Here is a 57,671-nt window from a genome sequence, read left to right as displayed (position 1 = left end):
TCGCCGCGCTCGCCGTAGGTTGCTTCTTCTTGGTGTTCGAGCTGGGGCAGCCGCTCGTGTTCTGGCGCGTGTGGACCACCGCGACCGCCATCATCAAATGGGGCGCGACGCTCCTGGTCATCGCCATGGTATTCGGAGCGCTCTGGTGGGTGTCGTATCTGCCTTGGGAGTGGATCAGCGGGCTTGCCGGCGCTCTGGCCGGCGCACGCGGTCTGTTCCTCGGCATCGCCGGGTTCGCGGGCTTCGGCATCATGGTGTACACGGGCGTTATGCTCTCCACGCTGAAGGCCCATGCGTTTTGGGCGACTCCCGCGCTTCCGGTCCTGTTCACGATCTCGGCTATCTCCACCGCCTGCGCGGCCATCGCGCTCGGCCTCGGTGGATGGCCCGTTGAGTTCAGCCTCGAAGCCGTGTTCGTCACCGAAGTCATCCACGAGATCCTCCACATCGTCGATATCGTGCTCGTGTGCGCCGAGATCGTCGTGCTGCTCATCATGGTGCTTTCGTTCTTCGGTGCCGGCAACGTGACGGCCAAGGCCGTGGCGACCCGCTGGGTCAAGGGCAAGACCGCGCCTTTGTTCTGGATCGGCATGGTCGGCTTCGGTCTGATCATCCCGCTTGTCCTCTACATCGGCGGTGCCGGTTCCGCCGCTTCCTCGGTTGTTGCTCCCGTACTCGTTCTGCTCGGTGGCCTGCTGCTTCGCTACCTGTGCGTCTACTCCGACGAGCGTGCCGAGATTCCCGGCGAGAACCGCTATTACAACCGCATCGCCAAGGGCGACGAAAAATTCGTGTCCGAGTGGCGGGGCAAGGAGAATCTGTACTAGAGTTATAGCCTGAACGATTCAGAAGGCCGCCGCAGCCCAGTGCCGCGGCGGCCTGTCGAGAACTTCTCACAGCACGATGAAGGCGCCGAATCGTTTCGGTGCCTTCTGACGGATAGGAGATAAAACCGTGGGCCGCACGATTATGCGAGACGCATTGACGGGAAGCGCCGTGGCGCGCGATGGCTATGCGTACGCTCTGCTCGACGAGGCAGATCGTACGCATGCCCATGCTTCCGTGCGCTCGCTGTTCTTTCCGGGCTGTTCGGTTGTCAACTTCGCCCCCTCGCTCATGGACAAGGCCTATGCAGCGCTCGCCGAGGCGGGCGAGGCGGACGGCATCTCGCTTCTATGCTGCGGGAAGCTGCTCGCTTTCGAGCCCGAAGCGGATACCGTATGCCCTGCGTTCGAGGCGAATCTCTGCGATGCCCTGGCGGCAATCGGGGTAAAGCGCATCATCGCCGCCTGTCCCAACTGCGCAGCCGAGCTGCGTCGGGTGATGGCGAAAGACGAGCGTACTGCGACCATAGAGGTAGCCGCGCTGCCCGAGGTGCTCGCTTCGTGCGGGGCCGCAATAGACGGGGCGNGATTTCTGCGGTCTGGCGGATGCGGCGGACGATCGGCGCAAGGGATGCTGCGGCGCTTCGGGCGACGCCGATGCCGCCGTCGGCCCTGACGGCACACGATAGGAAACCCATGGATACCCGTGAACTGAAACCTACGAACTGCCACTTCTGCGGCTACCTCTGCGCCTTCACGGCTACGGTGGAAGATGGTCGGGTGATCGATCTCGAACCCGACACGTCGCGCTATCCGTACGATGAGAAGATCGTGCGCGGATGCAGGCGCTGGCGCATGAACCTCGACGTGCTCGACGATCCGAACCGCATCAACTGGCCGCTGCGCCGTAAGGGCGAGCGCGGGTCGAACGAGTGGGAGCGTGTGAGCTGGGACGAGGCGCTCGATGATATCGCTGCGCGCCTGAGCGCGCTCGCCGAAGAGCACGGACCTGCCACGCTTGCAAGCGCCATCGGCGGCCCCCATGCGTCGTTTTGGCCGCTGCACCGGTTCATGAGCCTGTTCGGATCGCCCAACAACATGGGCATCGGGCAGATTTGCTGGAATCCGCGCATCTGGATGGATGCGCTCACGTTCGGGTGGACCGTGGAAGCCGACATCGATCCGAACGTCACCGAAGCGGTGTTCATCTGGGGCACCAATCCCGCGCAGTCGGACAACTCGGCGTTCTGGCGCTCGCTCATCGGGATATCGAAAAGCGAGGTGCCTCTTGTGGTCGTCGACCCGCGGCGTACGCAGGTGGCGGCTCGCGCCGATCTGTGGCTTGCCGTGAAGCCGGGAACCGATTGCACGCTGGCGCTCGGGCTCGCACACGTCATCATCGCCGAGGACCTCGTAGACCACGGGTTCGTCGAGCGATGGTGCCACGGCTTTGACGAGCTCGTCGAACACGTGAAGCCCTACACCCCCGAAGCGGTCGCGCAGGTGTGCGGCCTCGACCCTGACGACATCGTGCGCGCTGCGCGCATCTTCGGCAAGGCCCGGGCCTCCGTGCTCGTGTCGGGCCGCGGCGTCGATCAGGTCGGTCCCGACGTAGCGCCGACCCATCGGGCCATCTGCTGTTTGCGCGCCATTACGGGAAACGTCGACAAGCCGGGCGCTTGCGTGCTGGCCGAGATGAGCGATTTTACGCCCGAGGTCGATCTCGAGATGAGCGCGTCCATGACCGATGAGCAGAAAGCGGCATGTCTGAACACGCCGTATACGCCCCTGCAGTGCTACGAGGGCTACGAGCGGGCTTGCGCGCTGACCGAGCGGCTCGGCAGGCGGCTTCCGGTGCGCTATCTCACCTCGGCGCATCCCGACCTTGTGCTCAAGGCCATGCTCGAGGGCGATCCGTACCCGGTGCGGGCGCTTATCGTCGAAGCCACCAATCCGCTCGTCACCTACGCCGACACCCATCGCGTGTTCGCGGCGCTCTCGTCGCTCGACCTGCTCGTCGTGATCGAATACTACATGACCCCCACGGCGAGCTTGGCCGACTACGTGCTGCCCGCTGCGGGTGCCGTCGAACGTCCGACGTTCCAAGCGCACGGCGGTGTGGCCAACATCGCTTACGGCGGGCCGGCTGCCGTCGAACCCTACTACGAGCGCAAGACCGATTACGACGTGTTCCGCGAACTGGGGCTGCGGCTCGGTCAGGCCGACTGCTGGCCCGATGAGACGCTTCAAGGGGCATACGCCCGCACGTTGGCCGATGCCGGCGTAACATGGGAGCAATACTGCGCCACGGGCCTGTATTGGCGTCCGCCCGCTTTCGCCAAGCACGAGCTTCTGGGCGAGGACGGCAAGCCGGCGGGCTTTGCGACGACGACGGGCAAGATCGAGCTTGCGTGCGAGATCCTCGGCGAGCTCGGCGGCGACCGTCTGCCGACGCCTTCGCCGCGGGCGGCGATTCCGCCTTTGCGCGGGACGGCCGACGGAGACGACGGCACCGAAAGCGTTTTGGCGGCAGCAGACGATGCGGGTGCTGCCGAAGCGGACGGCGCAGATGCGGCCGAGGGCCTCATTCTCATTACTGGGGCGCGCAAGCAGCCCTACAACGCTTCGATGTTTCTCTCGAACCCCGATTTCCGTGCGGGCTACCCCGACCCGCTCGTGGAGGTAAGCCCCCGAACCGCGACGCGATTGGGGCTTGCCGAAGGCGATAGGGTGGTGCTCGCGAACGAAAAGGGCGAGGCAAGCTTTATACTGAAAACAGCGCCCATGCGCGACGATGTGGTAAGCGCCGATTACGGATGGTGGTTTCCCGAACGGGAGCCCGGCGCTCCCGGTTTCGGCGGCATATGGGAATCGAACATCAATACCCTAACCGACTGCTCGGTGGCAGGCGGCGAGGCGATGATAGGAACCTGGTCGTACAATGCGATTCACTGTACGATCAGGAAAGACGAGGGGTCGACGGCATAGCGCCGATCGGCCGCAAGGAAACGTAAGGAGTCATGTCATGGCGGAAAAGAAACACGCCCTGCTCTTGTTCAGCAAGCCCCCGGTACCCGGCATGGTGAAGACGCGCCTGGTGGCGAGCGGCCCGTTCTCCGACGAGCAGGCCGCCGAGTTCTTCAAGCGGAGCCTGTTCGACGTGTCGGAGCTCTGCATGCAGGTGCTGCTCGAGCTGCAGGCCGAAAACGACGAGCTCGTGGCGGGCGATCCCGAGGCGACGAAGATCACCTACGACTTCTTTGTTTCGACCACCCCGGCCGATAACGTGGAGATCATGAAGGCCACCTACGACGAAATCGGCCCGTGGCCGATGGAGATACACTACATCACCGACAAGGGCGCCACGTTCGACGACCATTTCGACGATGCGTTCGCTCAGATTTTTGCGCTCGGCTACGAGAGCATCGTATCGGTCGGCGGCGACATCCCCACCATGCCGCGCACGCATATCTCGCAGGCGTTCGGGTGGCTCGATTACTACCAGGCGATCGGCACGCCGGGCTTCGTGCAGGCGCCGTGCCAGGAATGCGGCACGTCGCTCGTGGGGTTCAGCTACAACACGCCGATCAATCACCAAGGCGTGTACTACAACACGGGCGGGCGACCCGCGCTCGACGGCTACGTTGAGAAGCTCCAAGAGAAGAACATCCCCTCGGCGTTTCTCTCGCCGGTATCCGACGTCGACGAGATGGAGGATTTGGCGCACACTGTTTCCTGCATCCGCGCGATCGCCGAAGCCGCCAAGTCGCAACCCGGCATCTACGTGCCGCAACGCGTGCTCGACTGGGTCGATTTCATCGGCCTTCGCATAACCACGCCCCCGAACGACAACCACGATCCCCGCCAGTACATCGACGAATAGAGGTCAGCTATGGATCAGGCAGTCGGCCGCACGGCCATACATACGACGACGGCGCTCTGCCCGCAGTGCTTGCGCGAGCTTCCCGCCGAGGTGTACGAAGATGAAAACGGAGCCGTGTGGATGGAGCGCACGTGCCCCGAGCACGGCGAGCTCGCCACGCGCATGTGGCCCGACGCCGATCACTACCGCTGGCTGCGCTCCGAGGCGTTTTCCAAGGTCGCTCCTGAAAACACCATAGCTCCCACCGCCCCGTGCCCGTACGGGTGCGGCACGTGCAGCCGCCATGAGCGGCGCGCTACGCTGCTCGAGATCGAGGTCACGAGGAACTGCAACCTGCATTGCCCCGTGTGCTTCGCAAGCGCCGTGGGTGGCGAGGACGATCCGACGATGGACGAGATCTCCACCATGTACGACGTGATTGCGAATGCGGTCGGAACCGACGGTGCCGTGCAGATCACCGGCGGGGAGCCGACGTGCCGTAAGGATCTGGCCGATATCATCCGCATGGGCCGCGACAAGGGATTCTGGGGCATCGAGGTGAATACGAACGGCCTCGTGATCGCCGCACGCGACGGGTATCTCGAGGATCTTGTGGCAGCGGGCCTCACCGGCGTGTATCTGTCGTTCGACGGCCTGACCGGCGATGTGTACGAAGCGACGTGCGGACGCGACATCCTCGACATCAAGCTGCGCGTGATCGAGCGGTGCCGCGAGGCGGGCATCCAGGTGGTGCTCTCCGTCGCCGTCGTTGCCGGCTCAAACGATAAGCAGCTCGGCGATCTTCTGCGCTTTTCTCTCGAAAACGCCGACGTTGTGGCGGGCCTTGCGTTGCAGCCTGCGTTTACGTCGGGCCGCTTCGAGGCGAAGCGCGCCATGCCGATGTCGGCAGGCGATGTGATCTTCCAATTGGCAGGGCAGTCGGACGGGCTGATCGAACCCTACGACATCTGGCCGCTCGGGTGCTCGAACCCGCTGTGCGATACGGGCGTATTCCTCGTTCATGGCGAGGCGCCCGAGGGAGTGAAGCCCCATCCGTCGGGATTCTATCCGGCCACGCGCGCCATGACCGTCGAGGAGTACCACGGCGGATACAGCCCGGACAGCCCCCAGGGGTCGGTGTTCCTCGATATCCTGGCAGCGCGGGGCGTTGAAGTGGAAAGCGGTTTGTCGATCATCATCATGAATTACATGGATGCCGTGTCGATGGACACGCAGCGTTTGCGCGAGTGCAGCATGATGGTAACCGTGCCCGACGGGCGCGCCATCCCGTTCTGCTCGTACCACCTGACCGATGCCGCGGGCACGCGCGTGTATCCGCCTTGGGGGAAAGAGGAGCTCCGGTAACTCCCGCGGTTTACGTGCTCCATGACGAGAAAGGAACTGTGTCCGATGACCAACATGAGTGAAAACGAAGTTGGCTATATGATCCATATCAACCGCGACCTGTGCACGTCGTGCGGGTTGTGCGAGGCGTTCTGCCCGGTCAACGTATTCGAAATGAACGACGGCCCGCAAGCCGTGCGACCCGAAGACTGCTGGGGATGCGAGACGTGCGCCGGACAGTGCCCCGTACACGCCATCCGCATCGAGGCATCGTCCGCCGCGAAAGCGGCGTTCGCCGACCGCGAGAAGGCTGCGCCGCTCGATCCCGAGATCAAGGTCCGGTACAAGGAGTGGTCGCGCGTTTTGCGCGACGTGCTCGGGTTGCGCTGGCATCCTGTGGCGATATCGCTCGTCAAGGCGGGCGCGCCGCTTCCCGATGTGCCGATTCCCGAAGAGCGCTTGCGGTTCTGCCAATCGCTCATGGCGGCCCGCCGCGGCCGTTCGCTCATGATGCCCGCGAACCGCCACGCCTGCCCCGACGGCACCTCGATCCTCGGTCTTACGCCTATGCCCGAAAAGCTTGCGAGCGGCGAGCTCTACATCCTGTTCCACAAACTCGATTCGGTCGAGGCGGCCAAGCGCATGGTGCACGAGCGCCCCTGCCTCGAGCCGCGCACCGTGGACGCCACGGTGGTCGCACCGCTCTCGGAGGCGGCGTGCGAGGCGGAGGTCGTGGCAATCGTCGCCCAGCCCGAGCAGATCATGTGGCTCTCGATGGCCACCTCGTACTACACGGGACATCGCCATGATTTCCATGCGAGCGGCTACAACGCCCAGTGCGTCGAAACCACGCTTCTGCCGATGACCACGGGTGAGATCAACATATCATTCGGCTGCTACGGATGCCGGGCGAGCTCGGATGTGGGCGACGACTGCATGATGATGGGAATTCCCGTGGAGCTCATGCCCCAGGTTATCAAGGGCCTCGAAGAACTCGGCAAGAAGGCCATCCCGCAGTCGCGCGACAAGATCTACCTTCCCCCGTTCTAGGATGCGCCATGGAAGAACTGGTGACTATACGAGATGCCGAACGTGACGACTGTCCGATCCTGACGGCGTACTCGGAGCTTGAGGGCATGGGGCCGATCGAAGCGAGCGATACCGTACGCGTGGCGGTGAACGGCGACGGCGATATCGTGGGATTCATCCGGCTCGTGCTCGACGCCGATGGCGTCTGCCACGTGAATCCCGTCGTGGTGTACTCGACGTGGCGGGGTTACGGGGTGGGCCGCCTGTTGATCGAGGACGCACTCGAAAAGTACGGCGAGCTCAGGCTCGTATCGCGTGGGTCGAGCCGCGCGTTCTACGAGGCGCTCGGTTTCGAGCCTGTCGGGTGGGAGACAATCCATCCCCCGATCGCCGCCGAATGCGACGAATGCGAGATGTACGAAGAATGCGCCCCGCTTCCCATGGGGAAAAGGCGCTAGTCCGGCAGGTTTTCCGAAAGCCGGCCGATCGACTGATGCGATCGGCCGGCCGATGCGACGGGTTGGCTCGCTTACCCGAAGAACGTCTGGTTGAGCCAGGGGCCGTACTCGCCGGTCCACATCGATCCGAGCTGGTCGAATATGAGCGCCCAGTCGATCGGCTCGCCGAACAGAAGCTCGAGGTAGTGACGGTTACCGATACCCTGTTCGGGATCGACCCCCAAACAGGCTTGCGCAACCGTATAGGTGCAGGTGGGACAGGCGGTCACAAGCGTATGCGCACCGGTTGCGCGCGCCTCTTCGATAACGCGCCATACCCTGCGGTTCGTGATGTCCTCGTCATAGGTTGCTACGGCGCCGCCCGCTCCGCAGCAAAGCGTCCCCCGGCCATGGTGATCGAGCTCGTGCTGCGAGGCGTCGGGAAGATAGCGTTTCGCCAGCTTGCGGATCGCCCTGCCGTGGCGTCCGTCGGCGCGGTCGTGACAGGAGTCGAAGAACGTGAGGCTCTCTTCTTCGAGCGGCGAGAACCCGCTCGGCTTCCCTGCGGCTTCGAGTTTGCCGCTTCCTTCGAGCAGCACTTCCGGCAAGGGGACGATTTCGATCCCGGTACCTTCGAGATACTCGGAGAACTCGTCTCCGCAACCGGGGCAGACGGTGATCATCCGCGTGATTCCCGCCGCGCGCATCTGGTCGATGACGCGTTGTCTGAGCGCCGCGGCCCGATCGAACAGGCCGGCGCTCATGAGCGGGCTGCCGCAGCATTCGTCGGAGAGCGCCCATGCGATACCGGCATCGGTAAGCCAGTTTCCCACCGCTCGGACGAGATGGGGCGTGTAGCTCACGAGCGAGCAGCCGGGGAAGAACAGGGTGTCGACAGTGCCGGGTCCCGCCTCGGCGGCTTGCGGCAGCGAGACGAACTCCGGGTAGCCGATGCCGTATACGGCCCGATACGCGCTGAAGATATGCCATTCGTTGTCGACCATCACGAGGCGCGAATCATCGGGGGGCATGTAGTTCGCCCGCATGAACAGTTCGCGCCAATCGCGCATTCTGTCGGAGGCGAGCACGTGCGTTTGGCAGGTTGCGGTGCAGTATCCGCAGAAGCAGCAGCGCCTGAGCGCGATGAAGAGCTCGGGGCTCTCCTGCACGAGCTCGATGACCGCTGCGGGCTGATCGTCCAAGGGGAGTGCGGAGATCTGGCGGTAGCGCTCCTCGACGATTCCCACGTCGAGCCCCGGCTGGTCGAGCACCTCGCATCTGGTCGTGCAGCGTTTGCAATGGGAGCAGGTGAGGCGCTTGTTCGCCCAGGCTGCCAACGCGTTGAGGATAGGTGAATCGAGCTGCGCTACGGAAGCGAGCTCCTCGTCCGTCAGTTTTTGCGGCTTCATCTTCGAAAACTCCCGTCTCTCAGGATAGTAAGTGTAGCGCAGTCTGCCCGTTTAACGGGGGAAAACGGGCAGGCGAGCAGAAGCGTCGCCCCGTGGCAGAATCCGCTTCGCCCGGTGCGGCGTGCCATGGTCCTGCGACTCAGAGGCAGGGAAAAAACAGGGGCGGTCTGCCTACCCCGCGCAGCGCGGGGTGTCGGGCAGATCGATGCCGAGGGCGTCTGCGGCATCGGAGCGCAGTTCCTCGAGCGTGAGCTCGTAGCAGGCGAGCGCATCGATCCAGCGGCGCAGACACCGACGGCCCTTGTCGGTCAGCGAGAACATGCGCTTGGCCGATCCCTCTTCGGGAGTATCCCACTTCGAGGTGACGAGCTCGTTTTCCTCCATGCGCTTGAGCGCACGGTAGATGCCGGTCGCGTCGGGCTTCTTTCCGCCGAACATGGGGGATTGGGCTGCGAGCTGCACGATGATGTAGCCGTGCAGCGGTTCATCCGAATTCGCGAGCAGCGTGAGGATGGTCGGCTGGGAAAGGCGGTTGAGCGATTTGCCGAGCTCGGCGCACTCTTTGAGATCGTCGTCGGACTTCGGATTGCAGCTATGCCACATGGTGTTCCTTCCAATTGGATACGATAAGGTTATCATCCCATAAATAGTTGCAAACTGCCAGTATTTACAGCGGAATAATGGGCAATGGGTATTTCATGCGATGCTCATGCGGAAAATCTGCTCGCGGGATGCTCGCACGAGAGCAGAGGTTACGGAAATGCGCGATGCGTTTCCCCGAAACCCGCATCGGAAACCTTGCGAAACCGTCCTCGCCCATAAAAAAGGGCCGTCTTGCGACGGCCCCGAGTATTCCGATGCCGGGGTTTTGNGTTCGAGGCGGCCGTGCGCTGCCAGGGCGGGCTCTTCGGCAAGTGGTTCGAGAAGGGCATTCAGGAAGAGCGCGGGGCCGGCGCGCCGCGCGACAACATTTCGGCGGGTGCCGGCTACTACGAGTGCAAGGACGGCGAGGGCGTCTACCTCTTCACGGCCGGGCAGGGTCCGACGAAAAAGGCGCTCGACTTCTTCGGCCTCGAATACGGTTCGGAGCTGTTCCCCGAAGGCATTCCGTCGGTCGGCATCGATACGCCGGGAGCTCCGGTGTTCGACGGCGCCATCGAAGCGTACTGCGCCGAGCACACGGCGGCCGAGTTCGCCGACGCTATGGCGAAGATCGGCATCCCGTGCTCCGTCGTCATGAACTACGAGATGATGGAGGAGCATCCGCACTATCTCGCCCGCAACACGTGGGTTGAGTGGGATACCGTCGACGGCAAGACGGTCAAGGGGGTTACCTCGGTTCCGCGTTTCAAGAACAATCCGTCGACGATCTGGCGCGGTTGCCCCTCGCAGGGTATGGACAACGACGACATCCTCTCCGAGATCGGTTTCGACGAAAGCGAGATCGCCGAGCTCTACGAGAAGAAGATCATCCGCAAGACGGATTACGTGGGCGGGCTGTGATCAACCTCGTCGACATACTGGACGAATCGGCGCGGGCCCATCCCGATAAGGTTGCCGTGCGCTTCAAGGGGCGGTCCTTCACGTACGCATGCGTGAAGGACCGCGTCGACCGGCTCGCGGGGGCTTTGGCTTCTCGCGGGGTGGAAAAGGGCGACCACATAGCCGTGATCTCGCCCAATTCGAGCACATGCATCGAGCTCGTGTTCGCCTGCGCTCGTCTGGGTGCGGTGTGCGAGCAGTACAACATCCGCCTTTCGGCCCTGAACACCGCTCGCCTGCTCGCGCAGTCCGAGGCCGAGATCGTGTTCTTCGCACCCGCCGCCTATGCGGCCATGCGCGAATGCCTGGGCGAGGTCGGCCGGCCCCTGCAGGCCGTTCTGCTCGAACAGGGCGCCTTCTGCGATGATGCGGTGCTGTTCGAGGATATGATCGCCGAAGCCGAGCCTCGTTTGAGGACGGCCGACGTGGCCGCTTCGGACGATGCCGTCATGCTGTACACGAGCGGTACGACGGGCTTGCCGCGCGGGGTTCTCTTGTCGCACGGCGCGCTTTTGACCCGCATCGAGATCGATGCCCGCGAGCAGCGCTTCGTCCACGACGACGTGCTGCTGTGCGTGCTGCCCCTGTTCCATGTGACGAGCGTCTGCGTGTACGTGACGCTGTTCGTCGGCGGCGAGCTGGTCATCGCCGAATCCCGCAAAGCCCCCGATATCGTGGCCGACATCGAGCGCTACGGCATTACGCGGACGGGGCTGGTTCCGTTCATTATGCGAGGCCTGGTCGATTATGTCGAAGAGAGCGCCGGCGCAGTCGATCTCGACGGGCTTCGCTACATCGTCTACGGCGGCGAGCCCGTAAGCCCCGTGCTGCTCAAGCGATGCAGGCGGTATTTGGGATGCGGGCTCATGCAGGGCTACGGCATGACCGAGACGGCGTCGGCCATCGCCATGTTGACCCCCGAGCAGCACGGCGACGACCGGCTTCTGTCCACCGTCGGCAAAGCGGTCGGCGGCATGGAACTCAAGGTGGTGGACGAATCGGGCAGCCCGTGTCCGAACGGAACGCCGGGCGAGGTGGCGGTCAGAACGAAAACCCTGATGACCGGTTATTACCGCGATGACGAACGCACTGCCGAAGTGGTGCGCGACGGTTGGTACCTTACGGGCGACATAGGATTTCTGGACGACGAGGGATACCTTTCGGTCATCGACCGCAAGAGCAACATGATCATCTCGGGCGGCGAGAACGTCTATCCGATCGAGGTGGCCGATTGCATCAGGAACATGGGCGACGCGGTGCTCGACGTGGCGGTCGTCGGCATCCCCGACGAGCATTGGGGCGAATCCCTGGCCGCCTTCGTGGTCCGGGCGGAAGACTCGCCGCTCAAGGCGGCCGATGTGGTTGCGCACTGCGCCCGCGAACTGGGCGGATACAAGAAGCCGAGCAAGGTCCTCTTCGTCGACGACCTTGCCCGCAACGCCTCGGGGAAGATCCCGAAGACCCATATGGAAGATTTGAAACGACAACTGCTGAAACAGCAACGTGATTAGGGGGCGAACATGGCAGATTTCGATGCGATAGTCGTCGGCGCCGGATGTGCCGGCTCTGTTGCAGCATGCGTCTTGGCCCGCGAGGGCAAGAGCGTGCTTTTGATCGAGCGCGGCGGCGATGCCGGCTCGAAGAACATGACGGGCGGGCGCATCTACACGCACTCGCTCAGACCGGTGTTCCCGGACTTCGAAGACGAGGCTCCGCTCGAGCGCAAGATCACGAAGGAGAGGATATCGCTCGTTACCGAGAGCGAGAACACGACGGTGGAGTTCGCTTCACCCGAGTTGGGACGACCCGAGAACAGCTCGTATTCCGTGCTGCGAGGACCGTTCGATCGTTGGCTCGCTTCCAAGGCGGAAGAGGCGGGAGCGGAGTGCATCTTCGGAATCACCGTCGAGGATCTTGTGTGGGAGGACGGCCGTATCGCGGGTGTCCGCGCGGGGGAGGACGAGATAACCGCCGAGGTGACCATCCTCGCCGACGGCGTCAACTCGCTTCTGACCGAAAAGGCGAAGCTTGCGACCAAGCCGAGCGCACACCAGCTTGCGGTGAGCGTGAAGGAGACCATCGAGCTGCCCGAGGAGGTCATTGCCGATCGGTTCCAGGCTGCGCCGGGGGAAGGCGCGGCTTGGCTGTTCGCCGGCGCTGCGACCCATGGGCATGTGGGCGGCGGTTTTCTGTATACGAACCGCGAGTCGATCTCCATCGGCTTGGTGGCAACGCTTTCCGATCTCTGCACATCGCAGGTGCCGATTTACCAGATGATGGAGGATTTCAAAAACCATCCATCCGTGGCACCCGTGCTGCGCGGCGGCAAGCTCATCGAGTATTCGGGACACCTCATCCCCGAGGGCGGCTACGATATGATTCCGACGCTCTACGCCGACGGGTGCTTGGTCACGGGCGACGCCGGCATGCTCTGCATTAATCTCGGATACCAGGTGCGCGGTATGGACTATGCAGTCGCGTCGGGCGAGATCGCCGCACGGACGGTGCTCGAAGCGCTTGAGGCGGGCGATACCTCGTCGGCGAAGCTCGCGTCGTACCGCGCGAAGCTCGAAAACAGTTTCGTGCTCAAAGATCTGCAGGCGTATCGCAACTTCCCCGCGTTCATGGAAGGTACGCCGCGTATCTTCAACGGTTACCCCGAGATGGCCGCGGGCATCATGAAGTCGATGTTCATCGTGGACGGATCCCCGGTTGAGCCCATCAGGAAGAAGGCGATGGCGCCCGTCAAGCAGATCGGCGTATGGACATTGCTCAAAGACCTGCGGAAGGGAGTGGGTGCGCTATGATCAACGAGATCACGGTCAACGTCGACGAGAAGCTTGCCGTCGACAAGTTCAACGTGGACGAAGCAAACCCGCACATCGTCTTGAAAGCCGACCCCGATGCGAGCGAGTTCGACAAGCTGATCCTTTGCTGCCCGGCGGGGCTCTACAAGCGCGACGCCGACGGCCAGACGAGCTTCGACTACGCGGGATGCCTCGAATGCGGGACCTGCAGGATCCTCTGCGGGGATACCATCATAGAGAAGTGGGAGTATCCCCAAGCGGGAATGGGCGTCTCGTACCGCTACGGGTAGGGCGCACCTGGCAAGGTGCGGCAAAGAAGGCCCGATCGACAAGGTGCTTTAACTCGAGCGGAAGCAAGGTGGACAGGCGATTGCCCGGCCGCTTTTGCGCGAGACGCATCGACTCTGTCGAGGTGCAAAATGCGACCTACCCGCGTAGCTGGTAAGAAGCATGCGCGCGCTGCGCTTTCCAGTCGGACAAAACCGTGCCTTCCGGGCGGCACGCTCCGTCCCGGTGGGTGTTTGTTGCCTGTTCATGTCCTCGTTGGGTGCGATGCGATGCGAACCGAAACACATGCATTGGTAAGCCATACATGGAGCTGTGCGCTGCCCGATGGGGATCTGTTCGTCGATGCGGGCGAAGGATTCTTCGTGAGCACGCCCGAGTTCTGCTTTCTGCAGATGGCAAGCAAGTTGACTTTGGCAAATCTCATTCAACTGGGATTCGAGCTATGCGGCACGTATTCGCTGCGCAAGGACGGGTCCGCAGCTCCCCGCAAAAAACCGCTCACATCATCGGACAAACTGAAGGCGTTCGTTGCGAAGGCGGCGGGCGCACCGGGGTGCAAGAAGGCGGTGCGTGCGTTGCGCTACGTGCTAGACGGCTCCGCTTCGCCGAAGGAGACCGAGCTTGCGATGTATCTTTGCCTGCCGTACGCGCTCGGCGGCTACGGGATCGAGCGACCGCGGCTCAACTACCACATCGATGTTCCGCCGAGCATGAGAAAGTTTTCAAGTAAGAGCTATTGCGTGTGCGATCTGTGCTGGCCCGATGCGAACCTGGTGTTCGAATACGATAGCAAGCTTCATCATTCGGGCGAAGGGCAACGGGCACGTGATTCGAAGCGAAGCAATACGCTTATCTCGCTGGGGTATACGGTTGTTTCGGTAACGAGCATTCAGATCGGTAGCGGCGAAGATGTGAATAAGCTGGCACAGATAGCGGCAAAGTTTACAGGTAAGCGTTTGCGCTACCGCGATCCGGGTTTCACCCGAAAGCATTGGGAGCTGCGCGCCCTGCTGAGCAAACCGCCCATTTGATTCCGGGCTGCTCTTGGACCGAGCGCTATCCGGATTCGCCGTCTGCTCGCATGGTCTTCGTGCGGGACTGCGCTTCGAAGCGCAAGGGCCGCGGCTGTTTGGGCGGGGCAGGGCGAGATGACAACCAGGCGAGGCGGGGCCGTGCGGGATGGCAGCCGGGTGGAAGCGATCGGGGAAGGGTCGTTGTGGGTTCGATCAATCGTCTGTTCGTAGAGGAAGGCCGCCCGCAGGCGGCCTTCCTTGCTTTGCGCCCGAGGGCGCAAAGCAGACGTTGTTTCTCGGANCCGGTGCACTTCTGCGGGATATCGAGCTCCTCGTTGTAGAAGATCGCGCCGTAGGGGCACGCGTCGACGAGCCCGCGCATGCCCTTGGCCTTCCCGGGGTCGACGACGACGAGGCCGTCGTCGCGCTTGTAGACAGCGCCGGGGGCCGCGTCCATGCAGGGTGCGCTGTCGCAGTGCTGGCACATGCGAAGCGTGTAGGAGACCTTCACCTTGGGCACGCTGCCGCGCACCTCCTCCTCGATGCGGCACCAGAACTGGCCCGTGTCGGGCTGGGGCTCGGCGTAGGGCGGCCACGCGTTGTCGACGTGCTCGTCCTTGCAGGCGATCTGGCAGTTGCGGCAGCCGTTGCACTTGGCGTGGTCGTAGACGAATACCTTTCCCATCTCTATGCTCCTTCCACGATGCGCGCCGTCGCGACGAGGCCGCAGTCGGGGTCGTAGTCGCGCCCGAACGCCTCGGGGTACTCCTCGGCGAGCGCGAACACGTCGACCTTCTCGATGTTGACGAGGAAACCGCTCGTTACCTCGCCTACGGTGTTTTTAGACGTTGTGGGGATCGGTGCGATCAGGTTGTTCGCACCACCGCGGTCGAGGCCGCCTTCGCCCATGACGATTGAATCGACGCGTGCGCCGTGATCCTGGTAGATCGCGCCGGGGATGATGCGCTCGGAGACGATGACGCCGCCGAGTACGCCACCGCGCTCGTTGTATATCTTGGCGATGTCGCCCGATTTAAGGCCGAGCTTGCCGGCGTCGATCGGGTTCACCCAGATGGGCTCGTACTTGTAGCCGTCGGGGCCGGTCACCTTGCAGGTTTCGATTTCGCGCAGCCACGTTACGTCGTCATGCTGGGCGTGCACGCGGAAATGCGGGTGGTTCGATACGAGCAGGAACGGATACTGGCGGCCGCGCTCGAGATACTGGCGCTCCTGGTGCAGCGGGCTCTGGTCGATCCAGTGCGGCACCGGGGGACGCTCTTCGTCATCGGGGAACGTGGCGGCGAGGCCTGTCGAGTAGTACTCGAGCTTGCCGGTGGGCGTGCGCAGCGGATGACCCTCGGGATCCTCGTAGAACTCCCTGAGGCCTGCCGGGATTTCCTTCCAATCCTCGCGTGTCGGGAACGGATAGTATCCCTTCTCCTTGAACTCGTCGTACTCGAGATCCTCGGGAACGCCGGAGGTCTTGAACCCGACCTCGATCCACTCCTCGTCGGTCTTGCCGCCGAGATAGCGGTTGTACAGGTCTTCGTAGGCACCGCCGAACTTCTCGAGTGCGCGCGCCACCTCGGCGACGGCTTCCTTGTCGGACTTCGATTCGCCGACGGGCTTGATGGCCTGCTCTTCGTAGAAGATGACGTTCCATTGGCCGGAGTCGTTGTCGGTGCCGATGTCGGCTGTTTCGAACTTGGTGTTCGTGGGCAGGATGATGTCGGCGAAGTAGCAGTCGTTCTCCATCCAGGGATGCTGCACGACGATGCACTCGATGCTCTCGTGGCGCAGGGCGTCCTGCATCGCGTTGCCGCCGTTCCAGCACGTCTCCCAGCACGGGGAGTCCGACCAGACCATGTGCAGGCGGTCGTGTCCTTCGAGCGGGAACGTGAAGGGGCCGGTGAACTGGTCTTCGCGGGGTAGGCCGGCGGAAACGTGGCCGTACCACTGCACGGGCGGATTCGTGATGGCCTCGGGTATCATGGTCTTGGGGATGAAGCTCGGAACCGTGCCGGTAACCCAGCCGCGATAGGCGGCGCCGATGCTCGGGATCGCCGTCGAGGGCGGCAGGGGCGTGACGGTCGGGATGCCGAACAGCGTCCACTCCATGAACTTGAACTGGTTGGCGCCGGGCTTGCCGACACCCTGCATGCCGAGCAGCGCCACTTCGAGGCGGGCGGGCTCGTGCGCGAAGCAGGAGCGGATGTAGGAGCCGCCGTTGCAGTGCGCGNGGTGTGCAGCAGGTAGATGAGCGCGAGCATGAGCGCGAAGGCCGCGAAGAAGCCGAGGTCCATGACGCCGGAGCCGGCGATGGCGCCCGCGAGGAAGGCCGCGCCGCCCGTCGCCTCGACGACGGCGCCCATCGACATGATGGTGCCGCACATGAGCACGATGCCCCACGGCACGGAGTCCTGGAACTCGCGCCAGGTGAGCAGGCTCATGCCGGGCAGGAACATGACCGTGAGGCCGATGAGCGCGACGACGGTCGCGTTGAGGACCGGCACCCAGTTGCCCGCGATCCACAGCACCAGCAGGCCGACGATGACGACGAGGGCCTTGACCTCGTGGGGCTCGACCTTGGTGGCCGAGGCGGCCTGGTCGCGGATGCCCTGCAGCGCCGAGTCGGCGATGGGCTCGGGCTTGATGAGCTGGGTGATGAAGAACCACGTGATCGGCGTCATGACGATCACGACGGGCAGCGCCACGACGACCCAGTCCAGAAACGAGACCGAGGTGCCGGTGGCCTGCTGCAGGATGTTCATGGCCACGACGTTGAACGAGGAGCCCGCGGGGGTGGCCATGCCGCCGGTGACCGCGGCGATCGGGATGCCGATCATGAGGCAGCGCCCGAGGTTGGACTGCAGGGGCTTGGCCCCGGTGGCCTTGAGGATCGTAAGCGCGAAGCCGAGGAACAGCACCGTGCAGGGCACGTCGGACATGACGGTGGACACGAGGGTCGTGGCGATCATGAAGCCGAGGACGAGCTTGCGCGAGCTCGTGCCGGTCCAGCCGATGATCATGTTGATCAGGCGCACGCCCCAGTTGGTCTTGAGCATGATGACGGGCAGCGAGAACACCGCGATGATGAAGAAGAGCGCGGGGCTCGCGAAGCCCTTGATCGCGTCGCCGAGGCTCGGGACGATCCCGAGCACGGGGCACATGACGATGATGAACAGGGCCGTGACGCCGAGCGGCAGGGCCGAGGTGACCCACAGCGACACGAGCGCGAGCATGAGCCCGAGGGTCTTGACGCCCTCGGCCGAGAGCTGCTCGGAGCCCGGTATGAGCAGCGAGGCCACGATGCAGAGCGCCGCGAGCCCGATGCCGACCAGGCGCTTCGACATGGGAACGTTGGTGTTTTCCATTTGGCTTGTACCTCCTTGTGTTTAAACAGACATTGATTCGAACCGAATGATGTCGTCGTACCTCCTTATCTTTATTCCCCTTTTCCTGAGTTATGCTTTGGGATCTTCACGAGTGCGCCGCATACGGCGCAGACCGCAATGATTGCCGCGGTGATGTAGAACGCAAGCGTGCAGGTCCCGGTTGCGTCGAAGATGGCCCCGCTCATGACGGGAAGCGTCGAGGCGACCACCGTGGTGATCATGATGCCGGTGCCGAGGTTCTTCGAGAACGAAGACGCTCCGAAGTAGTTCGCCATCGCTGTCGGGAATACGGCGTTCACGCCGCCGAATCCGAAGCCCACGCAGACGTAGAACGCGTACACCATGATGGTGTTCTGCGCTGCTGCACCGGCTATGACGCCGATGAACAGTACCACGGTCGAGCCGACGATGAGCCTGATGGGCTCGATGCGGTCGGACACCATGCCCAAAAGCATTTTGCCCACAAGGCTGACGCCTCCCATGATGGCGACGCCGCCCACGATAAGGCCGTGATCGAACCCGAGCGAGGTGAAGTGGATCACTCCCTGCGCCGTCGACAGCGTGTAGGCGGCGAATCCCCCCGTAGCAGCGAGGGAGATCAGCCAGAAGTACTTGTTCCTGATCACGTCTTTGAAGGCGATTTGGGCGGTGTTCTTATACACCTTGAATCGCTTGCCCTCGCCGGCAAGCGAACCCGCATCGGCTGCGCCGTCGGGGTACTGGCCGATGTCGGCGGGCTTGTTCTTGACGAACAGCAGCGCGACGGGAATGAGGATGATGCTCAGGGCGACCAGCAGATACCAGCCTCCGCGCCATCCGCCGCCCGTTGCGTCGACGATGGCGTTGACGACCGGGGGTCCGATGAACGACGCGCTCGCGCCGATGACCATCATGGCCGTCATGGCCATGCCTCGCCGCGCGATGAACCAATCGCCGATGGTGCTTTGGACCGCGAGCTGCCCGACCATCATGGTTGCGGCGCTCGTCACGATACCGAATGCGATGAAATAGGCGATCGGCGAAGACACGAAGAATATCAGCGCGAGCATCGCGACGAGCATGAGCACCGCTCCCGACACCATGCTGAACCGCGCCCCTTTGCGGGAGATGAGTCCGCCGACCAAGGGGGCCGAAAGACCCTGTACGAGCACGAACAGCGAGAATCCCGTTCCGAGAATCGTCGCGTTCATTCCGAGCGACTGGTCTTCGAGCATCAGCGGATTGACGATCGTGGCGGTCGGCAGCACGATTCCCGACGAACAGAAATACATGAAACCGAGGACGACGATCAGCACGTATCCGTAAAACAGCTTCTTGGGCTTAGCGCCTTGCTTTTGACCGGGCGCTTCGGCGGCGGCTTCGATGCCCGCTACCTCCTGTGGTGCAATGTCGCTCATGCGTTACTCCATACTCATATAGTGCGGTCTTCGCCCGGGAAACCGGGTCGGGCAACCCGGACGAAGATCATATCGATTGCGATTGTCGGNAGCCCGAGGGTCTTGACGCCCTCGGCCGAGAGCTGCTCGGAGCCCGGTATGAGCAGCGAGGCCACGATGCAGAGCGCCGCGAGCCCGATGCCGACCAGGCGCTTCGACATGGGAACGTTGGTGTTTTCCATTTGGCTTGTACCTCCTTGTGTGATGCAGATCGATTGGTGGAACATGGATGATGCGTGCTTTTCCGATAACCCCCTATCTCGACGCAGCCGCTCATCCCTCGGTTCTGGTGCGTCCCTCAAACGAGCACCAAGCTGCCGAAAACGTTGTCGAGCACCTGCAGGAACGAAGCGGGATGCAAGCGGGCTGCCCGGATTCGCGTCTTCGGTATGGTTCGAAACGGATAATCCTTGCATACAGATCGTAGATGGCCAATTCTGCGCGATGGGCGCATGGATGCGTATCGCTGAATCGGGGTAGTTGATCTCGGTCATCTATGAGCCACATGCGAAAATTCGCGCTCCGACCAACCTGGTGCATACCTCCTCTCGTTTCGGGAGACGTACCATGCCTGAACTGTGGCGGCGTCAATGCTACCGCCTTCTTGTCGGCATTATAGGAAGATGTTCGAGTATGGGGCAAATACGTATATTGCACGGTCTGTTGCGCACGGATGTTTATCCATCCATTCGTTTTTTGCAATATCAAATAACGGATTGTGCATACAAAGCTCGCATAAAGGTCTGATCAGGAGTTCTCGAAGTGTGTCGCGGTACCGGCGTACGGCTGATCGGTCGTACGTGTGCGGGGCAACGGTGCGAATGCGCCCGGCAGCGGCGGCATTCGCATGCTCGACCGGCGTTATTCCGGGTATATTTCGGCGTAGAGGCGCTCGGCGTGCTGCTCGAGCTGTTCGGCGAAGAAGTCGAGCTCGGCGCGACCCGAATCCTTCTTCATGAACGCGTAGGCGTCGACGTAGCGCTTCTTGTCCTTGAGGGCGAGCACGGTGACGTGCTGCTTGAGCAAGTCGGAGATCAGCGGCTTGTATTTGCGGTCGACCTTGGTGAGCAGATGAATGCCGTCGCCGGGATCGGTTGCATAGAATTCCAGGGGGTTGTCCGATGGCACGAGCGTGATGTTCGGGTAGAAGCCCACTTCCGAGCACATGCGGATGAAATCCTCCCTGAACCGTTCGCTGTGCCGGTTCGCTTGGAGGATGAAGCGCGATTGGGAGAGGTCTTTGAGTCCGAGGTCGGTGCGCGATGCCAGAGGCGAATCCTTCGCAACGCCCACCACGAGCTCGCCGTGGAATTCGGGAATCCAGATGGCCTGCACCGAGTCGGGCAGGTTGGGGTTTGCGGGGGAGGAATCGGTTATGACGGTCTCGAACGAGATGTCCACCTTGCCCGCCTCGATCATCTGCTGGGCGCTCAGTCCGCTGCTGTCCAAGTTGAGGAATTCGATGCGCAGCCCGGCGAAGTTCTTCTTCGCAAGCGCCATCGCCTCGTTTATGCCTATATAGAGGGCATTGGTGTGAAGCAGGTCGAGGATGAGGATGCGCCCGCTGCGCGAGGTGGGCAGGGTATGCAGCTCGGCGAGCATGTTGGCCTGGTCGCCGATGATCTTGCCGGCGTACTTCAGAACCACTTCGCCCGCTGCGGTGAGGCTCAAAGGCCGCGTTTCGTAGAAGAGCTGGCATCCGAGATCGTTGGAAAGGGCCGCCATATGGCGGCTCAAAGAGGGCTGCGACATGTTGAGATCGCGGGCGGCTGAAACGAAGCTCTTGTGGGCGGCGAGTACCATAAATTCCCTATAGGTTTCGATGTCCATCAAGAAGCCTCCAGTTTTCCTCTTTGTCCTTGGTTTATTTGAAATATGAATTGTTCGAATTCGAAACGAGCATAAACGGATAAACGGTTCTGCACGATGGGCTGTACAACATACGTATTTGTTTCATACTCGCGCATGTTCCTATAATACTCGAAAAGGCAGCATCCATGTAGGTCGTGGGATGGATATACGGTCGCTGCCCTTCGATCCTCAATTGCGCTTCACGTGAATATGGTCTGACAATCCGCCGAACTAACGAAAAGGAGCACGCGATGGACTTCAAGAAAACCGAGGAGCAGGAACTTTTGCTCGAAAGCCTCAAAACGGTTATGGAGCGGGGTGATTTCGAGAACTACTTCAAGGAATGCGACAAGAACCACGAATACCCCCAGAAGGCCATCGACGCGCTCGTCGAAGCGGGCTTCTCGACGCTCGGCATTCCCGAGGAGTTCGGAGGCACTCCCACCGATATCCTCACCCAGATCATGGTTGCCGAAGAGGCCCATGCCCTCGGCTACCCGTCGCTTGTCTGGATCAACTTCGCTACCGAGGTCGACGACATCCTGACCTTCGGCAACGAAGAGCAGCAGAAGGCCGTCCTCGATTACGCGCTTCAGGGCATCAAGCCCTTCACGCTCGGGTTCACCGAGCCCCAAGCGGGCTCCGATAGCGCCGCCATGGCCACGACGGCGACCAAACGCGACGGCAAGGTGTACATCAACGGCAACAAGACGTTCAACACGAGCGCCGACCGCGCTCCGTTCATGCTCTGCGTCTGCCGCAGCGGCATCAACGAGAACCCCTATAAAGACTTCAGCATGTACCTGTTCCCGATGGACCGCCCTGGCATCACCATCGAGAAGCTCGACAAGATCGGCAACAACATGTGCGGCACCTACGAAGTCCACCTCAACGACGTCGAGTGCGAAGAGACCGATATCGTCGGCGTCGAGGGCAAGGGCTTCTACCAGCTGATGAAGAACTTCGAGGTCGAGCGCTTGACCATCTGCGCCGCCAACGTGGGCATGGCCCGTTGCGCCTACGACGAGGCCGTGAAGTATGCGGGGGTGCGCGAGCAGTTCGGCAAGACCATCGGGTCGTTTCAGCTGATCCAAGAAAAGATCGTCGATATGAAGATCAAGATCGAGAACATGCAGAACATGCTGTACAAGGCCGCATGGAAGAAGATGAACGGCGAGTCCATCCAAATCGACTCCTCGCTCGTCAAGCGCTATACCGGGCAGGCCGCCTTCGAGGTCATCGACGACGCCATGCAGATCATGGGCGGCATCGGCTACACGCACGACTGTCGCATCTCGCGCCTGTGGCGCGATCAGCGCGTCTACCGCATCATGGCCGGCACCGAGGAGATCATGGTCCATACCGCCGGGCGCGCGCTCATCAAAGAGGCCCAGTAGGCCCACGAGAAAGGATGAGGCGAACAATGAATACCGTTGCATGCTACAAAGTGGTTCCCGATGCGCAGGACATCGACGTCAACCCCGACAAGACCCTGAACCTCGACAAAGCCGAGATGATTCTGGGCGAATACGATCTGGTGGCCATCGAGGAGGCGGCGAAGCTCGCCGAGGCCACCGGGGGAAGCGCGGCGCTCCTTTCCGCGGGCGGCGAGAAGCTCAACGATACGAAGCTCGTCAAGGCCGCCCTGTCGCGCGGCGCCCAGGAGCTCTATTGCGTTATCGATCCCGTCCTCGATTCGTCGGACGCGTTCCAGACGGCCTCCGTGCTCGCCGCTGCCCTCGGCAAGATCGATTACGATCTCGTCGTGTGCGGCGAGGGATCGGGCGATCTCTACGCACAGCAGGTGGGGTCGCTTGTCGGGGCTCTGCTCGGCGTTCCCGTGGTGAACGCCGTGAGTTCTATCGAGGCGAAGGACGGCGCGGTTGTGGTCGAGCGCACGCTTGAAAACGAAGTCGAGGTGCTCGAGGTTACGCTCCCCGCCGTCGTTTCGGTGACGACCGATATCAATCTTCCGAGGATCCCCCAGCTCAAAGACATCCTCGCGGCTGGAAAGAAACCGGTTGTCAAGTGGACGCTCGACGAGGTCGGGGGGCTTCCCGAAAGCCCTGTCGAGACCGTCTCGGTGCTTGCGCCCGAAAACATCGAGCGCAAGCACGTCGTGTACGAAAGCGCAACCGATGAGAACATCGGCGAGCTGGTAACCAACATCAAGGCTTCCTGGTAGGGGGTGCGGATAGGATGAACATGCTCAACAAAGTATGGGTTCTCGGCGAAACCCCTGAAAGTTACGCCGCATTGATCGCTGTCGGAAGAAGGATCGGCGAAAGCGTCGAAGCGGTGTGCATCGGCGATGCGACGGTCGGGGCTGCGCAGGGCGCGGGTGCGGATGCGGTTCTCGTCGCCGCGAGTCAGGGCGAAGGCCTCGTCGAAGATGCGGTTGCTGCCGTTATCGCTGCCGTCGGGGATCGCAAGCCCGATGCGGTTCTCATCGCAACGACCAAGCGCATGCGCCTCGTTGCCGCTCGGATCGCGGCTGCGCAGAAGACGCGCGTCGTCAACGACGCCGTGCGCGTATGGGTCGAGGACGGCGCTTTGCTGGCCGAGCATATGGTGTTCGGCGGCAGCGCATACAGCGTCGAGAAGGTGAACGGCGGTCCCGCCATCGTGCTTTTAAGCGACGGCCTGCTCTTGAACGAATCGCTCGAAGGCCTGTCGGCATCCGATGCTGCGCCCGAGGAGCTGCCGGCTGTCGCCGCCGCTTCGGGCATCACGCTCGTCGAGAAGAAACCCCGCACGATCGAATCGGTGAACCTCGCCGCCGCCCGTCGCGTGATCAGCGTGGGCCGTGGCATCGAGAGCGCCGAAGACCTGCAGATCGTCGATGGCCTCGCGCAGGCTCTCGAAGCCGAAACGGGATGCACCCGCCCCATCGCCGAGGGGCTGAACCTGATGTCGAAGGAGCGCTACATCGGCGTGTCGGGCGTCATGCTCAAGCCCGACCTCTTCGTCGCCGTCGGCCTTTCGGGCCAGGTCCAGCATATGGTCGGGGCCGTAGGCGCCAAGACCATCGTCGCCATCAACAAGGATAAGAACGCGCCCGTTTTCAAGCAGGCCGATTACGGTATCGTCGGAGATTTCCGCGAGATTGCCCCCAAGCTCGCCGCCGGCCTGAACGCGTAACCGATCCGATTCGAACACAAGGAGCAATGCAATGGACGAGAACTTTTTCAAGGAACTGGCTAAAAACGTCAACGACGGTCCGACGCCCTATATCAACCTTGCCCAGATGAAGGCGGAGATCGTGGAGGAGCGCCACGTTCGCCTGCTGCTTCCCTTAACCGAGCTGCACAGAAACCACGTCGGCATCGCGTACGCGGGCAGCGAGTTCGTGCTGGCCGAGATCGCAGGCGGTACGCTGTTCATGGCCACCTACGGCACCGACGAGTTCGTGCCGATCCTCAAGAGCGTCGAGTCGAAGTACCTCAAGCCCGGCACCAAGGATCTCGTCGTCGAGCTCTCGCTGACCGAGGACGAGGCGGCCGAGAAGATCGCGCCCGTTCGGGAGCGCGGTCGCGGCGACTACTTCCTCGACGTGCCGGTGTTCGACGTGGACGGCGAGCAGGTGGCGCTCATGAGCTTCAACTACTACGCCCTGCCCGCGCAGCGGTAGGGCTCGGGCGACTGACGGAAGAGCGCGCTTCGGGCGCGCAACGCGACGAAGGGAAAGCACATGAAGCACTACGATGCTATCGTTATCGGAGCCGGCGTCGGAGGCCTAGCCTCCGCGCTGCTCCTCGCACAAAGCGGCAAGAAGGTCGCCTTGTTCGAAAAGCGCATGCAGCCCGGTGGCCGCATCGGCTCGTCGAAGCGCGACGACTTCACGGTCGACTTCGGCGTGCACCTGATCTCCCGCGGAGAGAAGGGTCCGCTGATCCAGCTGCTCGACCGGTGCGGCGTCGAATCGAACATCGAGTTCACGAAGGTTCGCCCCATCCAGTCGACGGGCGGTGAGAAGTTCAAGTTCCCGCAGGACCTCAAGGGACGCGTTTCCGACGAGGATTTCGAGGCCGTCATCAAGATGGTCACCGACGTCAAGAACATGACCGACGAGGAGACGGGCGCGTTCGACGGCCAGACGCTCGAGGAGTTCCTCGACACCTACACCACCGACCCGTTCGTGCACGCATGCGTGAGCCAGATCGGCTTCATCTACTGCTGCATCCCCGAGTACCGCTTATCGGCGGGCGAGTTCGCCCGTTGCCTCAAGTGGGAGGCTGAAGCCCATGCTTCCGGCTATCCGTCGGGCGGCTGCGTATCCATCCTCGCAGCCTATATGAACGGCCTTGAGAAGTACGGCGTCGAGACGCACTTCGGCAAACCGGTCGAGAGCATCGTCGTCGAGGACGACCGTGCCGTCGGCGTGATCGTCGATGGCGAGGAGTTCCGCGCCGACATGATCGTGTCGAACGCGGGCATCCAGGAAACCGTACGCGATCTTGTGGGTGCCGAGCACTTCGATGCCGAGTACGTCGAATACGTCGAGGGCCTCGAGATCTCGTTCGTGTCGATCATCGCGCGCTTTGCGCTCGATACCGTGATCAGCCCCGAAATCAAAATGCTTTCCGGGTTCTCTTCGGTTCCCGTCAAGGAGTACAACGACAAGCTCATGGCGGGCGAGGTGCCCGAGGAACTCAACTCCTTCATCGTCGTTCCCTCGAGCTTCGACCCCTCGGTTGCACCCGAAGGAAAGCAGCTGGTCATGATGACGACGGCGGTTCCCGCGGGCATTCCCGACGAGCATTGCCCCGCCATCCTCGAAGCGCTCATCGACATCGCAGAGGAAAGCTTTCCCGGCCTTCGCGAGCATGCGATTTTCGTCGAGAAGGTATTCCCGGCAGACGCGGCGCGCATTATGGGCGAAGATGGAGCGGGAATCGGCATCGCCCAGCAGGCGGGTCAAGCCGGCAAAGACCGTCCGGCGATCAAATCGCCGCTTGCGGGCCTCTACATCGTCGGTGCCGAAGCCGGTGGCGCGGGGGTCGGCACGGAGCTGGCTGCCAACAGCGCGATCGAGTTCTTCGACACTTACGTAGCGTAGTTCCGAAAGGAGATGGCTTCTGTGGCAAAGCATACCGATATTCCCGCATTCGGAAACCTCCAGGGCGTCAAGGTGGTGGTATCGGCCGTCTCGACGGCCGGACCCTTCGCGGGCGAGCTGTTCGCCGAGCAGGGCGCCGATGTGATCTGGCTCGAATCCCCCAAGGGCATCGATCCCTTGCGCTGGACGCAGGACGGCTGGGGCGTGCAGAACGAACGCCGCAACATGCGCACCCTCATGCTCGACGTCGTGTCGGGGGAGGGACGCGACGTGTTCCTCAAGCTGATCGAAGGCGTCGACATCTTCATCGAGGCTTCGCGCGGCGGGCAATGGGACAAGTGGGGCTATTCCGACGAGCTGTTGTGGGAGCGCAATCCGAAGCTCGTCATCGGCCACATGTCCGGCTACGGTTCGACGGGCGATCCGGCCTACGTGAACCTGCCCGGCTACGATTTCACCGTAAACGCGTTTTCAGGCCTCATGTACCTCAACGGCTACAAGGACGNGCCTGCTGCAGGATGTTCATGGCCACGACGTTGAACGAGGAGCCCGCGGGGGTGGCCATGCCGCCGGTGACCGCGGCGATCGGGATGCCGATCATGAGGCAGCGCCCGAGGTTGGACTGCAGGGGCTTGGCCCCGGTGGCCTTGAGGATCGTGNGCCCAGTAGCGGGCGAACGCCTTGATGGTGTAGGAGGGCACGCCGCAGATCTTCTCGGCCCACTTCGGGGTCTTCGGCACGCCGTCCTCGCCGCCGAGCACGTAGTAGCGGAAGTGGTCGAAGCCGACCGCGTGGGTGTCGAGGTACTCCTGGTCGTACGTGCCTTCGGTGATCCAGGTGTAGGCGATGGCCAGCTGGAGGGCCGCATCGGTGTTGGGAAGCACGGGGATCCACTTGTCGGCGTGCACCGCGTTGGTGTAGTTCACGTCGGGCGAGATGTGGATCTGCTTGATGCCGAGGTCGGTGAACCAGAAGCACAGGCGGCTCGCCATGTAGCCGCCCCAACCGAGCGGGGTCGTCTCGACGTCGCAGCCCCAGAACAGCACCGCGTCGCCGTTCTCGGCGATGTCCTTGATGACGTTGTTCTGGAATGATTGCTGGCCGAGCGGATCCATGCCCCAGATGTGCTTGGCGCCCCAGTACCAGCCCTCCCAGCTGTCGGGCTGGCGCGACTGGAGGGTGAATCCTCCGCATAGCTCGAGCATCTTGGTTACGCAGCCGTGCGCGGCGTGGACGACCTTCGTCTCGCCGTGGCCGTCGACCTCGCAGAGGATCGAGTACGGGCCGTACTCGTCGTGGATGCGCTTGATTTCCTTGGCGACGATCTCGGACGCCTCGTCCCACGAGATGCGCTCGTAGCCGCTCGAACCGCGGGTCTCGGGGTGGCGATTCCCCTCGGGATCCCAGTCGACGCGCTTGAGCGGGTAGGGGATGCGGTTCTTGGAGTAGACGCGCTTCTTATAGCAGAGCGAAAGGGGCGACATGAGCGTCTTGAACCCCGGTTCGAACGTCTGGCCGCGGGCTTCGATCTTCCAGGCGTTCAGATCCTCGGGCGTATAGTGCTCGTCGAAGTGGAAGGGCCTGATGCGGAGAATCTTGTCGTTCTCCTCGTCGATGTCGACCGTGCAGGCGTTGCTGCCCAGGCCGAAGCTGTCGAAGCCCAGCCCCTTGATGATCGGTTTGCCGGTAACGTTGTTTCCCATCTTCTAATCTCCTCACTGTGTAAGAGCTGTGCGGTCGGTCTTGCAAGCGGCCGCGGTGGTTCGGCCGCCCTGCAGTCGCTCGCTTCGGACGCGCAGGGCGGCTTAGTCCTTGAGGCTATGCGTTCGGGGCCGGCGGCTTCGGTGCCGAGGGGGCGCCGGGCGCTCCGGGGGCTTTGGGTACGCCGGGAGCTTTAGGGGCTCCGGGGGCGCCGGGCATGGGGGGTACGCCGGGGGCCGGGGCGGCTTTCGCGCCGCAGCTCGGGCATTGGTCGAGCGTGGGATCTACCTCCGCGCCGCACTGGGGGCACTTGACGGGACCTGCCTCAACAGTTGGTGGTCTGAAGCACATGATGTCGTCCTTTCTGCGGTTTTACCGCATTGCGTGAAACGTATCTATGCACATCCCGAATCGAGCTCATGCAATATCTGTTTTCGCTGTCGAAAACAGCCTGCGAGACCTCGGCCCGGGTAGGTACCGATTGGAATAAACCATAATTTATCAGGGGAAATAAAGCTAATATGCAAGCGGTGCGTACCCCCGTGTTCGCCGCTTGCTGCGCTATGGATACAGTATTGTCGGTTGACCGAATTAATCTACAACTGCTAATGTTGAAATCGGTTTTTTTGGTAAATCCGTATCATACTGAGATGTTGAGAGGGCCGTTTCATGGGGGAAACAGACGAGTCTGCAGAGCCGAAGCGCACGAGGACGCCGGGCGATCTTCTGAACACGTACATCCTCGCGGGCATCGGCTTCTCCTGTCTTATCGGATGGGAGCTTTCGGCGGTTTTCAGCCCCTCGCTCGTGCTGCTCGACTTCTGCGACATCCATGAGGGCGTGATGCTCCGCATCGTTTCCATCCTCACGCTCGCCGCATCGTTCGCTTTCTTCATCGTCAAGCAGGATTGGATATTCGAGCACCGCAACAAGCTTTTCACGGTAGGGTCGCTGCTCGCGCTCGTGGCCGTGGTCAATACGATGTTCAACGCATCGTTCGAGTGGATGCCCATCTGGGTATCGGCGATCGCGTGGGGCTTGTTCGGCATCGCGCAGGCGAGCAGCATGATGTACTGGTGCATCTTCTTCAGCCTCATACCCACGCGCCGTACGGCGGTGACCATCTGCATCGGGGCATGCGGGGGAACGATGCTGTTCGTGTTCGCGAACGCTACCGGGGCGACGTGGCTCGGGTTGCTGGAGATATCGCTGCTCATCTTGGGTTCGGTGGGCCTTGCGGCGTTTCTCTCGACGCGGATTCCGGGCGAGAGCATCCTTCCCGTCAAGGAATACCGCCGAAGCGCGCTCTTGACCGTGCCGTCGATGCTCTCGGTCGCGTGCCATGGCGCCGTGTACGGTTTCATGTCGATCCTCATGTGCTCGATGGGCCCGGTTGCGGCGTTGGTTTGCGGTGCGAGCGGCCTTATCGGCTCGGCGCTCGCGTTCGTGTGGGGCTATCTCGGCCCGAAGGTCGAAGTCGATACGGGTATAGTCCAGCGCATCTCGCTTCCGATGATCATGATGGGGCTTTTGCTGTTTCCCTTCGCCGACGAGGCGGGAAAGATCGTGTGCGGCTGCTTGGCGAACGTCGCGCTCGCCCATTCTTCGGTGATCGCGTGGTATTCGACGAGCATCGACAACGCCGAATTCCAGTTGCACCCCGTCGACCGGTTCGCGAATCGGCAGGCTCCGAGTTGGGTCGGATTCTTCCTCGGCTCGATCGGAGCGTATCTGATCGTATTCGTCTTCGATCTTTCCGATTGGGCGTTCTGCCTCGTTGTGGTAGTGTTCGCGCTCCTTGTGATCACGGTGTTCTCGATATACGGGGGAGACGAGTCGAAAACGAAGAAGCGCTTGAACGATCTTCTGACCTCCGCTACGGCGGTGGAGGCCGTTGCAGAGGAAGACGCTGCCGATAAGCACGTGAACACGTTCAGGCAGCGCTGCGATCGGGTGATCGACGATTACGAGCTTACGCCGCGCGAGGCCGAGGTGTTCTTCCTGCTGGCCAAAGGGCGCAATGCCGAGTACATCGGCAAGCAGCTCGTGGTAAGCAGCGCGACGGTCAAATCGCACATCTACCATATCTACCGCAAGCTCGGCATCAATTCCCAGCAGCGGCTCATGACGATCGTCGACGACGAGACTAAGTAGCGCGGGACACGGCGCTTCGGATGGCGGCCATGACGGCTTTGATCCCGCTTTGCCGTTCTGCCGAGAACAGATCGGCGAGCCCGGTTTGCTCGAGGAACGTGAAATCGGTGGAAAGGATATCCTCGTCGGAGCGGTTCGAGTAGATCTGCACGATGGCGTTCAGTACGCCGCGCACGATGAGCGTGTCGCTGTCGAGCGCTATGGTCAGACGTCCTGTGTGCCCGCGGATCACCCGCAGCCAAACGCGGGATTGGCAGCCTTCGACAAGCGCCGCCAGCTCTCTTTCCCCGTCGGGCATCACCGGCAGCTCGGCTGAAAAGCCGAGCAGGTATTCATAGAGGGAAAACGGATCGTCGGAGAACTCCGCGAAGTCGGCGACGAGGCGTTGTTGTGTTTCGGCAGCTGTTTCCATGATGCTTCCATTATACCGAGCGGGTCAACCGCTGTACAACGGCGGAGCGCTCGCCTTTGTACAGCGGTCGGCGAGCATTTTGCCGCCCATGCCCGGTTTGCGAGGCGGAAACCGGAACCGCGCTGCCGGGACGCCCAGCTGGCCGGTTGCCGTCAGCGGCGCGTTCGGTACGATTCGCCCCATTCGCTGCTGAACGACGCGAACTGCGAAGCCGGCATCGGGCGGGCGAACAAGTAACCCTGTCCGATCGCGCAGCCGAGTTCTTCGAGTGCTTTAGCCTGATCGTCCGTTTCAATACCTTCGCACACCGTGGTGATGCCCAAATCGTTCGAAAGGTCGATGATGCTTTCGAGTATCTTCGTTTCGCGACCCGTTGCATGCTCTTGCGAGATGAAGCGTCGGTCGAGTTTGAGGACGTCGATGGGCAGCTTGCGCAGCAGGCTCAGTGACGAGTATCCCGTTCCGAAGTCGTCCATCGCGATGAGGAAGCCGGCGCTTTGGAGGGCCTCCACGATGCCGATCACGGCGTCTTCGTCCACGGAGAATGCGGTTTCGGTGATCTCTATCTCGAGGGCGCTGCGGACTATGCCGAACCGTTCAACCGTTGAGGCCAGCGTGTCGGCGAAGTCTTGCTGGATGATGGTGCTGCGCGAGAAGTTGACGGCGAACGTGGGTGGAGCCGCATCGAGCGAGGAGAGCTCAGCATAGGATTCGCAGGCCCGCTCGAGCATAAAGTAGTCGAGTTCGACGATGCGCCCGTTTTTCTCGAAGAGGGGAATGAAGCTGTCGGGTGCGAGGAAGCCGAGCGTTTCCGAATCCCAGCGGCAGAGCGCTTCGGCGCCGACGATCTCGTTTGTCGCGAGATCTATCTGTGGTTGCAGATAGAGCTTGAACTCGCGTTCGCTTATGCCGACGGACATGTGCCTGACAATGTCGTTCTTGCGTTTGATCAGGTCTTTGAAGGCATCATCGTACCACGCGACCCCATCGACGAGCCCACCTTCCTTAAGGACGGCGGTCGCGTTGCTGATCGCTTCGGTGACGGAGGAGCCTTTGACGACTCTGCATGCGCCGAGACCGTATTTGAGCACACCCGAAAAGAACAGCCCGTCTTGGTCCTTCAGGTGCTTCTGCAGCGCGTCGGCCATGTGCTCGACTCTTCCGGGGCGGTCTTCGAGCAGCAAGACGAAGTGGTCGGCGTTTGTGTGCGCGCAGATCTCGTCCCGTTCGCAACAGCTTTCAAGCAGTTCGCCCGTCGACACGATGATGCGGTCTCCCGCATCGTGGCCGTACGATTCGTTTATGAGCCTGAAATTGTAGATGTTGCTGTAGACAACGAGGTAGGAGCTGGATCTCCCGTTTGATATCAACGCGTCGGCCTCCTCCTCGAACGCGGCGAGATTTCTCCCGTGGGTGAGAAGATCGGTGCGGTAGGCCCGTTTCTCGTGGCGCAGGCTGCTGCGCTCCATGAGCAGCACCAACGAGGTGACGGCGAGGATCAGAACGAGTCCCACGACGAACGAGGTGAGAAAATCCTGTTCGGCGCGCGCCTGTGCGGCAAAGACCATCTCGTCAGCCAGCTCGAAGTGCCGCTCGCTCAGTTCGAGCAGACGTTCGGGCGAACCTTCTCCTGCGTCGAGCGCCGCAATCTCGTCTTTCATGAGACCCCACTGTTCGCGCGTCGCATCGATCTTCTCGATGAAGTTGCGCGTCGCCTGGCTTTTGAGGGGTCGCGATTGCTCGCCGGTCGATATCTCGTCGAGCAGCGCCTCGATGCGCTGCGCGGTTTCGTCGGCGTGTTGGCCGGCCAGCTCCATCTTAGCCACCCGTTGCGTGCCGCCTCGTATGACGCCCGCGTCGTTGATGATGCCGGCGTAGCTCTGCATCTGGAAGAAGAGGAAGAGAAGGAGAATCGCCCCGAAGAACCAGGCGGCTATGACGATGAGGTTTCTCCGTTTCACGGGCGGGATCCTTCGGGTGGCCGAATGCGTACATCGTATCAGTATAGCCTTCCCGCCGTAAAAGATAACAAGATTGATCATTGAAACTTTGCTTTGTCCGTGGTGGTTCGGTTGACATTCGGGTAACGGTGCTTGCGTCAGTCTCTCGTGGTGCTATACTTCCGCTAAAATAAAACTGACTAGTCAGTCAAAAAAGGAGACAGGAATGACAGGGCAACCATACATGGCGGCGCACGGTCTCGAGTTGAAGACGCTTGCGGGCTATGCGTACAAGGGAGTCGACCTCGAGGCTTCGCGCGGCGAGCTTGTGGCGGTGCGCGGACGCAACGGAAGCGGGAAGACGGCGCTGCTCCTCACGTTGGCCGGCCGCATGAAATCGACGGGAGGCACGCTTGCGGTGGGCGGTTTCGAACTTCCCCGGCAGCGCGCCAAGGTGGAGCGCAAGGTGGGGCTCGGCATCTTCGCCGGCCTCAACGAGCTGCAGGAGAGCCTGACGGCGGTGTACGCGGTCGGCGCCGAGTTCGAGCTGTTCGGCCGCAAGCCGAAACGCGAGCAGGTGCTCGCGTACATGCGCGCTTGGGAGATCGACGACATCGCCAACGTGCGCATCAAGGACATCTCGGCCGAAAAGATGGCGCAGCTCGGTATCGCGCTCGCATTCGTGGGCGAACCCGAAGCCGTTGTGATCGACGATATCGAAGATCAGCTTACGATGTCGCAGTCTGAGGGTCTCATGACCATGCTCCACCGGGCTGCGCGCGAGCAAAGAGCCGCCATCGTCGTCGGCGTGGTCGAGCGGGGCCTTGCCGACATGGCCGATGCGAAGGTATTTCTTGCGAAGGAAGGTGAGTAGCATGGCGTTCAAAGGATTGCGATTCGCCGGACTCGAATGGAAGAACATCACGGCATCGAAGGTGATGTGGGTGGTCATCGCCGCTATCGCCATCATGCCGCTGCTGTACGGCGCGCTGTACTTGGCGGCGTTCCAGGACCCCTATGCGCGGCTTAACACGGTGCCCGTTGCCGTGGTGAACGAGGACGCGGGCGCGGTGATCGCGGGGGAGAACCGAACGCTCGGAAACGATGTGGTCGACGAGCTTAAGGGCACCGACGACGGGCTGCAGTGGAACTTCGTGTCGGCTGAAGAGGCGCAGAAGGGCCTCGAGGACGGTACCTACTTCATGGTGTGTACGATTCCCGCCGACTTTTCCGAAAGCGTCGCCTCGGTCGACGGCGATTCGCCGCGCCGTGCGCAGCTCAAGATCGAGTACAACCAGAGCGAGAACATGCTGGCCTCCCAGATCGGCGAGTCGGTTTGGAAGGAGGTTCGCCAGCGCGTGAGCGATACGGTGGCCAACGAATACTGGACGACGGTGCTCGATCGCGTGGCCGATTCGGGCAAGGACATCAAGACCGCCGCCGACGGGGCAGGCGCCCTCAAAGACGGCCTGGTTACGGCGCAGGACGGCAGCTCGACCATCACGACGAACCTCGGTACCCTCAAAGACGGCGCCCTTTCCCTCGATGGCGGGCTTGCCACGCTGGCGAGCGGGGCGGATGCTCTCGAAAGCGGCATCGGCACGCTCCAAGCGGGCGCCGACCAACTCAAATCGGGCACCAGCANATCAGCTTACGATGTCGCAGTCTGAGGGTCTCATGACCATGCTCCACCGGGCTGCGCGCGAGCAAAGAGCCGCCATCGTCGTCGGCGTGGTCGAGCGGGGCCTTGCCGACATGGCCGATGCGAAGGTATTTCTTGCGAAGGAAGGTGAGTAGCATGGCGTTCAAAGGATTGCGATTCGCCGGACTCGAATGGAAGAACATCACGGCATCGAAGGTGATGTGGGTGGTCATCGCCGCTATCGCCATCATGCCGCTGCTGTACGGCGCGCTGTACTTGGCGGCGTTCCAGGACCCCTATGCGCGGCTTAACACGGTGCCCGTTGCCGTGGTGAACGAGGACGCGGGCGCGGTGATCGCGGGGGAGAACCGAACGCTCGGAAACGATGTGGTCGACGAGCTTAAGGGCACCGACGACGGGCTGCAGTGGAACTTCGTGTCGGCTGAAGAGGCGCAGAAGGGCCTCGAGGACGGTACCTACTTCATGGTGTGTACGATTCCCGCCGACTTTTCCGAAAGCGTCGCCTCGGTCGACGGCGATTCGCCGCGCCGTGCGCAGCTCAAGATCGAGTACAACCAGAGCGAGAACATGCTGGCCTCCCAGATCGGCGAGTCGGTTTGGAAGGAGGTTCGCCAGCGCGTGAGCGATACGGTGGCCAACGAATACTGGACGACGGTGCTCGATCGCGTGGCCGATTCGGGCAAGGACATCAAGACCGCCGCCGACGGGGCAGGCGCCCTCAAAGACGGCCTGGTTACGGCGCAGGACGGCAGCTCGACCATCACGACGAACCTCGGTACCCTCAAAGACGGCGCCCTTTCCCTCGATGGCGGGCTTGCCACGCTGGCGAGCGGGGCGGATGCTCTCGAAAGCGGCATCGGCACGCTCCAAGCGGGCGCCGACCAACTCAAATCGGGCACCAGCAAGCTTGAAAGCGGTGCCGGTTCGGTGGTCTCGGGCGCATCGAAATTGAAAAACGAAGGCACGTCGGCCGTTGCCGAGGGGGCGAGCCAGCTGGCGCAGCAGACCGCCGGACTGCCCGGGCAGGCAGCGCAGCTCAACGAGGGAGTACAGCAGATCGTTGCAAGCATGAACGGGCTTTCTGCCGCCATCGGCGCCGATGACTCCCAATCGAACCAGGAGCTCATCGGCGGCGTGAACCTCGTTTCCGGCGGTCTGAGCCAGGTGTCTGCGGGCGCATCGAGTTTGGCATCGGGCCTGCAGGACGCATCGGCGGGGGTCGCCCGGATCGGCGGTGGGGTAAACGGATTGAATGCGAAGGCGAACGATGCCCTCTCGGCGATGGCGGGCGCTTCGAGCGATGCCGAAAAGGCTGCGATAGCGGAGCAATACCTGACCGGCATAGCGAATGCTACCGATTCTGCGTCGGATCTCGCCGTCGGGGCGGCTACCTTGCAGCAAAAGCTTACGAGTACCGACCCGAGCAACCCCGGCGCCATCGCCGCCGCGCAGTCCATCGCGTCGCAAACGGGCGACGGATCGGCCTTGCAACAGGGTTTGGCCGGGGTCAAGGGCGGGTTGTCGGCGGCCCGCAGCGGCATCGAGAGCAGCCAACCCCAGCTCGAGAAGCTCTCCGATGGCACTTCGGCGCTCGCAGCCTCCGCTCCCGCGCTGGTGGGCGGCATCAAGAGGCTCGACTCCGGCGCGAGCGAAGTCGATGCCAACATGTCCTCGCTGGTATCGGGTGCGTCGCAGGTCGCTTCGGGAGCCAGTCAAGTCAACGAGGGGGTTTCGTCGGCGGCGTCGGGGGCCGACCAGCTGAGCGGGGGCGCTTCGCAGCTTGCTGCGGGGGCGCAGTCGGCCAAGGACGGTTCGTCGCAGATCGCTTCGGGCGCTTCGCAGCTCGAGGGGGGCTCGGCGACGCTGACCGACGGTCTTGCCGACGCCGTTGACGGTTCGGGCGAGCTTTCCGAAAAACTTGCCGAGGGAGCCGAAACGGCGGCCGGCCAGACGACGAACGTCACAGCCAAAGCCGATGCCATGTCCGACCCCGTCGAGCTTGCAAGCGAGTACTACACGACCGTGAAGAACTACGGCACCGGGTTCGCCCCCTACTTCATGGCGCTCGGCCTGTGGGTCGGCGGCCTCGTTGCGGGCTTCGTGTTCAAGCCGCTCAACCAGCGCCTTATCCTCTCAGGCGGCAATCCCGTCATGGTGGCGTTCGCGAACTTCATGCCGATGGCCGTATTCGCGATCATCCAGGCGACGCTTTTGATGGTGGTGCTTCAGTTCGGCTTGCAGCTGCAGATCGACAACGTCCCCGCTTTCTACGCTATGGGCTACCTTACGGCGATCGTGTTCGCAGCCATCATGCAGTTCCTCATGGCAACGTTCGGGTTCCCCGGCAAGTTCGTCGCCATCATCCTGCTCATGCTGCAGCTGACGGCGTGCGCCGGCACGTTCCCCATCCAGACGACGCCGCCGTTCTTCCAGGCGATCAATCCGTACATGCCGATGACGTACGTGGTGTCCGGCATGCGGCAGATCATGACCGGACTCGATTACGGCATCGTAGCCTTCGATTGCTTCGTGCTGTTTGCGATCGGTGCGGTGTGCTTTGCCCTGACGAGCGTGGTAGCATATCGGAAACGCACCGTTCGTATGGAGGATCTGCATCCGGTGCTCCAGCTCGGATAGGGCAGTTGCTTCGGGTCGAGATGCGCTCGGATAGGATGGCGAGATGGTTGGGATGATAAAAGCGGCGGTTTCACAGCGGGGGGAGAAGGGCGGCAAGGCGCGGGCGACGCGCGCCTTGCTGCTCGATGCGGCCGTGAAGGTGATCGGGCGCAAGGGCTACACGGGCGCCACCGTCGACGAGATCGTCGAGGAGGCGGGCGTATCGAAGGGCCTGGCGTACTACCATTTCAAGAGCAAGGCCGAGATGGCGTCGAGCATTCTCGACGACGGGATCGGCGAGCTTGCCGACGAGTTCGTCGCGATTGCCGAGGCGGCTGACAGCGGGCCGTCTGCCCTGATCGGCATGATCGAGCGCTTTGCCGTGAAGATATTCGAGAACAAGGAGTTCGGGCGCTTTTTCGTATCCGAGCTATGGCGCGAAGGGCGCGTGTGGTCGGGCTCCATGCGCGAGAACGAGGAGCGCCTGCTCGGCCTCATCAGGGAGCAGTTGCAGCGCGCGAAGGACGGAGGCCTCATCCGTCCCGAGATCGACGTCGATTTCGAAGCGGTCGCCCTCGTGGGCATGGTGCTCACGACGTCGCTCTACTACATCGACGAGAAAACCGATGTCAGTGAACGAGACTTCATCGACAACATCATCGATTTCGTGCGCCATGCAAACGTATGTCCCGAATGAGGGGCACCTCCGATCCGCTGCGTTCGAAACGTCCGGGCAACGTGATTTTGTTGATTGGGCGAGGCTAGAGCGCCTGCGCGCCTCCTGCGCTACAATATTCGGCATCAATGCGGGCCGGTGGCGGCCCTCGGTTCAGGCAGCCGCTCGGCGGCTGCGTTCGACGTAAGGGAGTTTGCGCCTATGTGCGGAATTGTCGGATACACGGGCATCGAGCCCGTCAAGGATATCCTCATCGAAGGCCTGAAGCGCCTCGAGTACCGCGGGTACGATTCGGCGGGCGTCGCCATCGAGAACGATGGCGAGCTCGAAGTCGTGCATTGCGTGGGCAAAGTCGGGGAGCTGGCCGACAAGGTTGCCGACAGGAGCATGCCGGGCACGTGCGGTATCGGGCACACCCGCTGGGCCACCCACGGGCGTCCGAGCGAAAAGAACGCCCATCCCCACACCTCGTGCGACGGTCGCATAGCCGTCGTCCACAACGGCATCATCGAGAACTTCGCCGAGCTGCGCGAATCGCTTATGGCGAAGGGCCACGTGTTCACGAGCGAAACCGATACCGAGGTGCTCGCCCACCTCGTCGAGGACGCCTACGAGGGCGACCTGCTTCATGCCGTTCATGCTGCCACGCAGCGCGTGATCGGCGCTTACGGCCTCGCCGCCGTTGCGGCCGACGAACCTGGCACGATCATCGCCACGCGCAAGGATTCTCCTATCGTCATCGGCAGGGGCGAGCACGGTTCGTACGTCGCCTCCGACATCATCGCGCTCATCGACGCAACGCGCGACGTGGTCATTCTCGGCGACCATCAGTTCGCCAAGCTCACGGCCGACTCGATCGAGTACTTCAAAGAGCCGGGCGAGCGTTTCGAGCCGGAAGTCACCCATATCGATTGGGACGTCGACCTGGCGGAGAAAGGTGGCTATCCCGACTTCATGCTGAAGGAGATACACGAGCAGCCGCGCGTTGTGCGCGATACGCTTGCCGGACGGATGGCGGGCGGTATGCTCACGATCGACGAACTCGATTTGAGCCATGACGAGCTCAACCTGATCGACCGTATCTACGTGATCGCCTGCGGCACGAGCTACCATGCGGGACTCGTGGCCAAGCAGCTCATCGAGGGCTGGGCGCGCATTCCCACCGAAGTCGAGGTGGCAAGCGAGTTTCGCTACCGCAACCCCATCATCACGCCCACGACGCTCGTGGTCGCCGTGTCCCAGTCGGGCGAAACGGCCGATACGCTTGCGGCCATCCGCGATGCGCGCGTGCGGGGCGCCAAAGTGTTCGGCATCACCAACGTGGTCGGCAGCCCCGTCGCCCGTGAAAGCGACGGCGTGATCTACACCAAGGCGAACAAGGAAATCGCCGTCGCGTCCACCAAATCGTTCCTCGGCCAGGTTGTGAGCCTTACGCTTTTGGCCATGCTGCTTGCGCAGAGCAAGGGCAAGCTGACGACGAGCCAGATCAAGCTTTTGTTCAAGGAGCTCGCCGATACCGCCGAACAGATCGAAACGATCCTCTCGGATACGGCCGCCATCGATAAGGCGGCGCTTGCGTGCAAGGACGCCTGCTCGTCGCTGTTCATCGGTCGCGGTCTCGGTGCGGCCATCTGCGCCGAAGGAGCCTTGAAGCTCAAGGAGATCAGCTACCTTCATGCCGAATCCTATCCGGCGGGGGAGATGAAGCACGGTCCGATCGCCCTTATCGACGACGGCTTTCCCGTTGTCGCCGTAGCCACCCAGAGCCCGACCTACGAGAAGACGATCTCGAACCTCCAGGAGAGCCGCGCGCGCGGAGCGCTGATCGTGGCGATCGCGACCGAGGGGGACACCGAGATCGAAAAGCATGCCGATTACGTGATCTACATCCCGAAAGTGCGCGATTGCTTCTCGCCGATTACCGCGAGCGTGCCCTTGCAGCTGTTCGCACGCGCCATCGCGGTTGCCCGCGGGTGCGATGTCGATCAGCCGCGCAATCTCGCAAAGTCGGTAACGGTCGAGTAGGGGTGCGCATGGCGGCAGGAGACGAGACGGTGGGGGCGGCACGCGGCGCTGAAGCTGCGCCGGGGCGAAGGCTGCGGACGCTCGAGGAGGTCGGCCTCGGCGTCGACATCGTCGAGATCGAGCGCATGAAGAAGATACTCGCGCGCACCCCGAGCTTCAGGAAGAAGGTGTTCTCGGAGGAAGAGCAGGCCTATTGTGACGGCAAGGGCGTGCCCGAGATCCACTACGCCATGCGCTTCGCCGCCAAAGAGGCGGTTCTGAAGGCGCTCGGCACCGGCTTTTCCGAAGGCATCGGCGCCCGGGATGTCGAGGTCGTGCGCAACGCGAAGGGAAAGCCCACGGTCGCGCTGCATGGCCGCGCCAAGGAGGTCGCAGCGGATCTGGGCGTCGTGGAGCTGCCGCTTTCGCTTTCGTACACCCATACCGAAGCCGTCGCGTGCGCCATGGCGATAACCGCCGAATCGGTGAAGGCGGCCGAGAAGCGCGTCGATCCGATGGAGGAGCTCGCCAAACAGTTCAAAGAGGCGCGCGCGATGCTCGACGAGATGGATGCGAAGCCCGAACCTGCGGCCGATGGGCTCTCGTCCGGCGGAGCTGCCGCCGAACAGCCGACGCCGGGCGATTCCGCGTCGGGCGACCCTGCATCCGGCGAACCGCCGGCAGACGGTACCGTATCCGATGAATCCGTACGAATCCCATAGGCTGCGCGGGCTGCTCCCGTATCCCGATCGCGAGGCGAACAAGTACTCGCGCGGGCATCTCGTGCTCGTTGCGGGCAGCGCAGCGTATCCCGGGGCGGCGTGCTTGGCTGCGTTAGCGGCGCAGCGCATGGGAGCCGGCTACACCGAGGTGGTAACCGATCCTTCGGCGCTTCCGATCGTGCAGTCGTTTCGCCCCTCGCTCGTGGTGAGAAGCGATGAAACCTGGCTCGCCGGCGAACCGCTCACCGCTTCGCCGGCGCGTCCGGGCGCCTGCGCGGTGGGCTCGGGGTTCGATCCTGGCGACGAGCGGTCGAAACGCCTGCTGTTTCGCGCGCTCGATACTGCCGATGCCCCTGTGCTCGTCGATGGGGGAGCGCTCGCGGCCCTTGCGACCGATGAGGGTCGCAAACGATGCAGGGAGCGGTTCGTCTGCGGCTTGCCGACCGTCGCTACGCCCCATGGCGGCGAGGCGGCTCGCTTGGCGAAACTGCTCGGCTTGCCGACCGACGACGCCCGTTCTCTCGCGCGGTCGCTTTCGCTTGCGTACGGTATCGTCGTGGTTCTGAAAGGCCCCGTTACCTGGATCTCGGACGGCGAGGCCGAGGTGTGCATGGACGAGGGCACGCCCGCCCTTGCGAAAGCCGGGACAGGGGATGTGCTTGCGGGGATGATCGGATCGCTTTTGGCCCAGGCGCTTGCTCCCGTCGATGCCTGCGTGCTCGCGGCAACGCTCCATGCGCACGCCGCCCGCTTCGCTTCCGATGATCTGACATCGGTTTCGGTGACGCCGGAGGACGTGCTCGACTACGTGCCGCGCGCAATCGCTGCGATGGGTTTTCGCGATGGCGCTTCCCGCTGACGTGCGGGCATCGGAAGCACCCTCGGCCGCCTTTCGTTCCCTGAGAGCTGCGCGTATGGTTTTCGCTGAGGTGGCGGCCGCGTAACCGCTTCTTCACGAAATGCGGTTCTCGCTTTTTCGGCGGCCCGAAAAAGGCAATACTCTTATCGGTGGCGGCGGTTTGCGGTCGGCCGAGGCAGGCCCTGCTCCGTTGCCGCGCGGACAACGACAAACGAAGGAGCTGCGCTATGGAGACAACGAAAAAACGGGACTGGGGATTGGTCGTTGCGGGCATACTGCTCGTTTTATGCGGAATGTTCTTCGTGTTCGCCCCGGGTTTGACGCTGGTTACGATGACGGTGTTCGCGGGCGCGGCGTTCCTCGTTTCGGGTATTTTCGACATCGTTTCCTACATCCGCTTCAGGAAGGTGGCGAACATGTCGGGCTGGGCGCTCGCCTATGCCATCCTCGACATCGTCGTAGGCTTGATGTTTCTTATCCATCCGCTTGCGCTTGCGGCTGTCATCCCCTGGCTCATCGGGCTGTTCTTCATCATATTCGGCGTGTTCGAGATCGTCGGATCGTTTAAAATCAAGGGCACGGGTTCGAGCCTGTGGGGCTGGATGCTGTTTTCCGGCATCATCGGCGCTCTGTGCGGCGTGCTGTTCTTCGTGTTCCCCGCGAGCTTCGTCATCTACATGGCGGTGTTCGTGATCATGCGCGGCGTGTCTCTCGCGATCTACGGAGCGTCTTCGCGCACGATCGCGTAGCTAGACGTGTTCGGTGCGGGTGTCGCCGTGTTTCCGAACGGTGCCCGCATCGCCTTTCTGCGGGCCGTCCTTCCCCTTCCATCGGTATTGTGACTTCTTGTTTTCGGCCGGTGCTTTTTGCTGGCGAACCCGACGCTTTGGCCTACAATAAGTGCCCGAGGCCGTTGCGGCGCGCGTGCATCCATGCGCGTCGCCGACCCGTGTTCCGAAACCGACGAGAGCGAAGGCGAAGGCGCTATGGCAGACCCGAATACCGATAAGCTGTTCGAATCCGACGATCCCGAACAGGCTGCGGCCGATGCGAAGGATCGTATCGATGCGTTGAGGCGCGAGATCGAACATCATACCTATCTGTATTACGCGAAGGATGCCCCTGAGATATCCGATGCCGCCTTCGACTCGCTCATGCGCGAGCTGCGCGAGCTCGAAGCGGCCCATCCCGACTTCATCGACCCCTCGTCGCCAACCCAGCGCGTCGGCGGCTACGTGGGCGAGCAATTCGCTCCCGTTACCCACGAGCGGCGTATGTATTCGCTCGACAATGCAATGGATTTAGACGAGCTCGACGCATGGCTCGAGCGTGTGGTGGAGGCGTTCGGGCGTATGGTGCCGGTGGTGTGCGAGCTCAAGATAGACGGGTCGTCCATCGCGCTCACCTACGACGACGGCGTGCTCGTCCGCGCGGCTACGCGCGGCGACGGCACGACGGGCGAGGATGTGACGGTGAATATGCGCACCGTGCGCGACGTTCCTTTGCGCCTGCGCGAAGCCGCCATGGCCGGCCTCGTCGATGCGGAAGCGGCGATCGAGCTGCGCGGCGAGGTGTACATGCCGAAATCGAGCTTCGATTCCCTCAACGCGGCGGCCGTCGCGAACGGCAAGAGCGCGTTCGCCAACCCGCGCAACGCCGCCGCGGGGAGCCTCCGCCAGAAGGATGCGAAGGTCACGGCCGGACGCGACCTCTCGACGTTCATGTACGCAGTCGCCGACGAGGGCAAGCTTGCCGCAACGGGGCAATGGGAGCTGCTCGCATGGCTGCGCGAAGCGGGCTTCCACGTGAACCCCGATGTCAAGCGCTGCGAGAGCGCCGAGGAGGTCCACTCGTTCTGCGAGACCGCGCTCAAGCGGCGTGAAGAGCTGCCCTACGAGATCGACGGCGTGGTGGTGAAGGTCGATTCGTTCGCCATGCAGGAATCGATGGGCTATACCGCCCGCGCTCCCCGCTGGGCTATCGCCTACAAGTTCCCGCCCGAGGAAAAGACCACGCTTCTGCGCGATATCACCGTGCAGGTTGGTCGCACCGGTGCCTGTACGCCGGTCGCCGAACTCGAGGCCGTAGTGGTCGCCGGCTCCACGGTGGCGCGCGCGACGCTTCACAACATCGACGAGGTGCATCGCAAGGACGTGCGCATCGGCGATACGGTGATCGTGCGGAAGGCGGGCGATGTGATCCCCGAGGTGCTCGGCCCCGTGCTGAGCCTGCGCCCCGAGGGGGCCGAACCCTGGGAGATGCCCACCGTGTGCCCGAGCTGCGGCTCCCCGCTCGTGCGCGAAGAGGGGGAGGCGGCGTACCGCTGCATCTCCATCGACTGTCCCGCGCAATCGCTCGAACGCCTGCGCCATTGGGCGAGCCGCGGGGCCATGGACATCGAGGGCATGGGCGAGGAGATCATCTCGCGGTTGATAGAGAGCGGCCGCATCACCGACGTTGCCGATTACTACAGCCTCGACGAGGTCGAGCTAGCACTCCTCGACATGGGCAGGGTGAACAAGGACGGCGAGCCCATCAGGCTCGGATCGACCGTGGCGGCGAAGCTCGTGGCGGCCATCGAGGCGAGTAAATCACGCAGCTTCGCCCGCGTGCTGTTCGGTCTCGGCATACGCCATGTCGGAAAGACCACAGCCGAGTTCATCGTGGGCGCGTATCCGACGATCGATGCGCTCGAGCAGGCGAACGAGGAGGACCTGGCGGCCATCGACGGAGTCGGCCCCGTCATAGCGAAGAGCATCTGGACGTTTCTGCGCACACCCGACAACCTGGCGGTGATCGAGCGCTTGCGCAAGGCGGGCGTGAACCTCGAGGAGCATGCCGTTGCAGGCGAGGAATTGCCCCAGACGCTCGCCGGCCTCACGTTCGTGCTCACCGGCAGCCTCGTGAAAAGCGGTATGACGCGCGATGAGGCGGGTGCCGCCCTCAAGGCACGCGGGGCGAAGGTGTCGGGCAGCGTGTCGAAGAAGACGAGCTACGTGGTTGCCGGGGAAGCGGCGGGGTCGAAATACGACAAGGCCGTATCGCTCGGGGTGCCCGTACTCACCGAAGACGATCTGCTTGCCGTTATCGAGACGGGCGAGGTTCCCCCATCGGCATAGCGGGCGGGCTTCGAATGCGCCAGAGCGCCTCGAGGTGGCAGAATAACGAAGTTATTCGTCGCTCGAAGGCCTCGCGCAGGCCGCAAGACGCCGCAAGTCGCAGACCCGTTTCTCGGACTTCGCATCGACCCAGTTCAGCGAATCGGCGATAAACGGGCTGCAGAAGACCGTTCTGGGCGATGACGAATAGCTTCGTTATTCTGCCAAAAAAAACGGCATAACGCGTGCGCGGCGGTGAGATCGCGGCGGGGAATCGCACTTCCGGCTCCACGCTTCGGGCTGAACGGCTGAACGAGCGGTGGCCTGCGACTGCATCTCGTCAACCAGCGTGCAGTGTCCGGTCGGAACCGCTCCTGTCCGGGCGACGCCGTTCGCCTGAAAAAGTTACGGTTTTAAAATTCGTAACACCAAAGGATCCATTCTCTGGTATTCTGTGTTACGCAACAGTAATTCGTAACACTATGCTGATGAAAGGCGAATCGCGCAGAGGGCGATTGCACTCGTCAGCGTTTGAACGGAGGATGGGATATGGCGGTTTACACGCGTCGCACGTTCGTTAAACTGGCGGGTATCGCAGCGGCGGGCACGGCATTGGGCGGGGTTCTTTCGGCATGCGCATCGAACGACGGCGTGCCGACAGCGGATTCGCAGGGCGGCCAGGCAACCGACGCGGCTGCAGCCGATCAGGTGATCGTGGCGATGAATACCGGCAGCGAGCCCGCGGCGGGCTTCGATCCGTTCGTGTCCTGGGGCTGCGGCGAGCACGTTCACGAACCGCTCATCCAAAGCACGCTCATCACCACGAATACCGAGATGGAGTTCGTGAACGACCTTGCTACGTCCTACGAGATCAGCGACGACGGCCTTACGTGGACGTTCAAGGTTCGCGACGATGTCGAATTCAGCGACGGCGAGCCGCTGACGGCCGAAGACGTCGCTTTCACCATCAACGGCATCCGCACTGCCGATGCAGCCGAGGCGGATCTGAGCATGGTCGACGATGCCGTTGCGCTCGACGACACGACGGTCGAGCTCCACCTCAACAAGCCCTTCAATGCGCTGCTTTATACGCTTGCGGTTGTGGGCATCGTTCCTGCGCATGCGTACGGCGAGGGTTACGGCAGCAATCCGATCGGCAGCGGCCGCTACATGCTCGAGCAGTGGGATAAGGGTCAGCAGGTTATCCTCACGGCGAACCCTGGTTACTACGGCGATGCGCCGAAGATGAAGCGCGTGGTCGTCGTGTTCATGGAGGAGGACGCAGCGCTCGCTGCCGTGAATTCGGGTCAGGTCGACATCGCCTTCACCTCCGCTACGTACAGCGAACAGGCCATTGCCGGCTACGAGCTGCTCGCGTGCAAGACGGTCGACAGCCGCGGCATATCGCTTCCGACGATCGAGCCCGGTGCGACGAAGGAAGACGGCGGCACCGAATACGCTGCGGGCAATGCGGTAACGAGCGATCTGGCCATCAGGCGCGCCATCAACTATGCGGTCGATCGCGATGCGATGATCAAAAACGTGCTCAACGGCTACGGTACGCCCGCATACAGCGTTTCCGACAACATGCCCTGGTCTTCCGATGACATGAAGATCGCTACCGACCGGGAAAAAGCAAAGAGCCTGTTAGCCGATGCGGGGTGGGTTGCCGCTTCGGATGGTATCCTTGAGAAAGACGGTACGAGGGCGGCGTTCGACGTGTGGTATGCTTCGAACGATTCGGTGCGCCAGGCATTGGCGGCGGAATTCGCCAACCAGATGAAGGAGATAGGGATTGAGGTGTCGATCAAAGGAGGCAGTTGGGACGATCTGTATCCCAACCAGTTCTCGAGTCCCATCCTCTGGGGCTGGGGATCGAACTCGCCGACCGAGGTCTACGAGCTCAACTACTCGAGCGGGTGGGGCAATTATGCAAGCTATGAGAGCGAGACGGTCGATGGGTACCTTGACGAGGCGCTCGCCCAACCCGACATTGCGGATTCCTACGAATTCTGGCAGAAGGCCCAATGGGACGGCAACGAGGGCATAGCTCCGCAGGGTGCGGCCACGTGGGTGTGGCTCGCCGATGTGGATCACCTGTATTTCAAACGCGAAGGCCTGCACGTTGCCGACCAGAAGCCGCATCCGCACGGGCACGGGTGGTCGCTCGTGAACAATATCGACGAATGGAGTTGGGCGTAGTCCTTCCGACCGCCCGATATGCATGATGCCCCGGTTCATCCTTAAGCATATAGCGAAGTTCGTGCTGCTCATCATCGCGGTGAGCATGGTCACGTTCGTTCTCGTGAGCATATCGCCCATCGATCCGGTGCAGGCGAACGTAGGCCAGGCCGCCTACATCAACATGAGCGAGGCGAAGCGCGCCCAGCTCGCAGAGTACTGGGGCGTCAACACGCCCTTGTGGGAGCGCTACGCGAATTGGATCGGAGGTTTTTTCCAGGGGGACATGGGCACCTCGCTTCGCTACAATGCGCCCGTGGCCGATGTGATAGCAACGCGGTTCGTCAATTCAGCGGCTCTCATGGCGGTTGCCTGGGTGGTGTCGGGCGTGCTCGGGTTCGCGCTCGGCGTGGTGGCCGGAGTGTATCGGGGCAGGTTGGTCGACCGGATCGTCAAAGGGTACTGCTTTCTTTTGGCATCGACGCCGACGTTCTGGCTCGGGCTGGTGTTCCTCATCGTGTTCTCGGTGTGGCTCGGGTGGTTTCCGTTCGGATTCTCGGTGCCCATCGGGGTATCGGCTGCCGATGTGACTCTTGCCGACGCACTGCACCATCTGGTGCTCCCCGCGCTGACGCTCTCGGTGGTCGGCGTTGCCAACATCGCGCTCCATACGCGCGAGAAAACGATCGACGTGATGGGCAGCGAGTACTTNGCTCGATGTGGCGGCGCACGAAGCGGCGCGCCATGCGGCGGCCCACGTCCATCATGGCCACTCCCATGCCGCCACCTCGCATCATGCAGACGGGCATCATCTTTTGCAGGTGGAGGATCTTACGGTTTCGTTCTCGATGTACGATCCGGGCGCCCGTTCCTTTTTTGGAGCGGAGAAGGTCGAATCGCACGTGATCGAGCGTTTGAGCATATCGGTTCACGTGGGGGAGATCGTTGCGGTGGTGGGCGCGTCGGGATCGGGTAAGACGCTTCTCGCCGATGCAATCCTCGGCCTGTACGAGCCGAATGCTTCCGTGAGCGGGCGCATCTGGTTCGACGGCGTACTGCAGGATGCCGAATCGCTTGCCGCGCTGCGCGGCAACGGCATCTCGCTTGTTCCCCAAAGCGTCAACCACCTCGATCCGCTCATGAAGGTCGGCCGACAGGTATGCGGGTTCACCGGAGATACCGAGGCACGCGAGGCCGAGCGGAACCGGCTCTTCGCCCGATACGGCCTCGACGACGCCGTTTGCGATCTCTACCCGTTCGAACTTTCGGGCGGTATGGCCCGTCGCGTATTGCTGACGTGCGCGCTCATCGAGAATCCGAAGCTCATCGTTGCCGACGAGCCGACCCCTGGCCTCGATCTTGATCTGGCGGTCGCGGCGCTCGACGACTTCAGGGCTTTCGCCGACCAGGGGGGCGGGGTTCTGCTCATAACGCACGACATCGAGTTGGCGCTCTCCGTCGCCGATCGCGTGGCCGTGTTCAAAGACGGAACGGTGGTCGAGGAGACGGCGGTTGCCAATTTCGCCTCGCCCGACACGCTCGCGCACCCCTTCAGCAGGGCGCTGTGGCACGCGCTTCCCGAGCATGGATTCGAGGTGNGGTTGCTTGCCGCCGGGGCTTCGTCGGTTATCGCGCTGGCGCTCGGCGCGGCGGCGGCGCTGGGAGGCAAGAAGGTCGATGCTGCCGTTACCTGGCTCATCGACCTTATGATGGGCGTGCCGCACATCGTGCTGCTCATCCTCATATCGTTTGCGATCGGCAAGGGCTTTTGGGGTGTGACCATCGGCGTCGCGCTCACCCATTGGCCGAGCCTCGCCCGCGTGGTGCGCGCCGAGATCCTCCAATGCAGGGAATCGACGTTCATCGAGGTGGCGCGCAAGCTCGGAAAGAGCCGCACGAGCATCGCCGTGCATCACATGCTTCCCTATGTGCTGCCTCAGTTCATCGTGGGCCTCATCCTTCTGTTTCCCCATGCGATCCTGCACGAGGCCGCCATTACGTTTCTGGGCTTCGGCCTGCCGCCCGAGCAGCCCGCCATCGGTGTGATCCTGAGCGAATCGATGGGCTATCTTTCGGCTGGCATGTGGTGGCTTGCGGTGTTTCCCGGACTCGCCCTCATCGCAACCGTGCTGCTCTTCGATGCGGCGGGTTCGAATCTGCGCAGGCTCATCGATCCGCACAGCTCGCAGGATTGAGGGTTGGCTATGGCTGGCGAGTACGAAGGGAAAACGGTGACGATGGCGGAATCGGACAAGGCGATCGGGCAGGGGACAGCGAGCGTTTCGGCATGCGAGCCGCTCGATGTGGCGGCGCACGAAGCGGCGCGCCATGCGGCGGCNATCCGCGCATGCGCCTCGGGCGCACGCTCGCCGAAGCCGGACCGGTCGATCGGGCGCTCGTGGACGGTCTCGGCATCAGGGACGAGTGGATGGACCGCTTTCCCCATGAGCTTTCCGGGGGGGAGCTGCAGCGTTTCTGCATCGCGCGAGCGCTTGCGGCAGAGCCCCGGTTCGTAATCGCCGACGAGATGTCGACGATGCTCGATGCGCTGACGCAGGCGCAGATATGGCGCTTCCTCATGGATGAGGTCGAACGGCGCGAGGTGGGCCTCGTGTTCGTGTCCCACTCCCCGGCGCTCACCGAGCGCATCGCGACGGATATCGTCGAATTGTAGGCGCAAGCGGCTCCGCTATCCGCAGCTCTATCGATGCGGGCGGTGCCTGATGCCGGCAGGCCTTATTGCGCGGTGGTGATCCATCGGGCTTTTCTCGGTGCAACGATGCCGAAGTGCTGTTCGAGCAGCGCATGGAACTCGTCTTCCGAACCGATGATCCGCTGCTCTTTGACGCCTCGCCCCGTTCGCACGAATCGGTCGGCGGTGACAGACACGCTGCCTTCCCCGGTTCTCCGATTGATCATGCGCTGCTGCGTGAAGATGGAGTTGGGGTGCGTCGAGCAGTACAGCGAGAGGGCGACGAAATCCACTTCGTGCTGCACTGCGTCCATGAAGGCGAGCACGGGCTCGCGCTTCGGCTCGGCCGACGAACCGCTTGCGGCCGCCCCATCCGAGGATGCGCGCCCGCAGTAAAGGATGCGCCACCACGGGCTTTCCATGCGCTCGATGCGGAAAGTCTGCCCGCACGACGAGATTTCGGCGCCGTCCTCGAGCGGTAGAGCGCAGGCGGGCATGGGGCCGCCGTATCCGACGTCGCAGAACACCCGCTCTTCCCCGACAGCGACGATGGTGCCGCGGTGGGCGACGGGTTGGATGTATCCCCTGTCCTTGAGGCTGCGGGCAAAACACGGCGCAACGGCGAAGCCCGCATCGGCGAGCAGCGCGGTGAACAGCGCATTGAGTTCGAAGCAGTAGCCGCCTCGTCTGCCGAGGACGATCTTTTCGAACAGGTCGCCGATGCCGAGCGAGATCGGCGTTCGGTAGTCGCACGCATCGAGGTTCTCGAACGGGATGGCGCATTGGTGGGCGTAGACGATGCGATCGAGGCCTTCCCGATCGGGCGAAAGCCCGCAACGATCGATTCCCAGGCGGTTCCAGTAGCGCGCGGGGTCGGGCAGCGGCTCGTAGAGCTCTTCGAACACGGCATCCTCCTTGCTTGCGGCTTTCGTGCCCAGGCTGTTCGAGCACGGCGTTCGCCGTCGGTTTCACTGCACCGATTCTAGGGCGCAGGATCGGCGGCCGCATCGCCCCAGCAGAGCCATTCTGGGCCATCATCAGCGGTGACGGTCGGTTTTCCCGGACAGGCGCGCGCGGAGGTCATACCGGCGTGGCGATAAAAATCGGCTCGGCCTAGTACGCAGGGTTCGAGGCGGGCCCGCGCGTGCTCGTTAGACTTGGTGCATCCGTTGCATATCGAGGACCGTACGGCGTTGCGAGCCGATCGCAGGCTCGTGGATCGGCTGTTCGGCGAGAAGGGGGTTTTCATGCCAGACACGACTACCGAGTACATCAAGAGCAGGCGGCTGCTCTACCTTGCCCTGTCGACCGCCGCGCTTTTGTTTCTCGGGTTGATCTACGCGTTTTCCATGTTCTCAGCGCCCATGAGCGCCGCATTCGGGCTCGACAAGGCCGCCGTGGGCCTCACGTTCAACATCATGATGATTACGTTCTGCTTCGGTGCGATCGCCGGATCGCAAATCGAGAAATCGGTGGGTACGAGGGGCGCCCTGTTCGTATCGGCCCTGCTGTTCCTCTGCGGGTTCGCCGGAACGGGGCTTTTCGGAAACGGAAACATCGCGGTCGTGTACGCATGCTACGGGGTGCTCGGCGGACTCGGCGTGGGCGTGGGGTACAACTGCATCGTTGCAACGACGAACATCTGGTTTCCCGACAAGGTGGGATTCTCATCGGGCGTGCTCATGATGGGGTTCGGCCTGGGTTCTCTTATCCTGGGAACCTTGTCGGTGAACCTCGTTCCGACATTCGGCCTAAGCAGCGTGTTCGCTGCCATCGGCGTTGTTACGTGCGTCGTGGTAGTCGCGCTCGCGCTGCTGCTTAGGCGTCCGCCCGCCGATATCGTTTCGCGCATGGCCCCCGAAAAGGCCACCGGTACCGGTTTCGATCCGGGCGAGCAGGACGCGGCGCTCAAAACCCCGACGTTCTACGTGTACTGGATCTGGGCCATCATCGTGATCGCCATCGGGCTTGCCACCATCGGCAACTGCGCCTCGGATGCGCAGGCGGTCGGACTCGACGCCGGGTTCGCCACGCTGCTCGTCGGTCTCGTATCGACCTGCAACGGCCTTGCCCGCGTCGTCATCGGGCTCATTTACGATAAAACCAACGTGAAGGTTACCATGCTCGTCGACGGCTTCATCGCCGTTGCGGCTTGTGCGTGCATCATCGGCGCGTTCACGACGGGTGTCGCGGCTCTGTACGTAGTGGGAGCGTTCTGCTGCGGGTTCTGCTACGGCGGTGTGCCTGTGGTCGCTTCGGCGTTCGCCCGCCAGCGTTTCGGGGCGAAGAGCTATCCGCTCAACCTCTCTCTCGCGAACTTCGCCATCATGTTCGGTTCTCTTTTGAACATCGTGATCCAAGCGGCGGTGGGCGGCGCCGATAACCGCCTTGCGGTGTTTGCGGTCATGGGGGCTCTTTCGCTTGTGGCGGCGTTCGACGTGCTGCCGTTCTCGAAGCTCTGGAACAAAGATATGCGCATGCTCGACGAGCGTAGGCGCAGCGTCGAAGCCGACGGTGCTTAAGCCATGGGCGGCGGAAAGCGGAGCGCCCGGAAAAGCGCAGCGCTCGAAGAGATCGGCTCCCTCAGGGGGAAGCGGCGGGCCGACATCGTCAAGTGCGCGTTCGCGGTCATGGTGGTCATCGTGGTTATCGCAGGCAAGCCCTTGCTCGAATCGATGGGGGTCATTCCGGCGGGAAACATGGTGACGGCGGCTGCTCTGTTTTTGACAGCCGTGGTTCTGGCGGTGTTCGCCGGATCCGCGAGTGCCGATTACGCGAAAAGCGGGCGGCGCATCGACGAGCTCTGCGCGAAGCACGCGATTACGAAAGAGGACATCCGGGCTTACGAGCGCTTGTAGGCTCGGGCGGTATCCGGGCATTCGGCTTTGCACGCTTGCGATCGGGTGCCTGCGAAGGCGCTGGGCGCACGCCTGCTGCTTGGCTGCGTCCAACGCCCGATTCGCGTTCGCTACGGGTGCCGGTTCTGGCCGAACGATCCTCGCAGCGGATCCGGGCGGGCCGTCTCGTCGGCCGTTTCCTCGACCATGAGGAGCAGCTCCTGCTGGTTGTGTATGTTGAGTTTGCGATAGATGTGCCCGATATGGGTTTTCGCCGTGCTCTTCGATATGCAGAGCTTGTCTTGGATGTAGGCGGCGTTGTAGCCCTTGGCCAGCAAGAACATCACTTCCGTTTCGCGCCGTGAGAGCAGGTACCGATCGGCGATCGTCTCGCACTGCGCTCTGAAGCGTCCGCTTTTGCGGGCGTTGTCGGCATCCCCCGCAGCCATCCGCACCGAGACGTCCGGCTTTGCGGCTTCGTGCGCTCCCGCATTCCCGATTCCCGCTCGCGCGGGCGCTGGCGGCCCGAACCCGTCATGGGTGCTGCGCGGCGCCGTGGCGGGCGCTTCCGCCTGTTGTAAGCTCCCTTGCGAAAGAGCCTGGTCGCGGTACATGCGCCCCGAAGCCTTGAGAGGTGCGGGCGGGACGTGCCGAACGGTGTCGCTTGACACCGCATCCCTCGCGCCTGGCAATGCGGCGTTCGGGCGCGCGTCGCTTGCGGTCGGCGCAGGATCGGCATCGTCCGGCGAAGCGCCCGCCCCGTGTGGCCCCTTTGCAGCGAGCTCGGCCTGGCGGTTGAACGAGGCGATGGCGGGATAGCCTTCCGGTTCCGGCTGGATGACGATGCGCTTGATGTCGCGCACGCGCGGCAGGAGCGCGTAGGCCATCACCATGACGAACATGATGAGCACGGCACCCCCCGCTTCGCCGAACGGTGTGAGGGAGGACAGGATCGAGGGATCGGCAACGGAAAGCGACCCGGCAAGCGAGCCGAGCGCCAAGCAGCCCCGCCCGATGCCGAACACGAAGATGGGGGAGAGGCGGAACTCCTGCGACATCTCGCCGAAGAAAACCCACATGAGCGCTTCGAAGCACATGTAGCCGGTTAAGAGCACGAGCGGTTCGAGCACCGAGCTTCCCAGCGAGAGCGTGGGCAGGAAGAACAGCGTGACTGCGATGAACGGGATGAGCGGGCGAAACAGGAAATCCCAATGGCTGCGCTTGTCGAGGCAGAACGAGGTGACGAGCAGCAGCACGGTTGCCGCACCTCCGGCGAACAGGGCGAGCAGCTGTGTGGTCAGATCGGATGACGGCAGGATGATCTGCGTGGATATGGAGCGCAGCGCCCCAAGGGCGAACCCGAACAAAAGCGTTGGGAGCGCGAGCCTGATCGAAAACGGCATTTTGCGAACGGGCAGGGGGTTGAAGATGGGAATTGCGTGGCGCACTGCGTAACTGACCGGGGTAAGCCGCCACAGGAGGGGAAGCTCGAGCAACGGCAGGCAGCCGGTGAGGATGCCTGAGAACGGCGGCGGGATGATGTGGAGCACGCACGAGTAGAGGGCGATGGCGATCACGATGGCCACGGCGGTGTTCATGACGATGGTCGCAGCGCCGTGCCGCGAGAATGCGATACCCCAGAACAGCAGCAGCAGCGCCGATCCGATGCCGGTCGATACCCCTGCGAATAGCGTAGCCGCAAAGCCGAGCACCCCCGGCACGTTGACGGCGAACACGGCGAACGTGCCGATGGCGGTGAACGCAGCCGCACCGATGATGGCGCGCTTCGCGGTATAGAACTTCAGCAGCTTCTGGTCGGTTGCCGCGGCGAACAGAAGCGATAGTCCGAACACCACGATGGAGATGAGGAAGACGAGCGATATGGACGATTCTGCGTAGGAGCCGAGGGCTTGGGGTGCATGGAAGATGGTCGTCGTACCGAACATCGCGGTGTAGATCCAAGCTTGGTGGATGCCGAACCCAAGTGCGAGGATGTTCAGCTCGCCTTGCGTTCCCGTGCCCCGATCGTCATCTACCGTGATACTGATTCGCGGAAACGTAATGGCCATGAATGAAACCTCGCTTTTCCCCAATTGACGCGGTCATGTGATCGCTCAGCGCTGCTCGGTTGGCGTTCGGTCCTTTGCGCTTCGAGCCTGCTTGCGTGTTGTTTCGATTGCCCATAAACCATTGGTGGTCATCATAGACGGAACCCCCTCCCTATTCAAATAACGATAAACCAACAAATAAGCCTATCATCAGGAAAAACAATGATCATCCTGCTGTGAGATCGATGAAAATCAACCTCTCGGGCCGATGGGTTTTCCTGCGAAAACGCATTTTTACCGCTTCTCGGCATAGGGCGTCGTTGTTTTGCTTCCCGGGTCTCGGTACCGTTTTTTTTTCGCCGCGACCGACCGCCTTTGCCCAGCTGTTTTGGCGCAGCTTTCATAAATCGATCCCTGGGGCCGATGATGGGGCTCTAAAGCGTCCCCATGAGACGATGACCGCCTAATCTGTGTTCCGTACCCTTCGATGTGCTGATTCTTTCGCCGCGGATCGATTGCCTTTTCAGGCGCGCGAAAGAACGACGAGGCCTGACAGACAAGAATCGTGGAAGGAGGACGCGCGCAGTCGTTTCTTCTGGGCGATGCGCGATGTTGCGGGTTGCGAGAGCCGTTTCGGCGGCGATCGAAACTACGGAAGCATCCGTTATTTCGGTTCGATGGTTCGCGAAATACTGAGGCGTCCGTAATTTCCCGTTACCGTGCGCGGGACTCGGTCTTGCCATTGCGCTTAATAGGGATTTCAAACCGAAGGGAGGCCCTTGCCCGTTTGGCGGCAAGCGCTCACCATAACGAATTCACATTGAGGGGAGGAACTGATGGATAAAAAAGAGTTTACGATCTCCGAGGTCATTGACTCTATTGGCATCAGCTCACACACATGGATCGTCTTCGTGCTTCTGGCGTTCGCTATGATTTTCGACGGATACGATTTCATGATCGTCAACTCGACCAACCTGTTCGTGGCCCACACGTTTTGGCCCGACAACGCGAACCCCGGCGCTCTCATGGGTTCGCTCACCACGTGGGGCCTGCTCGGTATGGTTATCGGCGGTGCCGTGGGCGGCATCATGTCTGACAAGCTCGGCCGCAAAAAGACGCTCATCGCGGCCGTTATGTTCTACGGCTTGTTCACGCTGCCGCAGGCGTTCGCGAACGACCTTGCGTTCTTCGCCGCATTCCGTCTGATCGCCGGATTCGGCGTCGGCTCGTGCATCCCCGTGGTAACGACGGTGTTTTCCGAAAGCATGCCCTCCAAGCAGCGCGGCGTGTTCGTGACGTTCGGCATGGCGTTCATGGTCGTCGGCTGGGTGCTCGCGGGGCTTATCGCGAACCCCATCTGCAACGCTACGACGCCGCTGCTCGGCGAGTTCACGAATCAGGTTACCTACATGACCGCAGACGGCGGCACGGCAACCATGTTCGCGAACTGGCGTCTGTGCTACCTGATCGGCGGCATTCCGCTCATCTACGGCATCGTCCTCATCTTCACGATGCACGAAACGCCCCACTGGTACGCCAACTCCGGTAACAAGGCAAAGGCGTGCGAGCGTCTCACGCAGATCGAGCAAGCCACGCGCCACACTTCGCATACCTACGATCCCAACCTGCTCATCGTACCGCCCAAGCCCGCAAAGACCGGTCCGGCGGTTCTGTTCTCAAGCAAGTTCATCGTAGCGACATGTGCCATCTGGGCCGCGTACTTCGTCGGGCAGTTCTGCGTATACGGTATGAACGCCTGGATTCCCACGTGGTTCGTGGGCCTCGGCTACTCGGCGACGGACAGCGTCGCTCTCCAGACCTGGAATAACGTGGCGGCTATCGCATCGAACATCGTGGTCGGCTTCGTGTCTGACAAAGTGGGCCGCAAGCGCAACCTCGCGTTCTCGTGGCTGTTCTGCATCGTGGCCATCATCCTGTGCTCCATCTTCGTCGCCCCGAACAACATGATGCTCTGCATCGCGCTCATGCTGCTGTTCGGCTTCGCGCTGAACTACGCCATCACGGCCGTTCAGCCGCTCATGCCCGAAAGCTATCCGACGGCTATCCGCAACACCGGCACGTCGTGGTGTCAGGCGTTCGCCCGTTTCGGCGGCTCTGCCTCGTCGATCGTGCTCGGCGGCATCGCGGGCATGGCGTTCTTCCAGACGGCGGCAGGCACGACCAACTGGAGCACCGTCGTGCTCGTGCTCATCATCCCGTTCGCGCTCGGCTTCGTCTGCACGGTGCTGTTCGTAACGGAGACGGCCGGCAAATCGATGGATCAGCTTGCAGCCGAGGAAGAGAAGCTCGGCGCTTCCGAGAGCGATGGAAACGTACGGTTTATCGCGATGCTCGTCATCGTGGCCATCCTGGCGGTGCTGTGCATCGTCTGTCCGCTCGTCGTCGACAATTGGTCGAAGCAGCCCTATGCATTGCCTCTGATGGCAATCGGCCTGTTGTTGCCGTTCGCGTACTTTTTCGTCTTCGGCGGAAAGCAGCTCGCTAAGAACAAGAAACTGCGCGCATAGCATTCGCGCCTTAAGCCGCACGCAAGCGCAGAAGAGCCCCCGACGATCGGGGGCTCTTCTGCGCGCGGCTCGGTTGGCGCGATCGGGAACGACGGTTTATGGTCGGACAGCGTCTTCGGCAAGCAGCTGCTCGTAGGTTTTCCCCTTGCCTGCGGTAAGCCATCGTTTCGCTTTCGCGAGCTTGGACGCTCTCGGATCTTCGACGCCCTCGCTCAGGCCTCGGTATTCTTCCTTGATGCCCATTGCGATCACGGTCGCGACGGCTATGCGCAGCTTTGCCACGTCTTTTGCCCGTATTTCGAAGCAATCGCCGTGGCCCTTGAATGGGACAACGCGTACATGCACGTCTTTTTCCTGGTTGTCCTCGTTTATGAAAAAAAGCGGCGGCTCGCTGAGCGTGCCGCCGATCTGCCAGCGCATCCCGTTCACGTAGTAGTCTTGGAATATGCGGCGCGTATGAAAGACGTACTCCCAGCGCTCCAGCTTCAGATAGTACGTAAGCGCCTTGGCGTCGGGCTTTATCGCGCCCATCTCGCCGCCCATGCGTCCGAAAACGGACACGCTATCGCGCTCGCTCTGCCATGCCCCTTTGATCCTTAAGAATAAATCGCCATCGGCGTACCACACGTCGAAATCATTGTGACGTGCAAGTGCGTCAACGGGCATATACGCTTTGTTGTTCTTCACCGAACCCCCTGAGAATGCGGTTTGACGTTGGCGGGATTATAGCGCATCGGGCTCGCAACGGCAGGGCAAGCGCTTATGTGAATTAACGATCTACCAGGCACGACGAAAGACACCAACCTCAAAGGTCGAGGAAAATCAACCCATGGGGCCGATGGATCGGGCGATAAAAACGTCCTCGTGATTCGATGCGGCAACCCGTGCGGTCCGTAAGCTGTGAATCGCCAGCTTCTTTTTAACCCGCCCGCTTCCCTAAACGCAATCGTGCGGGCGAGCGACAACATCGAAGGTCTCAGGCCGCCGCCCTGTGCGGCTGCATGCGACCGAGCAAGCGAGAGAGAGGTTTTCTATGTGCTTCAGACCAGCAGATGCAAGCGCCGGCTCCGGCGTGAACAAGTGCCCCGAATGCGGCAAGACCATCCAGTCGATGGGTGGCGTCACGCTTAAGAGCTGCCCCTTCTGCAAATGCGATTTCACGCCGTACCTCGATGGTACGAAACCGCTGCCGAACGCGGCGCCGAGCGCACCCGGGGCTCCCGGCGCACCGAAAGCGCCCGGAG

The 57,671-nt window shown here is 62.3% G+C and carries 49 protein-coding genes and 1 pseudogene (1 of these 50 running past the window's edge); 37 read left to right on the top strand and 13 right to left on the bottom strand.

What is annotated here, in order from left to right; translation table 11 throughout:
• From nrfD to C1722_RS07760, 7 genes are all read left to right on the top strand, one after another.
• Positions 1-827 carry the 3' portion of an NrfD/PsrC family molybdoenzyme membrane anchor subunit gene (gene nrfD / locus C1722_RS07790; RefSeq protein WP_102378727.1) on the top strand. It extends 148 nt beyond the left edge of the window, so only the last 827 of its 975 coding nucleotides appear in the window; the start codon falls outside the window, past its left edge; it ends in the stop codon at positions 825-827.
• A 142-nt stretch (positions 828-969) separates the two neighbouring features.
• Positions 970-1,500, top strand: a complete 531-nt coding sequence (locus tag C1722_RS07785) for a heterodisulfide reductase-related iron-sulfur binding cluster (RefSeq protein WP_425319373.1) — start codon at positions 970-972, stop codon at positions 1,498-1,500.
• Positions 1,501-1,520: 20 nt separating this feature from the next.
• Positions 1,521-3,812 (top strand): molybdopterin-containing oxidoreductase family protein, encoded by a 2,292-nt coding sequence (locus C1722_RS07780; RefSeq protein WP_102378725.1) that lies wholly within the window; start codon positions 1,521-1,523, stop codon positions 3,810-3,812.
• 37 nt (positions 3,813-3,849) lie between these two features.
• Entirely contained in the window at positions 3,850-4,707 is an 858-nt protein-coding gene (locus C1722_RS07775; protein WP_180995089.1) for a TIGR04282 family arsenosugar biosynthesis glycosyltransferase, read from the top strand.
• Between the two features lie 9 nt (positions 4,708-4,716).
• Positions 4,717-6,051, top strand: a complete 1,335-nt coding sequence (locus C1722_RS07770) for a radical SAM protein (RefSeq protein ID WP_102378723.1) — start codon at positions 4,717-4,719, stop codon at positions 6,049-6,051.
• 45 nt (positions 6,052-6,096) lie between these two features.
• Entirely contained in the window at positions 6,097-7,080 is a 984-nt protein-coding gene (locus C1722_RS07765; RefSeq protein ID WP_180995088.1) for a DUF169 domain-containing protein, read from the top strand.
• A gap of 8 nt (positions 7,081-7,088) precedes the next feature.
• The gene (locus C1722_RS07760; protein ID WP_180995087.1) at positions 7,089-7,517 is read left to right on the top strand and encodes a GNAT family N-acetyltransferase; all 429 of its coding nucleotides are present in this window, start codon (positions 7,089-7,091) and stop codon (positions 7,515-7,517) included.
• Between the two features lie 71 nt (positions 7,518-7,588).
• On the opposite strand, the gene C1722_RS07755 is transcribed toward C1722_RS07760, so the two are convergent.
• Both C1722_RS07755 and C1722_RS07750 read right to left on the bottom strand, forming a co-directional pair.
• Positions 7,589-8,905, bottom strand: a complete 1,317-nt coding sequence (locus tag C1722_RS07755) for a (Fe-S)-binding protein (RefSeq protein WP_102378720.1) — start codon at positions 8,903-8,905, stop codon at positions 7,589-7,591.
• A gap of 171 nt (positions 8,906-9,076) precedes the next feature.
• A complete protein-coding gene (locus tag C1722_RS07750; RefSeq protein ID WP_180995086.1) occupies positions 9,077-9,508 on the bottom strand; it encodes a PadR family transcriptional regulator in 432 nt (143 codons plus the stop codon).
• Between the two features lie 282 nt (positions 9,509-9,790).
• On the opposite strand from C1722_RS07750, the gene C1722_RS07745 reads away from it, so the two are divergent.
• The 5 genes from C1722_RS07745 (at position 9,791) to C1722_RS07725 (ending at position 14,573) form a co-directional block, all read left to right on the top strand.
• Positions 9,791-10,408 (top strand): CoA transferase, encoded by a 618-nt coding sequence (locus tag C1722_RS07745; protein ID WP_244902489.1) that lies wholly within the window; start codon positions 9,791-9,793, stop codon positions 10,406-10,408.
• Positions 10,405-11,958: a class I adenylate-forming enzyme family protein gene (locus C1722_RS07740; RefSeq protein ID WP_102378718.1), complete on the top strand. Its 1,554-nt coding sequence runs from the start codon at positions 10,405-10,407 to the stop codon at positions 11,956-11,958. The genes C1722_RS07745 and C1722_RS07740 overlap by 4 nt, the downstream gene beginning before the upstream one ends.
• Positions 11,959-11,967: 9 nt before the next feature.
• Entirely contained in the window at positions 11,968-13,254 is a 1,287-nt protein-coding gene (locus tag C1722_RS07735) for an FAD-dependent oxidoreductase (protein ID WP_102378717.1), read from the top strand.
• A complete protein-coding gene (locus C1722_RS07730; protein ID WP_102378716.1) occupies positions 13,251-13,544 on the top strand; it encodes a ferredoxin family protein in 294 nt (97 codons plus the stop codon). The genes C1722_RS07735 and C1722_RS07730 overlap by 4 nt, the downstream gene beginning before the upstream one ends.
• A gap of 267 nt (positions 13,545-13,811) precedes the next feature.
• Positions 13,812-14,573, top strand: a complete 762-nt coding sequence (locus C1722_RS07725; protein ID WP_244902488.1) for an endonuclease domain-containing protein — start codon at positions 13,812-13,814, stop codon at positions 14,571-14,573.
• 25 nt (positions 14,574-14,598) lie between these two features.
• Here C1722_RS07725 and C1722_RS17385 read toward each other — a convergent pair whose 3' ends face one another.
• The 5 genes and pseudogenes from C1722_RS17385 to C1722_RS07690 all read right to left on the bottom strand — a co-directional run bounded on the left by C1722_RS17385 (position 14,599) and on the right by C1722_RS07690 (position 21,216).
• Positions 14,599-15,240 carry a 4Fe-4S dicluster domain-containing protein gene (locus C1722_RS17385; RefSeq protein WP_102378715.1) on the bottom strand — a complete coding sequence of 214 codons (642 nt, stop codon included), beginning with the start codon at positions 15,238-15,240 and terminating at the stop codon, positions 14,599-14,601.
• A 2-nt stretch (positions 15,241-15,242) separates the two neighbouring features.
• Positions 15,243-16,715 carry a molybdopterin dinucleotide binding domain-containing protein gene (locus tag C1722_RS07715; RefSeq protein ID WP_425319347.1) on the bottom strand — a complete coding sequence of 491 codons (1,473 nt, stop codon included), beginning with the start codon at positions 16,713-16,715 and terminating at the stop codon, positions 15,243-15,245.
• Positions 16,716-16,813: 98 nt separating this feature from the next.
• A pseudogene (locus C1722_RS07710) lies at positions 16,814-17,908 on the bottom strand (SLC13 family permease); the annotation flags it as partial.
• 92 nt (positions 17,909-18,000) lie between these two features.
• Entirely contained in the window at positions 18,001-19,347 is a 1,347-nt protein-coding gene (locus tag C1722_RS07705; RefSeq protein ID WP_102378714.1) for an MFS transporter, read from the bottom strand.
• Positions 19,348-20,247: 900 nt separating this feature from the next.
• Positions 20,248-21,216, bottom strand: coding sequence for a LysR family transcriptional regulator (locus tag C1722_RS07690; protein ID WP_102378711.1), 969 nt, complete (start codon positions 21,214-21,216; stop codon positions 20,248-20,250).
• A 272-nt stretch (positions 21,217-21,488) separates the two neighbouring features.
• Here C1722_RS07690 and C1722_RS07685 point away from each other — a divergent pair, with 272 nt between their 5' ends.
• The 6 genes from C1722_RS07685 to C1722_RS07660 are packed head-to-tail and all read left to right on the top strand — an operon-like array spanning position 21,489 to position 26,836.
• Entirely contained in the window at positions 21,489-22,634 is a 1,146-nt protein-coding gene (locus tag C1722_RS07685; protein ID WP_102378710.1) for an acyl-CoA dehydrogenase, read from the top strand.
• 26 nt (positions 22,635-22,660) lie between these two features.
• Positions 22,661-23,422, top strand: coding sequence for a putative electron transfer flavoprotein FixA (gene fixA / locus C1722_RS07680; RefSeq protein ID WP_102378709.1), 762 nt, complete (start codon positions 22,661-22,663; stop codon positions 23,420-23,422).
• 20 nt (positions 23,423-23,442) lie between these two features.
• A complete protein-coding gene (locus tag C1722_RS07675) occupies positions 23,443-24,378 on the top strand; it encodes an FAD-binding protein (RefSeq protein WP_180995085.1) in 936 nt (311 codons plus the stop codon).
• Positions 24,379-24,409: 31 nt separating this feature from the next.
• A complete protein-coding gene (locus tag C1722_RS07670; protein WP_102378707.1) occupies positions 24,410-24,868 on the top strand; it encodes a PaaI family thioesterase in 459 nt (152 codons plus the stop codon).
• Positions 24,869-24,928: 60 nt separating this feature from the next.
• Positions 24,929-26,296 (top strand): phytoene desaturase family protein, encoded by a 1,368-nt coding sequence (locus C1722_RS07665; protein ID WP_102378706.1) that lies wholly within the window; start codon positions 24,929-24,931, stop codon positions 26,294-26,296.
• A 12-nt stretch (positions 26,297-26,308) separates the two neighbouring features.
• Complete coding sequence (locus C1722_RS07660) at positions 26,309-26,836, top strand: CoA transferase (protein WP_425319346.1); 528 nt, start codon at positions 26,309-26,311, stop codon at positions 26,834-26,836.
• On the opposite strand, the gene C1722_RS07650 is transcribed toward C1722_RS07660, so the two are convergent.
• A complete protein-coding gene (locus tag C1722_RS07650) occupies positions 26,791-27,999 on the bottom strand; it encodes a molybdopterin-dependent oxidoreductase (RefSeq protein WP_244902485.1) in 1,209 nt (402 codons plus the stop codon). The genes C1722_RS07660 and C1722_RS07650 overlap by 46 nt on opposite strands.
• Positions 28,000-28,666: 667 nt before the next feature.
• Between C1722_RS07650 and C1722_RS07640 the strand changes: the two genes are divergently transcribed.
• A complete protein-coding gene (locus C1722_RS07640) occupies positions 28,667-30,151 on the top strand; it encodes a response regulator transcription factor (RefSeq protein ID WP_102378704.1) in 1,485 nt (494 codons plus the stop codon).
• Here C1722_RS07640 and C1722_RS07635 read toward each other — a convergent pair.
• Together C1722_RS07635 and C1722_RS07630 are read right to left on the bottom strand one after the other, a co-directional pair.
• Positions 30,144-30,563, bottom strand: a complete 420-nt coding sequence (locus tag C1722_RS07635) for a SufE family protein (protein ID WP_102378703.1) — start codon at positions 30,561-30,563, stop codon at positions 30,144-30,146. The genes C1722_RS07640 and C1722_RS07635 overlap by 8 nt on opposite strands.
• A 152-nt stretch (positions 30,564-30,715) precedes the next feature.
• The gene (locus C1722_RS07630) at positions 30,716-32,524 is read right to left on the bottom strand and encodes a putative bifunctional diguanylate cyclase/phosphodiesterase (RefSeq protein WP_180995084.1); all 1,809 of its coding nucleotides are present in this window, start codon (positions 32,522-32,524) and stop codon (positions 30,716-30,718) included.
• Positions 32,525-32,729: 205 nt separating this feature from the next.
• Here C1722_RS07630 and C1722_RS07625 point away from each other — a divergent pair, with 205 nt between their 5' ends.
• The 14 genes from C1722_RS07625 (at position 32,730) to C1722_RS07565 (ending at position 48,996) form a co-directional block, all read left to right on the top strand.
• Entirely contained in the window at positions 32,730-33,377 is a 648-nt protein-coding gene (locus C1722_RS07625; protein WP_102378701.1) for an ATP-binding cassette domain-containing protein, read from the top strand.
• Complete coding sequence (locus C1722_RS07620; RefSeq protein ID WP_425319345.1) at positions 33,343-34,173, top strand: YhgE/Pip domain-containing protein; 831 nt, start codon at positions 33,343-33,345, stop codon at positions 34,171-34,173. The genes C1722_RS07625 and C1722_RS07620 overlap by 35 nt, the downstream gene beginning before the upstream one ends.
• Complete coding sequence (locus C1722_RS16945) at positions 34,160-34,300, top strand: hypothetical protein (RefSeq protein WP_180995083.1); 141 nt, start codon at positions 34,160-34,162, stop codon at positions 34,298-34,300. Before C1722_RS07620 ends, C1722_RS16945 begins: the two co-directional genes overlap by 14 nt.
• A gap of 1 nt (position 34,301) precedes the next feature.
• Positions 34,302-36,803: a YhgE/Pip domain-containing protein gene (locus tag C1722_RS07615; protein WP_102378700.1), complete on the top strand. Its 2,502-nt coding sequence runs from the start codon at positions 34,302-34,304 to the stop codon at positions 36,801-36,803.
• A gap of 43 nt (positions 36,804-36,846) precedes the next feature.
• On the top strand, positions 36,847-37,479 hold the full coding sequence (locus tag C1722_RS07610; RefSeq protein ID WP_244412002.1) for a TetR/AcrR family transcriptional regulator: 633 nt from the start codon (positions 36,847-36,849) through the stop codon (positions 37,477-37,479).
• 180 nt (positions 37,480-37,659) lie between these two features.
• A complete protein-coding gene (glmS, locus tag C1722_RS07605; RefSeq protein WP_102378699.1) occupies positions 37,660-39,483 on the top strand; it encodes a glutamine--fructose-6-phosphate transaminase (isomerizing) in 1,824 nt (607 codons plus the stop codon).
• A gap of 8 nt (positions 39,484-39,491) precedes the next feature.
• Positions 39,492-40,184, top strand: a complete 693-nt coding sequence (gene acpS, locus C1722_RS07600; RefSeq protein WP_102378698.1) for a holo-ACP synthase — start codon at positions 39,492-39,494, stop codon at positions 40,182-40,184.
• The gene (locus tag C1722_RS07595; protein WP_102378697.1) at positions 40,162-41,043 is read left to right on the top strand and encodes an NAD(P)H-hydrate dehydratase; all 882 of its coding nucleotides are present in this window, start codon (positions 40,162-40,164) and stop codon (positions 41,041-41,043) included. Before acpS ends, C1722_RS07595 begins: the two co-directional genes overlap by 23 nt.
• Positions 41,044-41,270: 227 nt before the next feature.
• Complete coding sequence (locus C1722_RS07590) at positions 41,271-41,792, top strand: HdeD family acid-resistance protein (RefSeq protein ID WP_102378696.1); 522 nt, start codon at positions 41,271-41,273, stop codon at positions 41,790-41,792.
• A 237-nt stretch (positions 41,793-42,029) separates the two neighbouring features.
• On the top strand, positions 42,030-44,162 hold the full coding sequence (gene ligA, locus C1722_RS07585; RefSeq protein ID WP_102379577.1) for an NAD-dependent DNA ligase LigA: 2,133 nt from the start codon (positions 42,030-42,032) through the stop codon (positions 44,160-44,162).
• A 528-nt stretch (positions 44,163-44,690) separates the two neighbouring features.
• Positions 44,691-46,343, top strand: coding sequence for an ABC transporter substrate-binding protein (locus C1722_RS07580; RefSeq protein WP_102378695.1), 1,653 nt, complete (start codon positions 44,691-44,693; stop codon positions 46,341-46,343).
• 22 nt (positions 46,344-46,365) lie between these two features.
• Positions 46,366-47,298 carry an ABC transporter permease gene (locus tag C1722_RS07575; protein ID WP_342352760.1) on the top strand — a complete coding sequence of 311 codons (933 nt, stop codon included), beginning with the start codon at positions 46,366-46,368 and terminating at the stop codon, positions 47,296-47,298.
• Positions 47,225-48,517: an ABC transporter permease subunit gene (locus C1722_RS07570; protein ID WP_244902482.1), complete on the top strand. Its 1,293-nt coding sequence runs from the start codon at positions 47,225-47,227 to the stop codon at positions 48,515-48,517. The genes C1722_RS07575 and C1722_RS07570 overlap by 74 nt, the downstream gene beginning before the upstream one ends.
• Positions 48,518-48,669: 152 nt before the next feature.
• The gene (locus C1722_RS07565; protein ID WP_244902481.1) at positions 48,670-48,996 is read left to right on the top strand and encodes an ATP-binding cassette domain-containing protein; all 327 of its coding nucleotides are present in this window, start codon (positions 48,670-48,672) and stop codon (positions 48,994-48,996) included.
• A 62-nt stretch (positions 48,997-49,058) separates the two neighbouring features.
• Here C1722_RS07565 and C1722_RS07560 read toward each other — a convergent pair whose 3' ends face one another.
• Positions 49,059-49,919: an arylamine N-acetyltransferase family protein gene (locus C1722_RS07560; RefSeq protein WP_180995081.1), complete on the bottom strand. Its 861-nt coding sequence runs from the start codon at positions 49,917-49,919 to the stop codon at positions 49,059-49,061.
• Between the two features lie 342 nt (positions 49,920-50,261).
• Here C1722_RS07560 and C1722_RS07555 point away from each other — a divergent pair, with 342 nt between their 5' ends.
• Positions 50,262-51,536, top strand: coding sequence for an MFS transporter (locus C1722_RS07555; RefSeq protein WP_146040620.1), 1,275 nt, complete (start codon positions 50,262-50,264; stop codon positions 51,534-51,536).
• A 3-nt stretch (positions 51,537-51,539) separates the two neighbouring features.
• Positions 51,540-51,872: a hypothetical protein gene (locus tag C1722_RS07550; protein WP_102378690.1), complete on the top strand. Its 333-nt coding sequence runs from the start codon at positions 51,540-51,542 to the stop codon at positions 51,870-51,872.
• A 110-nt stretch (positions 51,873-51,982) separates the two neighbouring features.
• Here C1722_RS07550 and C1722_RS07545 read toward each other — a convergent pair whose 3' ends face one another.
• Positions 51,983-53,920 carry a LuxR C-terminal-related transcriptional regulator gene (locus C1722_RS07545; RefSeq protein ID WP_244902480.1) on the bottom strand — a complete coding sequence of 646 codons (1,938 nt, stop codon included), beginning with the start codon at positions 53,918-53,920 and terminating at the stop codon, positions 51,983-51,985.
• Positions 53,921-54,735: 815 nt separating this feature from the next.
• Between C1722_RS07545 and C1722_RS07540 the strand changes: the two genes are divergently transcribed.
• Complete coding sequence (locus C1722_RS07540; RefSeq protein ID WP_102378689.1) at positions 54,736-56,427, top strand: MFS transporter; 1,692 nt, start codon at positions 54,736-54,738, stop codon at positions 56,425-56,427.
• A 96-nt stretch (positions 56,428-56,523) separates the two neighbouring features.
• Here the strand turns inward: C1722_RS07540 and C1722_RS07535 are convergent, their stop codons facing one another.
• The gene (locus C1722_RS07535; RefSeq protein ID WP_102378688.1) at positions 56,524-57,114 is read right to left on the bottom strand and encodes a hypothetical protein; all 591 of its coding nucleotides are present in this window, start codon (positions 57,112-57,114) and stop codon (positions 56,524-56,526) included.
• 346 nt (positions 57,115-57,460) lie between these two features.
• On the opposite strand from C1722_RS07535, the gene C1722_RS16940 reads away from it, so the two are divergent.
• Positions 57,461-57,671 (top strand): hypothetical protein (locus C1722_RS16940; RefSeq protein ID WP_102378687.1); only part of this gene is annotated, 211 nt, incomplete at its 3' end.

It is taken from the genome of Raoultibacter timonensis, assembly GCF_900240215.1.
Taxonomy (GTDB): domain Bacteria; phylum Actinomycetota; class Coriobacteriia; order Coriobacteriales; family Eggerthellaceae; genus Raoultibacter; species Raoultibacter timonensis.
Note: the sequence above shows the minus strand (reverse complement) of the source record. Positions and strands in the feature narration are given on the sequence as shown.

Coding starts and splice junctions, on each gene's coding strand:
- C1722_RS07780 (WP_102378725.1), top strand. CDS start 1,521: ATGGATACCCGTGAACTGAAACCTACGAACTGCCACTTCTGCGGCTAC.
- C1722_RS07775 (WP_180995089.1), top strand. CDS start 3,850: ATGGCGGAAAAGAAACACGCCCTGCTCTTGTTCAGCAAGCCCCCGGTA.
- C1722_RS07770 (WP_102378723.1), top strand. CDS start 4,717: ATGGATCAGGCAGTCGGCCGCACGGCCATACATACGACGACGGCGCTC.
- C1722_RS07765 (WP_180995088.1), top strand. CDS start 6,097: ATGACCAACATGAGTGAAAACGAAGTTGGCTATATGATCCATATCAAC.
- C1722_RS07760 (WP_180995087.1), top strand. CDS start 7,089: ATGGAAGAACTGGTGACTATACGAGATGCCGAACGTGACGACTGTCCG.
- C1722_RS07755 (WP_102378720.1), bottom strand. CDS start 8,905: ATGAAGCCGCAAAAACTGACGGACGAGGAGCTCGCTTCCGTAGCGCAG.
- C1722_RS07750 (WP_180995086.1), bottom strand. CDS start 9,508: ATGTGGCATAGCTGCAATCCGAAGTCCGACGACGATCTCAAAGAGTGC.
- C1722_RS07735 (WP_102378717.1), top strand. CDS start 11,968: ATGGCAGATTTCGATGCGATAGTCGTCGGCGCCGGATGTGCCGGCTCT.
- C1722_RS07730 (WP_102378716.1), top strand. CDS start 13,251: ATGATCAACGAGATCACGGTCAACGTCGACGAGAAGCTTGCCGTCGAC.
- C1722_RS07725 (WP_244902488.1), top strand. CDS start 13,812: ATGCGAACCGAAACACATGCATTGGTAAGCCATACATGGAGCTGTGCG.
- C1722_RS07715 (WP_425319347.1), bottom strand. CDS start 16,715: ATGCAGGGTGTCGGCAAGCCCGGCGCCAACCAGTTCAAGTTCATGGAG.
- C1722_RS07705 (WP_102378714.1), bottom strand. CDS start 19,347: ATGAGCGACATTGCACCACAGGAGGTAGCGGGCATCGAAGCCGCCGCC.
- C1722_RS07690 (WP_102378711.1), bottom strand. CDS start 21,216: ATGGACATCGAAACCTATAGGGAATTTATGGTACTCGCCGCCCACAAG.
- C1722_RS07685 (WP_102378710.1), top strand. CDS start 21,489: ATGGACTTCAAGAAAACCGAGGAGCAGGAACTTTTGCTCGAAAGCCTC.
- fixA (WP_102378709.1), top strand. CDS start 22,661: ATGAATACCGTTGCATGCTACAAAGTGGTTCCCGATGCGCAGGACATC.
- C1722_RS07675 (WP_180995085.1), top strand. CDS start 23,443: ATGCTCAACAAAGTATGGGTTCTCGGCGAAACCCCTGAAAGTTACGCC.
- C1722_RS07670 (WP_102378707.1), top strand. CDS start 24,410: ATGGACGAGAACTTTTTCAAGGAACTGGCTAAAAACGTCAACGACGGT.
- C1722_RS07665 (WP_102378706.1), top strand. CDS start 24,929: ATGAAGCACTACGATGCTATCGTTATCGGAGCCGGCGTCGGAGGCCTA.
- C1722_RS07640 (WP_102378704.1), top strand. CDS start 28,667: ATGGGGGAAACAGACGAGTCTGCAGAGCCGAAGCGCACGAGGACGCCG.
- C1722_RS07635 (WP_102378703.1), bottom strand. CDS start 30,563: ATGGAAACAGCTGCCGAAACACAACAACGCCTCGTCGCCGACTTCGCG.
- C1722_RS07625 (WP_102378701.1), top strand. CDS start 32,730: ATGACAGGGCAACCATACATGGCGGCGCACGGTCTCGAGTTGAAGACG.
- C1722_RS16945 (WP_180995083.1), top strand. CDS start 34,160: ATGTCGCAGTCTGAGGGTCTCATGACCATGCTCCACCGGGCTGCGCGC.
- C1722_RS07615 (WP_102378700.1), top strand. CDS start 34,302: ATGGCGTTCAAAGGATTGCGATTCGCCGGACTCGAATGGAAGAACATC.
- C1722_RS07610 (WP_244412002.1), top strand. CDS start 36,847: ATGGTTGGGATGATAAAAGCGGCGGTTTCACAGCGGGGGGAGAAGGGC.
- glmS (WP_102378699.1), top strand. CDS start 37,660: ATGTGCGGAATTGTCGGATACACGGGCATCGAGCCCGTCAAGGATATC.
- acpS (WP_102378698.1), top strand. CDS start 39,492: ATGGCGGCAGGAGACGAGACGGTGGGGGCGGCACGCGGCGCTGAAGCT.
- C1722_RS07595 (WP_102378697.1), top strand. CDS start 40,162: ATGAATCCGTACGAATCCCATAGGCTGCGCGGGCTGCTCCCGTATCCC.
- C1722_RS07590 (WP_102378696.1), top strand. CDS start 41,271: ATGGAGACAACGAAAAAACGGGACTGGGGATTGGTCGTTGCGGGCATA.
- ligA (WP_102379577.1), top strand. CDS start 42,030: ATGGCAGACCCGAATACCGATAAGCTGTTCGAATCCGACGATCCCGAA.
- C1722_RS07580 (WP_102378695.1), top strand. CDS start 44,691: ATGGCGGTTTACACGCGTCGCACGTTCGTTAAACTGGCGGGTATCGCA.
- C1722_RS07565 (WP_244902481.1), top strand. CDS start 48,670: ATGCGCCTCGGGCGCACGCTCGCCGAAGCCGGACCGGTCGATCGGGCG.
- C1722_RS07555 (WP_146040620.1), top strand. CDS start 50,262: ATGCCAGACACGACTACCGAGTACATCAAGAGCAGGCGGCTGCTCTAC.
- C1722_RS07550 (WP_102378690.1), top strand. CDS start 51,540: ATGGGCGGCGGAAAGCGGAGCGCCCGGAAAAGCGCAGCGCTCGAAGAG.
- C1722_RS07545 (WP_244902480.1), bottom strand. CDS start 53,920: ATGGCCATTACGTTTCCGCGAATCAGTATCACGGTAGATGACGATCGG.
- C1722_RS07540 (WP_102378689.1), top strand. CDS start 54,736: ATGGATAAAAAAGAGTTTACGATCTCCGAGGTCATTGACTCTATTGGC.